The 57,114-nt window shown below is 71.2% G+C and carries 50 protein-coding genes (2 of these 50 running past the window's edge); 28 read left to right on the plus strand and 22 right to left on the minus strand.

The features are described 5' to 3' along the window. A protein-coding gene (locus ASF39_RS09835; RefSeq protein ID WP_056283238.1) for a TadG family pilus assembly protein crosses the window boundary here: on the plus strand, positions 1-1,229 show its 3' portion. 418 nt of this gene lie to the left of the window's left edge; only the last 1,229 of its 1,647 coding nucleotides appear in the window; its start codon lies beyond the left edge, outside the window; its stop codon occupies positions 1,227-1,229. A 439-nt stretch (positions 1,230-1,668) separates the two neighbouring features. On the opposite strand, the gene ASF39_RS09840 is transcribed toward ASF39_RS09835, so the two are convergent. Continuing rightward, a complete protein-coding gene (locus tag ASF39_RS09840; RefSeq protein WP_056283240.1) occupies positions 1,669-2,667 on the minus strand; it encodes a magnesium transporter CorA family protein in 999 nt (332 codons plus the stop codon). 216 nt (positions 2,668-2,883) lie between these two features. Between ASF39_RS09840 and groES the strand changes: the two genes are divergently transcribed. Both groES and groL read left to right on the plus strand, forming a co-directional pair. After that, complete coding sequence (gene groES / locus ASF39_RS09845; RefSeq protein WP_055886789.1) at positions 2,884-3,171, plus strand: co-chaperone GroES; 288 nt, start codon at positions 2,884-2,886, stop codon at positions 3,169-3,171. Between the two features lie 98 nt (positions 3,172-3,269). Further along, positions 3,270-4,925, plus strand: coding sequence for a chaperonin GroEL (groL, locus tag ASF39_RS09850; protein ID WP_055886792.1), 1,656 nt, complete (start codon positions 3,270-3,272; stop codon positions 4,923-4,925). A gap of 285 nt (positions 4,926-5,210) precedes the next feature. On the opposite strand, the gene ASF39_RS09855 is transcribed toward groL, so the two are convergent. The 5 genes from ASF39_RS09855 to ASF39_RS09875 all read right to left on the minus strand — a co-directional run bounded on the left by ASF39_RS09855 (position 5,211) and on the right by ASF39_RS09875 (position 9,058). Beyond that, a complete protein-coding gene (locus tag ASF39_RS09855; protein ID WP_200938190.1) occupies positions 5,211-5,708 on the minus strand; it encodes a hypothetical protein in 498 nt (165 codons plus the stop codon). Continuing rightward, positions 5,698-6,654, minus strand: coding sequence for an AAA family ATPase (locus ASF39_RS09860; protein WP_082494465.1), 957 nt, complete (start codon positions 6,652-6,654; stop codon positions 5,698-5,700). Before ASF39_RS09860 ends, ASF39_RS09855 begins: the two co-directional genes overlap by 11 nt. After that, positions 6,651-7,463, minus strand: coding sequence for a hypothetical protein (locus ASF39_RS09865; protein WP_055886793.1), 813 nt, complete (start codon positions 7,461-7,463; stop codon positions 6,651-6,653). The genes ASF39_RS09860 and ASF39_RS09865 overlap by 4 nt, the downstream gene beginning before the upstream one ends. Positions 7,464-7,603: 140 nt before the next feature. Next, the gene (locus tag ASF39_RS09870; protein WP_055886796.1) at positions 7,604-8,326 is read right to left on the minus strand and encodes a hypothetical protein; all 723 of its coding nucleotides are present in this window, start codon (positions 8,324-8,326) and stop codon (positions 7,604-7,606) included. 99 nt (positions 8,327-8,425) lie between these two features. After that, entirely contained in the window at positions 8,426-9,058 is a 633-nt protein-coding gene (locus ASF39_RS09875; RefSeq protein WP_056283242.1) for a 2OG-Fe(II) oxygenase, read from the minus strand. A gap of 399 nt (positions 9,059-9,457) precedes the next feature. Between ASF39_RS09875 and ASF39_RS09880 the strand changes: the two genes are divergently transcribed. Together ASF39_RS09880 and ASF39_RS09885 are read left to right on the plus strand one after the other, a co-directional pair. Further along, positions 9,458-9,718, plus strand: a complete 261-nt coding sequence (locus ASF39_RS09880) for a hypothetical protein (RefSeq protein WP_244472359.1) — start codon at positions 9,458-9,460, stop codon at positions 9,716-9,718. A 216-nt stretch (positions 9,719-9,934) separates the two neighbouring features. Further along, positions 9,935-12,061, plus strand: a complete 2,127-nt coding sequence (locus ASF39_RS09885) for an ABC transporter ATP-binding protein/permease (protein ID WP_056283244.1) — start codon at positions 9,935-9,937, stop codon at positions 12,059-12,061. Positions 12,062-12,065: 4 nt separating this feature from the next. Here ASF39_RS09885 and ASF39_RS09890 read toward each other — a convergent pair whose 3' ends face one another. The 4 genes from ASF39_RS09890 to ASF39_RS09905 all read right to left on the minus strand — a co-directional run bounded on the left by ASF39_RS09890 (position 12,066) and on the right by ASF39_RS09905 (position 15,596). Further along, entirely contained in the window at positions 12,066-12,782 is a 717-nt protein-coding gene (locus tag ASF39_RS09890; RefSeq protein ID WP_056283249.1) for an LrgB family protein, read from the minus strand. After that, a complete protein-coding gene (locus ASF39_RS09895; RefSeq protein ID WP_056283251.1) occupies positions 12,779-13,177 on the minus strand; it encodes a CidA/LrgA family protein in 399 nt (132 codons plus the stop codon). Before ASF39_RS09895 ends, ASF39_RS09890 begins: the two co-directional genes overlap by 4 nt. 9 nt (positions 13,178-13,186) lie before the next feature. Beyond that, positions 13,187-13,648 (minus strand): TerB family tellurite resistance protein, encoded by a 462-nt coding sequence (locus tag ASF39_RS09900; RefSeq protein WP_056283254.1) that lies wholly within the window; start codon positions 13,646-13,648, stop codon positions 13,187-13,189. Between the two features lie 307 nt (positions 13,649-13,955). Then, entirely contained in the window at positions 13,956-15,596 is a 1,641-nt protein-coding gene (locus tag ASF39_RS09905) for a porin (protein ID WP_056283256.1), read from the minus strand. A gap of 568 nt (positions 15,597-16,164) precedes the next feature. On the opposite strand from ASF39_RS09905, the gene ASF39_RS09910 reads away from it, so the two are divergent. From ASF39_RS09910 to ASF39_RS09935, 6 genes are all read left to right on the plus strand, one after another. Further along, complete coding sequence (locus ASF39_RS09910; RefSeq protein WP_056283259.1) at positions 16,165-17,370, plus strand: NAD(P)/FAD-dependent oxidoreductase; 1,206 nt, start codon at positions 16,165-16,167, stop codon at positions 17,368-17,370. 138 nt (positions 17,371-17,508) lie between these two features. After that, positions 17,509-17,820 carry a hypothetical protein gene (locus tag ASF39_RS09915; RefSeq protein ID WP_244472338.1) on the plus strand — a complete coding sequence of 104 codons (312 nt, stop codon included), beginning with the start codon at positions 17,509-17,511 and terminating at the stop codon, positions 17,818-17,820. 67 nt (positions 17,821-17,887) lie between these two features. After that, positions 17,888-19,843, plus strand: a complete 1,956-nt coding sequence (gene asnB / locus ASF39_RS09920) for an asparagine synthase (glutamine-hydrolyzing) (protein WP_082494467.1) — start codon at positions 17,888-17,890, stop codon at positions 19,841-19,843. Then, positions 19,840-20,727: an aldose 1-epimerase family protein gene (locus ASF39_RS09925; RefSeq protein ID WP_056283262.1), complete on the plus strand. Its 888-nt coding sequence runs from the start codon at positions 19,840-19,842 to the stop codon at positions 20,725-20,727. The genes asnB and ASF39_RS09925 overlap by 4 nt, the downstream gene beginning before the upstream one ends. Then, complete coding sequence (locus ASF39_RS09930; RefSeq protein ID WP_056283264.1) at positions 20,724-21,389, plus strand: TenA family protein; 666 nt, start codon at positions 20,724-20,726, stop codon at positions 21,387-21,389. Before ASF39_RS09925 ends, ASF39_RS09930 begins: the two co-directional genes overlap by 4 nt. Positions 21,390-21,577: 188 nt before the next feature. After that, positions 21,578-23,044, plus strand: coding sequence for an amino acid permease (locus ASF39_RS09935; protein ID WP_055886824.1), 1,467 nt, complete (start codon positions 21,578-21,580; stop codon positions 23,042-23,044). A gap of 9 nt (positions 23,045-23,053) precedes the next feature. Here the strand turns inward: ASF39_RS09935 and ASF39_RS09940 are convergent, their stop codons facing one another. Further along, positions 23,054-23,929: a LysR substrate-binding domain-containing protein gene (locus ASF39_RS09940; protein ID WP_056283267.1), complete on the minus strand. Its 876-nt coding sequence runs from the start codon at positions 23,927-23,929 to the stop codon at positions 23,054-23,056. Between the two features lie 24 nt (positions 23,930-23,953). Further along, positions 23,954-25,771, minus strand: coding sequence for a YbaL family putative K(+) efflux transporter (gene ybaL, locus ASF39_RS09945; RefSeq protein ID WP_056283270.1), 1,818 nt, complete (start codon positions 25,769-25,771; stop codon positions 23,954-23,956). Positions 25,772-26,079: 308 nt separating this feature from the next. On the opposite strand from ybaL, the gene ASF39_RS09950 reads away from it, so the two are divergent. Together ASF39_RS09950 and ASF39_RS09955 are read left to right on the plus strand one after the other, a co-directional pair. After that, complete coding sequence (locus ASF39_RS09950) at positions 26,080-27,291, plus strand: MFS transporter (RefSeq protein WP_055886831.1); 1,212 nt, start codon at positions 26,080-26,082, stop codon at positions 27,289-27,291. Positions 27,292-27,409: 118 nt separating this feature from the next. After that, positions 27,410-28,681, plus strand: coding sequence for a hemolysin family protein (locus tag ASF39_RS09955; RefSeq protein ID WP_056283274.1), 1,272 nt, complete (start codon positions 27,410-27,412; stop codon positions 28,679-28,681). Between the two features lie 11 nt (positions 28,682-28,692). On the opposite strand, the gene ASF39_RS09960 is transcribed toward ASF39_RS09955, so the two are convergent. Then, a complete protein-coding gene (locus tag ASF39_RS09960) occupies positions 28,693-29,409 on the minus strand; it encodes an MgtC/SapB family protein (protein ID WP_055886835.1) in 717 nt (238 codons plus the stop codon). A 164-nt stretch (positions 29,410-29,573) separates the two neighbouring features. Next, positions 29,574-30,470 (minus strand): alpha/beta hydrolase, encoded by an 897-nt coding sequence (locus tag ASF39_RS09965; RefSeq protein WP_056283277.1) that lies wholly within the window; start codon positions 30,468-30,470, stop codon positions 29,574-29,576. 253 nt (positions 30,471-30,723) lie between these two features. Here ASF39_RS09965 and ASF39_RS09970 point away from each other — a divergent pair, with 253 nt between their 5' ends. The 9 genes from ASF39_RS09970 (at position 30,724) to panC (ending at position 39,018) form a co-directional block, all read left to right on the plus strand. Further along, positions 30,724-31,728, plus strand: a complete 1,005-nt coding sequence (locus tag ASF39_RS09970; protein WP_055886842.1) for an AAA family ATPase — start codon at positions 30,724-30,726, stop codon at positions 31,726-31,728. Positions 31,729-31,733: 5 nt separating this feature from the next. Continuing rightward, complete coding sequence (locus tag ASF39_RS09975) at positions 31,734-32,666, plus strand: DUF58 domain-containing protein (RefSeq protein ID WP_056283281.1); 933 nt, start codon at positions 31,734-31,736, stop codon at positions 32,664-32,666. A gap of 12 nt (positions 32,667-32,678) precedes the next feature. Beyond that, positions 32,679-33,137: a DUF4381 domain-containing protein gene (locus ASF39_RS09980; RefSeq protein ID WP_055886847.1), complete on the plus strand. Its 459-nt coding sequence runs from the start codon at positions 32,679-32,681 to the stop codon at positions 33,135-33,137. Positions 33,138-33,144: 7 nt separating this feature from the next. Then, the gene (locus tag ASF39_RS09985) at positions 33,145-34,155 is read left to right on the plus strand and encodes a VWA domain-containing protein (protein ID WP_055886848.1); all 1,011 of its coding nucleotides are present in this window, start codon (positions 33,145-33,147) and stop codon (positions 34,153-34,155) included. A 1-nt stretch (position 34,156) separates the two neighbouring features. Beyond that, complete coding sequence (locus tag ASF39_RS09990; RefSeq protein WP_056283285.1) at positions 34,157-35,086, plus strand: VWA domain-containing protein; 930 nt, start codon at positions 34,157-34,159, stop codon at positions 35,084-35,086. Continuing rightward, positions 35,086-36,003, plus strand: a complete 918-nt coding sequence (locus tag ASF39_RS09995; protein WP_082494468.1) for a tetratricopeptide repeat protein — start codon at positions 35,086-35,088, stop codon at positions 36,001-36,003. Before ASF39_RS09990 ends, ASF39_RS09995 begins: the two co-directional genes overlap by 1 nt. Positions 36,004-36,161: 158 nt before the next feature. Next, on the plus strand, positions 36,162-37,421 hold the full coding sequence (locus ASF39_RS10000; RefSeq protein ID WP_244472339.1) for a hypothetical protein: 1,260 nt from the start codon (positions 36,162-36,164) through the stop codon (positions 37,419-37,421). 65 nt (positions 37,422-37,486) lie between these two features. Beyond that, complete coding sequence (locus ASF39_RS10005) at positions 37,487-37,879, plus strand: hypothetical protein (RefSeq protein ID WP_056283567.1); 393 nt, start codon at positions 37,487-37,489, stop codon at positions 37,877-37,879. Between the two features lie 293 nt (positions 37,880-38,172). After that, the gene (panC, locus tag ASF39_RS10010) at positions 38,173-39,018 is read left to right on the plus strand and encodes a pantoate--beta-alanine ligase (protein ID WP_056283572.1); all 846 of its coding nucleotides are present in this window, start codon (positions 38,173-38,175) and stop codon (positions 39,016-39,018) included. 71 nt (positions 39,019-39,089) lie between these two features. Here panC and ASF39_RS10015 read toward each other — a convergent pair whose 3' ends face one another. Continuing rightward, positions 39,090-39,524: a MucR family transcriptional regulator gene (locus ASF39_RS10015; protein ID WP_055886856.1), complete on the minus strand. Its 435-nt coding sequence runs from the start codon at positions 39,522-39,524 to the stop codon at positions 39,090-39,092. A gap of 515 nt (positions 39,525-40,039) precedes the next feature. Here ASF39_RS10015 and ASF39_RS10020 point away from each other — a divergent pair. Beyond that, on the plus strand, positions 40,040-42,205 hold the full coding sequence (locus tag ASF39_RS10020; protein ID WP_056283288.1) for a S9 family peptidase: 2,166 nt from the start codon (positions 40,040-40,042) through the stop codon (positions 42,203-42,205). Between the two features lie 19 nt (positions 42,206-42,224). On the opposite strand, the gene ASF39_RS10025 is transcribed toward ASF39_RS10020, so the two are convergent. Both ASF39_RS10025 and ASF39_RS10030 read right to left on the minus strand, forming a co-directional pair. After that, positions 42,225-45,824 (minus strand): AsmA family protein, encoded by a 3,600-nt coding sequence (locus tag ASF39_RS10025; RefSeq protein ID WP_056283292.1) that lies wholly within the window; start codon positions 45,822-45,824, stop codon positions 42,225-42,227. 153 nt (positions 45,825-45,977) lie between these two features. Next, positions 45,978-46,217 carry a hypothetical protein gene (locus tag ASF39_RS10030; protein WP_055886864.1) on the minus strand — a complete coding sequence of 80 codons (240 nt, stop codon included), beginning with the start codon at positions 46,215-46,217 and terminating at the stop codon, positions 45,978-45,980. Positions 46,218-46,400: 183 nt separating this feature from the next. Between ASF39_RS10030 and ASF39_RS10035 the strand changes: the two genes are divergently transcribed. The 4 genes from ASF39_RS10035 (at position 46,401) to ASF39_RS10050 (ending at position 51,378) form a co-directional block, all read left to right on the plus strand. Then, positions 46,401-48,773, plus strand: coding sequence for a UvrD-helicase domain-containing protein (locus tag ASF39_RS10035; RefSeq protein WP_056283295.1), 2,373 nt, complete (start codon positions 46,401-46,403; stop codon positions 48,771-48,773). A 374-nt stretch (positions 48,774-49,147) separates the two neighbouring features. Continuing rightward, on the plus strand, positions 49,148-49,864 hold the full coding sequence (locus tag ASF39_RS10040) for a PhoH family protein (RefSeq protein ID WP_055886870.1): 717 nt from the start codon (positions 49,148-49,150) through the stop codon (positions 49,862-49,864). A 134-nt stretch (positions 49,865-49,998) separates the two neighbouring features. After that, positions 49,999-50,238, plus strand: a complete 240-nt coding sequence (locus ASF39_RS10045; RefSeq protein WP_055886873.1) for a hypothetical protein — start codon at positions 49,999-50,001, stop codon at positions 50,236-50,238. A 285-nt stretch (positions 50,239-50,523) separates the two neighbouring features. Beyond that, on the plus strand, positions 50,524-51,378 hold the full coding sequence (locus ASF39_RS10050; RefSeq protein ID WP_244472340.1) for a DUF6456 domain-containing protein: 855 nt from the start codon (positions 50,524-50,526) through the stop codon (positions 51,376-51,378). 108 nt (positions 51,379-51,486) lie between these two features. Here the strand turns inward: ASF39_RS10050 and ASF39_RS10055 are convergent, their stop codons facing one another. From ASF39_RS10055 to ASF39_RS10075, 5 genes are all read right to left on the minus strand, one after another. Continuing rightward, a complete protein-coding gene (locus tag ASF39_RS10055) occupies positions 51,487-52,407 on the minus strand; it encodes a DMT family transporter (protein WP_055886876.1) in 921 nt (306 codons plus the stop codon). Between the two features lie 36 nt (positions 52,408-52,443). Next, positions 52,444-53,550: a DUF2125 domain-containing protein gene (locus ASF39_RS10060; RefSeq protein WP_056283298.1), complete on the minus strand. Its 1,107-nt coding sequence runs from the start codon at positions 53,548-53,550 to the stop codon at positions 52,444-52,446. Positions 53,551-53,665: 115 nt separating this feature from the next. Next, entirely contained in the window at positions 53,666-54,034 is a 369-nt protein-coding gene (locus tag ASF39_RS10065; protein ID WP_338011780.1) for a hypothetical protein, read from the minus strand. 305 nt (positions 54,035-54,339) lie between these two features. Further along, entirely contained in the window at positions 54,340-55,095 is a 756-nt protein-coding gene (locus tag ASF39_RS10070) for a TerC family protein (RefSeq protein WP_056283300.1), read from the minus strand. 4 nt (positions 55,096-55,099) lie between these two features. Then, positions 55,100-56,044, minus strand: coding sequence for a lipid kinase (locus tag ASF39_RS10075; RefSeq protein WP_056283576.1), 945 nt, complete (start codon positions 56,042-56,044; stop codon positions 55,100-55,102). Between the two features lie 454 nt (positions 56,045-56,498). Here ASF39_RS10075 and ASF39_RS10080 point away from each other — a divergent pair, with 454 nt between their 5' ends. Then, positions 56,499-57,114, plus strand: partial view of a hypothetical protein gene (locus tag ASF39_RS10080; protein WP_056283303.1) — the 5' portion only. The gene runs 167 nt beyond the window's last position; 616 of the gene's 783 nt are visible here — the first part of the coding sequence; the start codon lies at positions 56,499-56,501; its stop codon lies off the right edge, out of view.

Consider the following 57,114-nt stretch of genomic DNA (forward strand, 5'->3'; position numbering starts at 1 on the left):
CAGCTTCGGCGCAGTTTGCCGCGTTTACCGTTGGCTCAGGCTTGGCCTCGTTAAATCCGGGTGTCGCCAACGCCATTCTGACCGCCATGCTCGGCAAGCCGGTCAGCCTGTCGGTAATGGACTACAACGCCATCCTTTCCACGCGGGTGGACGCCTTCCGTTTTCTCGATGCCCTGGCGCCGAGCCTCGCTCTTCAGGCCGGCAGTTATCAGGACATCGTCCGGTCCACGGCGACGATCGAGCAAGTCGTCTTGGCTCTGAAAGCGACAGCCGACGGAACCGCAAACGGCGCGGTCGCCGCCTCTGCCCTCCGTCAGATCGCCTCGGGCCTGCGAAGCGGGATGCCGATCCGGGTCGATCAGATCGTCGACCTGGGGGATGCGGGCACGCTCAATCCGGGCGCCGGCTCGCGGGGCCCAACGATCGACCTGATGAATACGCTGTCCGATGCCGTCGTCATTGCGAACGGGCAACGCCAGGTCTCCGTGAACATCGGCGCATCGATCCCCGGAGTGACGGGGACGAAGCTGACGCTCGCGATCGGCGAACGCCGGCAGAGTTCGGGGTACGTCCGGCCGGGTAGCGCCGCCGCGACGGTGACGACCGCACAGGTGCGCCTATTGATCGAGGCGGACATCACGCTTCCCCTCAATCTCGGCTCGCTGACCCTGCCGATCTACGTTCAAGCGGCCCAGGCCAAGGCGACCTTGCGCTCCACCACTTGCCCATGGTCCGATCAAGGTCAGCGCCAGGTCGTCCTCGACGCGCAGCCGGGACTGGCCGACCTGGCCGTCGCCACCATCCCCAAGGCCTCGATCGATCCGACGGCCGCAACGCCCAGTTTTTCGCAGCCGGCGACCCTCCTGCGCGTGGCGCCCAGCCTCGTTGTCAGCGGCCGCTCCTCGCTTTCCGTCGGAAGCACGTATGCCCAATCGGTGACCTTCGGCGAAGACGACATCGCACGGCATACGGTGAAGACCGTGAGCTCGAACGGCCTCACGCAATCGGCCGTCACCAGCTTGATTCAGAACCTGGACCTCTCTGTGAGTGGCATCGGCATCCTGACGCCGGGTCTCCTCACAGGCACCGTCGCGACCGTCCTCGGCACGGTCGCCCCAGCCCTCGACGGGGTTCTCAACAGCACCCTGCGGACGCTCGGTCTCCGCCTCGGGAACGCCGACCTCACCGTCGACGGCACCCGCTGCGATCAGGCCGTCCTAGTCCAGTAATCATCACCTATAAATTTTATTTTTGTTGTTTTATTTTTATCAATGAATGAAATATGATATCGATATAATATTTTAAATACTTATATTTATCTGAATAGCAATAAACACAGCAAATTATTGATCAAAATAAAACGCACCTATCTATTGCCACGCCTTATCGAAGGTATCGACAAATGTTCTCGTGGGATAATCATTTCAAGCAAGGCGCCACTCTCGTCGAACTATTTCAACGCGAGTTACTCCAGAGAACGCTGGCTGGCGAAGTCAGCCTTAATGCGGCCCGAATCTGTGGCGCAAATCTGGCGGTTCTGCAACTTGCAGTTCAACACCGGGCCCTGACACCGCGGGAGGCAGCCCTCCAAGCGTGGGAGGCCCTGGAGTTCGCCCTTAAAAGTTGCGAGATCGTCGGTGGATAGCCCGAGCACTCCGCAACTGGATCTCAAAACCAGCCGCGCCGCCAGAAGTACAGGAGCGGGAGCAGGGCGCTGATCACGATCAGCGACAGGCCGTAGGGATAACCGTAGATCCAGTCGAGTTCCGGCATGTGCTTGAAGTTCATGCCGTACATCGAGGCGACCAGGGTCGGGGGCACGCCCACCACCGAGACCACGGTGAGCACCCGGAAGGTGTTGTTCTGCTCGATGCTGATGAGCCCCAGGGTCGCGTCGAGCAGGAACTGTACGTTCTCGGACTGCCGGATCTCGAACTCGGCGAGGGAGGCGATGTCGCGTCGGATCGACTCGAAGCGCGGCACCTGCTCGACGCCCAGGACGCCCTCGCACTCGCCGGCCACGAACGGCAGGATGCGTTCGAGGCCGAGCAGGGTCGCGCGGATCTTGCCAAGCGCCTTGCCGCGCCGGCCGATGCTGCGCAGGATCCGCCGCAGGGCGAGATCGCGACGGCGCGGCACGACCGCCCCTGAGGCGGTGCCGCCGCCCCTCACGTCGAAATCGAAGATGCGGGTGGAGAGGGTGTCGAGGTCGGCCCCCATCTCCTCCAGCGCGTCGGCGAGGCTGTCGACGAGTTCCTCCATCAGGAGAAGGAAGATCTCGGTGCTCGTGGCCGCCGGGCCGTCCTGCTCGGCGATGCGCGTCTTGACCTCGGAAAAGGCGCGCAGGTCGTGGAACCGCACCGTGACGAGGCGGTCGCGCGTCAGCACGAAGCCGAGGGGCTTCAAGAGCGAATCGACCTTGTCGAAGGTGATCATCGGAGTGCTGAGCGACAGCCCGGCCTTGGTCCGGCGCAGGCGGCTCGAGTTCTCGACTTCGCTGAGTGCCGTGCGGGACGGCACGCGGATGCCGGTGGCCTCCTCGACGGCCCTGGCCTCCTCCGCGCTCGGGTCGTTCAGGTCGATCCAGATCGCGTGATCGGGCACCCTCGGCGCTCCGGGCGGCCCGGCATGGTCGACCGCGCCGTGCGGCCCCTGGAGACTGATCATGGGAGAGTGAAACGTCCTCGCACGGCGGGCCCCGCGGGGACCGAATCCACCGCGACACGGGGGTTGCGCCGAGGGTTTTCCTTGACTCGCGGCCGGCATACGCCTAATCCGCAGCCATCGCTGGCACTCACCGATCGAGAGTGCTAACGGCGCCGGGTTGAGCGTGCCTTCGGCCGCATCAACGCCATCCATGAATTTGAAGCAAGAGGGCAGCTCATGAAGTTCCGTCCGCTGCACGACCGTGTCGTCGTCCGCCGCATCGAAGGCGAAGAGAAGACCAAGGGGGGCATCATCATCCCCGATACCGCCAAGGAGAAGCCGCAAGAGGGCGAGATCGTCGCCGTCGGCCCCGGCGCCCGCGACGAGGCCGGCCGCATCAACGCCCTCGACGTCAAGGCCGGCGACCGCGTGCTGTTCGGCAAGTGGTCCGGCACCGAGGTCAAGATCGACGGTCAGGACCTCCTGATCATGAAGGAATCCGACATCATGGGCGTCGTCGCCTAAAGTCGGGTCCGCCTTCGCTTTTTCTCCGTCTCCACGAGCCCTTCGAGGGCGCCGCCCGCGGCGCCGCGGGGCTCCCCACTTCATAAGGATTCCGACACATGGCAGCGAAAGAAGTCCGCTTCGCCTCCGACGCCCGCGAGAAGATGCTGCGCGGCGTCGACATTCTCGCCGACGCGGTGAAGGTCACGCTGGGCCCCAAGGGCCGCAACGTCGTCATCGAGAAGAGCTTCGGCGCGCCGCGCATCACCAAGGACGGCGTCACCGTCGCCAAGGAGATCGAGCTCTCCGACAAGTTCGAGAACATGGGCGCACAGATGCTGCGCGAAGTGGCCTCGAAGACCAACGACATCGCCGGTGACGGCACCACCACCGCCACCGTCCTGGCCCAGGCGATCGTGCGCGAAGGCGCCAAGTACGTCGCCGCCGGCATGAACCCGATGGACCTCAAGCGCGGCATCGACCTCGCCACGGCCGCCGCGGTGAAGGACATCATCGCCCGCGCCAAGAAGGTCGCCTCGTCCGAGGAAGTCGCCCAGGTCGGCACGATCTCGTCGAACGGCGACAAGGAAATCGGCGAGATGATCGCCCATGCCATGCAGAAGGTCGGCAACGAGGGTGTCATCACCGTCGAAGAGGCCAAGACCGCCGAGACCGAGCTCGACGTCGTCGAGGGCATGCAGTTCGACCGTGGCTACCTCTCGCCGTACTTCATCACCAACGCCGAGAAGATGGTCGCCGAGCTCGAGGACCCCTACATCCTCATCCACGAGAAGAAGCTCTCGTCGCTCCAGGCGATGCTCCCGGTCCTCGAGGCCGTTGTGCAGACCGGCAAGCCGCTGGTCATCATCGCCGAGGACATCGAGGGCGAGGCGCTCGCCACCCTCGTCGTGAACAAGCTGCGTGGCGGCCTCAAGGTCGCGGCCGTCAAGGCTCCGGGCTTCGGCGATCGCCGCAAGGCCATGCTCGAGGACATCGCGATCCTGACCCAGGGCCAGATGATCGCCGAGGACCTCGGCATCAAGCTCGAGAACGTCACCCTGCCGATGCTCGGCCGCGCCAAGCGCATCCGCATCGAGAAGGAGACCACCACGATCATCGACGGCGCCGGCGAGAAGACCGAGATCGAAGCCCGCGTCGGCCAGATCAAGGCGCAGATCGAGGAGACCACCTCGGACTACGACCGTGAGAAGCTCCAGGAGCGCCTGGCCAAGCTCGCCGGCGGCGTCGCGGTCATCCGCGTCGGCGGCGCGACCGAGGTCGAGGTCAAGGAGAAGAAGGACCGCGTCGACGACGCGCTCAACGCCACCCGCGCTGCGGTGGAAGAGGGCATCGTCCCCGGCGGCGGCACCGCCCTGCTCCGCGCCCGCGAGGCCGTCCGCGCCCTCAAGAGCGACAACCCGGACGTCCAGGCCGGCATCAAGATCGTGCTGAAGGCCCTGGAAGCCCCGATCCGTCAGATCGCCGCCAACTCCGGCGTCGAGGGCTCGATCGTGGTCGGCCGCATCACCGACAAGACCGACTCGATCACCTACGGCTTCAACGCCCAGACGGAAGAATACGTCGACATGATCCAGGCCGGCATCGTCGACCCGGCCAAGGTCGTGCGCACCGCCCTGCAGGACGCCGCCTCGGTGGCCGGCCTGCTCGTCACCACGGAGGCCATGATCGCCGATGCTCCCAAGAAGGAGAGCGGCGGCGGCGGCATGCCCGGCGGCGGCGGCATGGGCGGCGGCATGGGCGGCATGGACTTCTAAGTCCACGCCTCCAGTCCATCCAAAGAAGAGGGGTCGCCGAAAGGCGGCCCCTTTTTCATGGGTGGGACACGCGGGATCTTCACCGCGTGATCGCCTCGGTCGGAACGTCGCCCCCGCCTGCGACCTCGTCCTGAAGCGCCAAAGCAAGGGCGCCTTGGGACAAGGTTCGCGGGTGGGTACAGGCGAAGCCGGAACGACGTGACGAAGGGACAGACCGTCCTAGCATCGACCCTGGCATCTATGGGTCGAAGGCAGCAGGAGACGCGGTGGCGATCCGCGCTGGGATCAGGCCGACTTGCCCTTCTTGCCCCCCTTGGGTTTGGCATCGTGGTCCTTGCCGTCCCATGTCGCGGCGAAGGCGGCGCTGCCGAGCGCGCGGGTCGACTTCGGCTTCTTGGGCGCGAGCGCCTTCGGTTCGGACGGCTTAGTGGCCGGCTTGGCGGCCACCTTGGCGACCGGGTCGGTGCCGCCGGCCAGCGCGACGAGATGCCGGCGCGGCCAGTCGGGGGTCGCGGCCTTGAGGTCGGGGTGGTTCTTGTCGAGGCGGGCGACGAGGGTCCTGGATTCCGCGTCGGTGAGGCCGTCGACCACGAGGGCGAAGGTCTCCGCCCCGAGGCCCGCGTGGATCGCCCGGACGCCCGCGAGCGGGAGCGTCTTGGCCTTGAGTTGCTTGACCACCAGGGCGCGCCCGGTCTTGGCCACCTCCGCCCGGATGTCGGGGAAGGCCTCCGGCCTGGCCACGATGGCTTTGAGGATCGCGAAACCGTCGACATCAAGCGCCATGGAGAATCTCCTTCAGTTCCGCGACGAGGGGGATGAGCACCTGGGAAACGTGCGGACCGTACTTGCCCGAAAAGGTGGGCGGCACCTCCCGCGGCATCAGGGCTTCGGACAGCGCCGCCGCCTGGGGGATCCGGGTCGTCAGGAGGCGAAAGCCGGCGTCCTCGGCCGCGGCCTCCTCCTCCAGGCGCAGGATCGTCTGCTGATGCTGGCGGACGTTCTGCTGGTAGCGGGTCACGAGCACGTGCGGCAGGCGCTTGGGCGCCAGGCGGCTGTGGCGCTTGCGCCCCGAGCCCCAGATCGTCTGGACGAAGGCGTCGAGCCCATAGGTGGAGAGGTAGTCCGGGATCGAGGTGACGAGGACGAGGTCGGCCCCGCGCACCGCGATCTCTGTCATCGGCGAGATGCCCGGCGCGCAATCGAACAGGATGTAGTCGTAGATCGCGGCGAGCGGGACGAAGTCGTCCTGGAACAGCGTCCAAAGCTGCCCCTCGATGGCGTGCATCGAGTATTTCCGCCCGGTCAGCTCGTAGATCAGCTCGCGCTCGACGAGGCGCAGGTACGGTCCGGCCGGCAGCAGCGAGAGGGCGAGCGGCTCGTTGCCATGCGTGGTCAGGCTGACGTTGGCGCGGATACGGGGCGCGAGGATCGGCTTCTCGTTCTGGATCAGCTTGAGCGCGAGGTAGGCCTCGAGGGTGCGGCCCTTGGCGATCATCTCCCCGAGGATCCCCTCGCCCGCGAGGCAGACCGAAACGCTGGCCTGGGGATCGAGGTCCACCACCAGCACCCTGGCGCCATCGGCGGCCAGGGCCTCGGCGAGCATCACCACGGTGGTCGTCTTGCCGACGCCCCCCTTCATGTTGGCGACGGCCACGAGCTTGCCCGAAGCGCGCTTTCCAGTCCCCGTCTTGCCGGTCTCGTGCTTGCCGGTCTCGTGCTTGCCGCTCATGATACCGTCTCCGCCAGGACGCGCACGAGCCTCGCCCGGTTCTCGCGGGTGAGCCGCGATTCGAGGAACCCGTCGACGATCGCCGGGACCGTGGCCTTGCGCACGGGGTCGAGCAGGATCTCGGCGAGGTCCGGCTCGCGCGGATCGCGCAGGCGGATCAGGCCGATGCCGTGGGTGGCGCATTGCGAGGCGATCTCGGGCAGCCGTCCCTCGCTGCGCGCGCCCGTGGGCAGGTGCCAGACGAGATGCCCGAAGTGCGTGAACCGGGTCTGGGCCAGGGCTTCGTGGACCGCCTGGACCGTGCCGCCGGCCTCGGTCTTGAGCTCGAAGGCATGGACGTCGATCTGCGCGCCGGGCAGCAGCCGGAACCGGAGGGCGGACACCAGCAGGAAGTCGGGCCGTGCCCATTGCCCCCGCCGCGGGCCGATGCCCGAGGTGTCCTGGACGAGGCAGAGCCCGTCGCCCAGGTCGAGGCCCTTGCGGAAGGCGCCTTCGAGATAGAGTTGCAGCGGCGCCATCAGCCGGGCCTCGGCCCAGCCGTCCTCGACGGACTCGGACGAAGGCTCCGCCGTTTCGGTCGCGGAGGCCGCCACCAGGAAGATCTGGCCGCCCTGCCCGCGCAGGCGCCCGATCCGGCCCATGCCCACGAGGTCGTCGCAGGCGGAAAAATAGGTCTCGGCCGGGACGGGGCGCTCGCCGTCGCGGGCGATCAGGGCCCGCATGACACGGTTGAGGACCGGTGTCCCGTCCTGGGGCAGGAGAGCGAGGATGCGGCCCGGGAGGGCGGTGGAATCGGCGTGTCGGCCCATGAGATGCGGCAGGTATCGCTCGTCGTCCGCGCGCGCCCCCTCGGCCGCCGGTTGTGGTCACGGTAGCGGGATTGCACAACCGCGCCAGCGAAAAGAACACGCGCGGCGAGACGTCGTGGGGCCGGTCGGGCGACGGCCGCTCAGCCGTCGCGGCGGCCGCAGCGCACGTAGGCCGAGGCGCCCTTGCCGCTCGACCAGGTCAGCCGGTCGCCGTCCACGGTCAGGCGGACCTGGGACGACCAGCGCCGCCCGCGGTCGCTGCACTCGGCGGCCACGACCCAGGCGCTGCCCGCACGGCGGCCGTCGCGAAACGTGCAGATCGTACGGCCGGCCCTGGCGCCGCCGGCCGTGATCCGGGCCGGAATGTAGCCGTGGCGGCGCGAGGGCGCCTGGCAGGCGGCGGGAGTCGGCCCCCACAGCCCGACGAACTCGGCCCTTTCGATGTCCGCGGCCCGCGGGATACCGGCCGGTACGGCGATCACGGGCTCGGCCTTGGCCGGGACCGGCGACGACGGCTGGGCAGCCGCCGCGTCGGGCGGGATCGCGTCGGTGGCGGCCGGCTCGGCGGGCGAAGCGGGCCGGTCGAGCCCGCGGGAGGGACGCAACGAGGCCGGCTGCCGCGCCGGTTCCGGCATCATGACGAAGGCACTCGCCTCCGTGCGCGCCTCGGCCCGCTCGCTGTCCCGGTGCGGACGCTGAACCGTGTCGTCGGCGAGGTAGATCGCGGTGTAGGCGAAGAAGATGCCCCAGCCGATGGCCAGGACCACCGGCACCACCAGCCAGAGCAGGGAACGGCCGTCGGACTCCGGGCACGCGTCGTCGACAAGCGTCGGGCCGAACGTCCCGTCGAGCCCCTGCGCCATCGCTCCCCCTCCCGGTTCATGATTCATAAACCAGGATGTGGAACCCTGTGAAGCCGCTTTGGAACCACACTGCGGGATGTTCGTTACTTCGACCGCTGGTCAGCGCCCGAAGATGCCCTTGAGGAATTGGGCGGTGCGGTTGCGCTTCTTCTTGCGCTCCAATTCCGCGGCATCCTTCACCCAGGCCACCTGCACCACCCGGCGCTCGCCCTCGAACGGCTCGTGGCCGTGCCAGGAGTTGTCGGCGCGCAGGAAGGCGAACATCGTGCCCATGGTGGGCGGCACCTCGACGGCGAAGGGGGCGTAGTTCTTGCCGTCGTAGAGCACCCGCAAGCGGCCGGCGGCCGGCGCGTCCCAGGCGTCGTTCATGTAGACGAGCAGCGTCAGCACCTTGGACGGGCCGTCGGTGTGAATCGACCCGTACTTGAGCTGCGAGCGCTTCATGATCGTGGTCAGGCGCGGGCAGGAGACGAGGTCGATCCCGAATTTCTCGCCGAGGATCACCGAGAACGCGTCGCTCTCCAGTTCCTCGATCAGGTCGCGAAACCGACCCTTGAGCGCGACCTCGTCCACCGTGAGATAGCCCGGCTTGGCGATCGCCGGGAAATCCTGGCGGATCTCGTCGATCGCCTCGGGCCGGAGCACGTCCGTGCCCAGGCAAAAGCTGTAGGGCTCACGCGAGAGCGGCGCCGCGCGCACGGCATCGAGGTCGATGGTCGAAAGCTGGGCCATGGCTACCGGTCGTCCCGTCTGTGGCGGCGCGGGAACGAGACGGTCTCGATCCCGAACGGAAGAATGGGAGCCCGGTTCGCGCGACGAACCGGGCCGAGCCGCCGGGTAGACTCCGCGATTGCGGCAAGCCGGCGGCAGCCCAGGTAAGACAAGCCAGCGGCAGCCCCGGTCGCCCACTCTACGGCGGCCTGCGTCAAGACACTGGCAACCGTGTTTCGAACGGATGCCGGCGGAGCCTGGGTCCGTGCCGGTCATTCCTCGGGCTTAAGCCCTCTTCCAGACGGCCGAGCCCTTTTCGCAGGGCGCGGAAACTGCCATGCTTGGCGCCATCGGAAACAGGAACGGCGCCAAGTCCCCGTGTCGAACCGGACCGTCCTCGCCCTGATCCTCTGCTTCACGCTGCCGGCTGGCGCGCAGGCGCAGCCCGGTGCCGCCGTTCAGCGCATGGTCTGTTCGGAGGCGATGGGCCTCGTGAAGAAGAGCGGCGCCATCCTCCTGAACGCCGGCGGCTCGGCCCTCGAACGCTTCGTCAAGGATCGCAGCTTCTGCGAGACGAGCGAGATCGCGGAACTGCGGTTCGTGCCCACCCGCGACAACCCCGAATGCCCGGTGGGCTACCGCTGCCGCGAACTCGGGTTCAACGATTGGGACTGGCAGTAGGATTTTTCGCGGGGACGGCTCTCCCGCTCCGACCTCCCGCTCCGATCGGCTTTTCCCCGAGCGCCGCCGCCCCCCCGTGGGGGCCTGACATGCGGCATCGTCGTCGCGGCCGCGCCCTGGGACGTGCCACGATCTCGCCATGTCCGATGGTCACTGCGGCGGGGTCAGGCGCCCGCGAGACGACCGACACCACGAGACGACGACGGGGGGACGCGCATGGCGGTGTTGAGAACGGGCCTCGGCCTCCAGGCCGCCGTGACGGCCGTGTTCGTCCTCGTTCTCCTCCTCACGCCGGTGCTGGTGCCCGGCGCGCCCGCGGCCCCGCTCTACGTGACCCTGAGCGGCCTCGCGATGGCCGGCATCCTCTACGCCTCGGTGCGGCTCTCGGCCTTCCTCAAGATCTTCGTGGCGATGTACGGCATCGGCTACGTCACCCTGGCCGGCGCGCAGCAGCTCGCGGGCCTGGGCATCCTGCCCGGCACCATCGCCGCCCTGCTGCCGCCCGCCTTCGCCGCCACGGGCGCGGTGGTGTTCGCCGCCATCGTGCTCGGCATCTCCTACCTCGAGCCGATCCGCGCGATCACGCTGATCGCCGACCCGTATTTCGCCACGCACGACGCCCCCACCAAGGAGATCGGCCCGTTCCGCTTCTTCGGCGGCACCGAGGGCAAGATCGGGCAGCGGCTGGTGGCGCTCTCGATCTTCATCACCTTCGCCCAGGTGGCCCTGCAGCTGCGGCTGAACTTCTGGTACCGCGACCTGTTCAACGCCCTGCAAGAGTACAACGCCGAGGCGTTCTGGTATCAACTGCTGTTCGTCTTCGCGCCCCTGGCCGCCATCTGGGTGGTCATCGGGATGTTCGACACCTTCGTCGACGCCACGCTGGAGATCCGCTGGCGGACCTGGCTGACGCGCAGCCTGTCCGAGCGCTGGCTCGATGCGGGCGTGCACTACCGCATCCCGTTCACCGACGAGGCGGCCGACAACCCGGACCAGCGCATCCAGGCGGACGTGCGGCTGTTCATCCAGCAGACCATGATCCTGTCGATCCGGCTCCTGTCGCAGGCGGCCACGCTGGTCTCGTTCATGGTCATCCTGTGGGGCCTGTCGCGCGACTTCGCGCTGCCCTTCACCGACACGGTGGTGCCGGGCTTCCTCGTCTGGCTGGTGGTCGGCTACGCGGTGATCGGCACCTGGCTGACCCACCTGATCGGGCGGCCACTCATCGGGCTCGATTTCCGGCAGGAGAAGGTCGAGGCCGACTTCCGCTTCTCGCTGGCGCGCACCCGCATCTATTCGGAGCAGATCGCGCTTCTGCGCGGCGAGCGGGCCGAGACGCTGCGGCTGCGCGACCTGTTCGGGGCGGTGATCGGCAACTTCGTCGACATCATCTACCGGCGGATCAAGCTCGGCAGCTTCACCCTGTCCTACAGCCAGATCAGCGTGGTGTTCCCCTACATCCTGGCCGCGCCGTCCTACTTCACGAAGAAGATCACCCTCGGCCAGTTCCAGCAGACCGCCGGCGCCTTCGCCAACGTGCAATCGTCGCTGTCGTTCTTCATCTCGTCCTACACCACCATCGCCTCCTACCGCGCCAACACCAACCGCCTGACCTCGTTCAAGCGGGCGATGACCAAGGCGGAAGCGCTGAACGGGGCGGGCTACGGCCTCGTCCAGGGCAACGAGACGGCGGGCGACGTCACCGCCGCCGGCCTCGCCCTGGCGCTGCCGGACGGACGCGAGATCGTGGCGGCCGAGCGCCTGGCCCTGGCCAAGGGATCGGCCACCCTGGTGACCGGCCCGTCGGGCTCGGGCAAGTCGACCCTGTTCCGGGCGATCGCCGGCATCTGGCCGTTCGGCCGGGGCCGCATCGACGTGCCGCCGGGCCAGTCGGCCCTGGTGCTGCCGCAGCGGCCCTACATCCCGCTCGGCACCCTGCGCGGCGCCGTGGTCTATCCCAACACCACCGACCAGTTCCCGGACGCGGCGATCCGCGAGGCCCTGGTGGCGGCCCAGCTGCCTCAGCTCGTCGACCGCCTCGACGAGGTCGATGCCTGGGACCAGCGCCTGTCGGGGGGCGAGCAGCAGCGCCTGGCCGTCGCCCGGGCGGTGCTGGCCAAGCCCGCCTGGCTGTTCCTCGACGAATCGACCGCCGCCCTCGACGAGGCCAGCGAGGCCGGGATCTACCGGATGCTGCGCGAGCGCCTGCCCGACACCACCATCGTCTCGATCGGCCACCGCTCGACCCTGCACGCCTTCCACGACCGGCGCCTCGACATGCAGGCCGGCAACGACGGCCGGTTCGTGCCGCGCGACATGCCCAAGCCCGTCGCCGCCGAATAGGCCCTCAGCGCAAGAACCCCACCGCGACCGGCACCAGGATCGCGGTGAGGAAGGCGTTGAGGCCGAGCGCGATGCCGGCGAAGGTGCCGGCTACGGCGCTGACCTGGAAGGCGCGGGCGGTGCCGACGCCGTGGGCGGCCAGGCCCGCAGCAAAGCCGCGGGCGCGCCGGTCCTCGATCCGCAGCCGGTTCATCAGTGGCGTCACCAGGATGCCGCCGGTCATGCCGGTGAGCATGACGAGGACGGCGGCCAGGGTCGGATCGCCTCCCAAGGTCTCGACGATGCCCATGGCGACGCCCGTGGTCACCGACTTCGGGCTCATCGCCACCACCACGTCGCGGGGGATACCGAGCATGAGCCCCAGACTCATCGCCGAGACGATCCCCACGAGCGAGCCGACCACGAGGGCGGCCAGCATCGGCACCAGGGCGCGCATCACCGTGGCCCGGTACTCGTAGAGGGGAATCGCCAGGGCGACGGTCGCCGGCCCGAGCAGGAAGTGGACGAACTGCGCGCCCTCGAAGTAGGTCGCGTAGGGCGTGCCGGTCAGCCACAGCACCGTGGCCGTGAGGACGATGGCGACGAGCACCGGGTTGGCGAGGGGGTGCCGGTCGGTGGCGAGCGCGACCCGCTCGGCGACGCCGTAGGCGAGCAGCGTCACGGTCAGCCACAGCAGCGGCGTGTGCGAGAGATAGACCCAGACGGCGAAATCCCCCTTCATCGCGGGTCGTCGCGCGGCGCCATCCGGCGCGCCACCGCCACGAAGGTCAGGGCCGTGGCCGCCAGGGTGAGGAGGGTGGAGACCAGGACCACCACGGCGATGGCGAGGCCATGGGCGGCGATGACGTCGAGGCGTCCGACGATGCCGGCCCCGGCGGGCACGAACAGCAGCGAGAGGTGGGCGAGCAGGCCCTTGCCGGTCCCCTCCAGGGTTCCGTCGACGAGGGGGCGCGGCAGCACCCGCTCCGACAGGCGGGTGGCCCGATCGCGCAGGCCGAGGAAGGCCAGGAGCACGGCCATCCCGATCAGGGGCCCGGGCACCGGCAGGCCGGCGCCGCGCGCCGCCGCCTCCCCGACGAGCTGCGCCATCAGGATCAGCGTCAGGCTGACGATCATCGGTCCGGTTCAGCCGATGGGGGCCGGGCCGGAGCGGGCGCGCACGATCTCGTCCTCGCCGAGCCCGAGCAGGCCACCAAGGCGCCAGACCAGCGCCTCCTCGAACTCGTGGACGGCGCCGTCGGCGCTGGCCACCGACCAGGCCATGGCCAGGAGGCGCAACCGCTCCGGGCGATCGGCGTCGTGCCCCATTCGCTCGACGAGTTCGGCCATGTCGCGGGTCTCGGCGTCGAAGGCGGTGGCGCGGGCGATCAGGGCATCGGCCTCGGGCCGCGAGCGCGCATAGCGACCCTCGACGAGGCGGGCGAGGCGCTCGGCCTCGGGCGCGGCCAGGGTGCCATCGGCCCGCGCCACATGCACGAGCAGCGCGATGGCCGCCAGGGCCTCGTCTTCTGCCGGATCGGCGACCTCAGGCGCGGCGAGCCCGAAGGCGTCGGCGGCGTAGGACTTCAGGCGTTCGATCAGCGTCATCGGAGCCTCGTGCGGAGACGGGAGTCGGCGGGGCGTCGTTCGATCGTGTCGGCGATGCGAGCCGTCGCTCGCCGGTCGAAACGCGAATGGCCTCCCTCGAAAAGGAGAGGGTTCGGCTTGCGCCTCCCGCGATCACCCGGCCGGACGACGACGACAACCGGCGCTGCGAAACCAAGCCCTCAACGCGAAAAGACCCGGCTTCCACAGCCGGGCCAAGTCGTCGATTCTCGAAACTCTCCATCGCCGAAGGCGATGTCCAGCCATGGGTCCCCGGCGCGGCACCCGCCGCGCCGGAGGATGTCGGGTCCTAGAAGTCGCGCTGGACGCGCATGCGGACCTGGTAGGTGTCGTCGGCGGTGACGGTGCGGACGGCCGCGCCAGCATTGATCGCGGCGGCGGTGAGCGGAGCGTTGCGGGTCTGGTCGATGACCCGGCCGCTCTGCACGCCGACCTTGGTGTAGAGGCCCTCGACACCGATATCGAGGTCCTTGACGGGCGACCAGATCAGGCTCGCGCCGGCGACGATCTGGTAGTTGTCGCGAAGGGTCGGGGCGAGCGCGAAGGAGCGTGTGCCGACGATACCCGTGAAGTTGTTGTTCGTTGCAGTTCCGGCACCGGAGTAAGCCAGAGCGTTGTTCTGGCGAGCGCCGCGAGCGAACTCGATCTCCGAGTAGCTGGCGAACACCGCAGAGCGCCACTCAGGCGACCAGTAGTGCAGGAACGAGCCGACGATGCTGAAGCTCTTCGACGTCTCGATCTTACCCGTGAACGGGTTGAGGGTCGCATCCGACATGTAGGGGTCGAAGGCGGCACCGTTGATGGTGCTGATGCGCGAGGTGTAGCTGCCGTTGTAGGACGGGACGCCGGTGTAGAGGCTGGCACCCTCGCCGTAGGCACCCTGCAGGTAGAAGGTGTCGCCCGGCGCGATGAAGGGCAGGTTGATCTTCACGCCACCCTGAACGGCCCAGCCGTATTCGGCGCCGGGGCGTGCAGTCGGACCGACACCGGGAAGAGCGAAGCCGGGGGTCAGAGCGCCGATGTTGGCAGCGGCACCGGCTGAACCGGCAATGAAGTTCTGGGTATTCAGCTCTTTGACGGCAGCCGAGAGCTGAGCGGAGCCCCAAGCGGCGTCGTAGCGAAGGACACCGACAAAATCGGGCAGACGGCTGGACTGCCGAACGTCGACGGTCTGGAAGGCGGGCAACACACCGACGGTGCCGAAGAGCACACGCTGGGCTGCGACGTTGTTCGCGCCGGAGGCCGGGTTCGCGAATTCCTGCGAGTAGATGGTGTTGCGGCGGAAGGCCGGGTCTTCGAGCGAGAGGGTCGCGCTGAAGCCGCTCGCACCGAGCTTGGTGGTGTAGGCGAGCAGGTTGGTGGACTGCAGGTCCGAACCGGCGGTGGAGGCCTGGATCTCGAAGTCGTGGGCGTAGAAGTCGAAGAACGACGAGGCGCGACCGGCGGTGAACCCGGCGAACTGGATGAACGCCTTGTCGGTGTTCACGAACTGCTGGACGTGGCCGGCCTGGTCCTGGCCGGTGGCGCCGAAGGCGTTGCCGATGCGTTCCTGGGTGCCCGAGCGGATGCCCTGGGTGCCGCCGGTGCGGGAGGCGAACTCGAGGCGGGCGAAGGCGCGCAGGGTGCCGTAGCCGGTCTGGGTGCGGGCATCGAGGTTGATGCGGGCGAGGCCACGGTAACCGACGAGGTCGCCGTTGGTGCCGCTACGCTGCTTCGACTCGCCGTAGCCGACCTCGAACCGGGCGCGGCCCGAGAGGCGCAGGCAGGTGTCGGTGCCGGGGATGTAGAAGAACCCGGCGCCGTAAGCCGAGCAGACACGCACGTACTCGATCGGGGCGGCCTTCTTGACCGGCAGATCGGCAGACTGCGCTCCAGCTACCGCGAAAACCCCCGCGACAGACCCGAGGAGCGAGCTCTTTAAGAGCCTCATTGTTATCTCCAGAGTTTCGAGACCAAAGACTATGCAGATCTCAATTCCGACCCCCAAGGTCGCAACCGGCCCGCCCGTACTTGCTAGTAGGAACCCGTCGCGTCCGTTGCCGGAACCGCGGGCGTTGCCGGGGTTTGCCCCCGTGCTGATATACCTTGGACGACACCCCCCGCTCCAAGCAACACGGATTCGTGTCCTTGCCGGAAGTTCCCTCCCTCTGTTGCGGTGCTGCAACGAACCTGAGGCGGCTAACGGCCGATCGCGCAAGCATTTTTGGAGATGCCGGGTCGGCGTGGGTTCGCGCGAGCCCGTGAAAGGTCTGATCTCGGCCCTCCCGCGCCGCGGCAGCGGGCATCAATTCAATAGATTGACCATTCGTTAGGCATTTTTGGTCCCGCAAACGCGGATTTCTGCGGCTTGCGGCGAAAAACCGATGCGGGAACGACCGGATCACCCCGGATCTCGGCCGTCCCGTTAATCGGACCGTCAGGGCTTTGGGCGACGCTCCGATCGAGGCGGCGCGCAGTGCGCGAGCACGCCGCACAGACCGCCCGGGACGATGTCGACGATGGACCAGACAGAGATGCCGTCGACGACGCAGGTCGAGGTCGTCGTCATCGGCGCGGGCCTCGCCGGGACGGCGGCGGCGACGGTGCTGGCCCGGGCCGGCCGCTCGGTGGCACTCGTCGATTCGCACCGCGTCTTCCCGCCCGAGTTCCGGGCCGAAAAACTCGGCCCGCCCCACGTCGCGATGCTCGAGCCCCTCGGGCTCGCCGACACCGCGCTCGGCGCCGCCACGGCCATCGACAGCATCGACATCTACCGGTTCGGCCGTCTCGTCGCGCGGCATCGCGGGCGCGAGTACGGCTACGGCTATTCCAACGTCGTCAACGCCCTGCGCGGGGCCATGCCGGCGGCGGTGGACTTCACGGTCGGCCGCGTCGCGGGGATCGAGGCCGGGCCTGGCCTCCAGACCGTGACGCTGGCCGATGGCCGGGCGATCGCGGCCCGGCTCGTCGTGGTGGCCACGGGGCTCGGCGACGCCATCCGCCGCATGGTCGGCATCGCGCGGGTCGACACCCGCAAGGCCCATTCGCTGTCGCTGGGGTTCGACCTCGACCGGCCGGCCTACGCCTACCCGTTCGAGTCCCTCGCCTATTACGGCACCGGCTACGACCGGGTCGCCTACCTGACCCTGTTTCCGATCCGCGACACGATGCGCGCCAACCTGTTCGTCTACCGCGAGGCCAACGACCCCTGGACCAGGGCGTTTCGCCAGAACCCGGCCGAGACCCTCGGCGCCCTGATGCCGAACCTCGGCGGGATCTGCGGCGGGCTCGGGGTCGCGGGCCGGGTGCAGGTGCGCCCGATCGACCTCACCCTCTCGCAGGGGCACCGCCGCGACGGCGTCGTGCTGGTGGGCGATGCCTTCTGCACCACCTGCCCGGCCCCCGGCGTCGGGGTGAAGCGGGTGCTCACCGACGTGGACCTGCTGTGCAACGTCCACATCCCGCGCTGGCTGGCGACGCCGGGCATGGACGCCTCCAAGATCGGCGCGTTCTACGACGACCCGCGCAAGGTCGAGAGCGACGCCCAGGCGATCCGGCAGAGCGAGTTCTCCCGCTCCATGGCGATCGATCCGGGGCTGGTCTGGGTCGCGCGGCGGGCGCGCAACACCCTGGTTCGCAAGGGCGCCGCCCTGGTGCGACAGGCCGGAGCGTCGCTGGTGCGGGCCGAGGCCCCGCCCATGACCGGATCCTCCGCACGGATGTGATCCCGCCCGCTGCCGACATCGGGCCGCCCGCGGGCATGCGCACGCCGCATCGCCGGCATGACCGACCCGGCGCGATGCAACCCAAGGCGCCGTTCGAGCGTCTCCCGTGCCAGCGACAGCAACCACGGGACGACCGCGATGGAACCGATGAAGCCGATGGAACCCATGAAGCCCATGGAACCGATGAAGCCCATGAAGCCGATGCAGGGATCGGAGGCCTGGTGGCCGCAGGAACTCGGCAGGCCGTCCACCAGCGGCGGCCAGAACGGCCTGCGCTACGCCTTCTTCCCGGACAAGCAGCGCCTCGTCATCGAGGAGAACGGCAAGCGCACCACCTACGATAGCGGCGACCACCAGATCAACGGCGTCTCCCAGTCGAGCGGCGGCTCGCCGCGCTTCCGCAGCCAGAACGGCGAGGTCGCCCTGGATCAGTTGAAGACGGTGGACTAAAGCCTGCCGGGCAGGCCCCGGCACATCGCGAAGGGGCCCGTTCACGTCGGCGGGCGACCCTTCGCGCATGTGCGGCATCGCCGGCCTCGTCGATCCTCGCCTTTCGCCCGAGCGGCTCGCGCGTTTCGCCGGCGCGATGGCCGACGCCCTCGCCCACCGCGGGCCGGACGGGCGCGGGGTCTGGCATGAAGACGGCGTGGCATTGGGCCATCGCCGCCTCGCCATCCTCGACGTGAGCGCCGCCGGCGCCCAGCCGATGCGCTCCCGCGACGGGCGCTGGGTGGTGACGTACAACGGCGAACTCTACGACGCCGCCGACCGACGCCGGCACCTGTCCGACGGCGGGCACACCTTCGCCGGCACCTCGGACACCGAGGTCCTGGTCGAACTGATCGCCCGCCACGGCGTCGCGGCCGCCCTCGACCGGGTCGAGGGCATCTTCGCCTTCGCGGCCTACGACCGCCACGAGCGCCGCCTGTGGCTCGCCCGCGACCGCATCGGCGTGAAGCCGTTGTTCTATGCGCATCATGGCGACCGCCTGCTGTTCGGCTCGACGCTGAGCGCGCTCACCGCCTGTCCGGAGTTCGCGCCCGGGATCGATCCGGCGGCCGTATCGAGCCTCCTGCGCCACGGCTACGTGCCCGCACCGGGCTCGATCCTCAGCGGTGTACGCAAGCTCGCCCCCGGTTCCCTCCTGTGCTGGCGCCCCGGCGAGCCCCCCCGCACGAGCGCCTACTGGCGCCTCGACGATGTCGTCCGCACCGGCCGGGCCGATCCGTTCCGGGGGTCGGACGAAGCCGCGGCGGAACGGCTCGAGGCGTTGCTGGCGGCGGCGGTGCGGCGGCAGATGGCGAGCGACGTGCCGCTCGGTGCCTTTCTGTCGGGGGGCGTCGATTCCTCCACGGTGGTCGCCCTGATGGCCGCGCACGGACAGGCCCCGAAGACCTTCGCGGCCGGCTTCACCGACGATCCGCGCTTCGACGAGAGCGACGCCGCCGCGCGGGTCGCCCGGCACCTGGGCACCGACCATACCACCATCCCCGTCCGCGAGGCGGATGCGCTGGCCCTCGTGGCGCATCTGCCCGAGATCTACGACGAGCCCCTGGCCGACCCATCCGGCCTGCCGACCCACCTCCTCTGCGCCGCCACGCGGCGGGCCGGGATCACGGTGGCGCTCTCGGGCGATGGCGGCGACGAGCTGTTTGCCGGCTACGACCGCTATGCCCTCGCCCTGCGCTTCGCGGCCCGCGCCGAGCCGGTGCCGCCCCCCTTGCGCCGCCTCGCCGCCGGCGCGGTCCTCGCCCTGCCACACGGGGCCCTGGCGATCCTCGGCCGCGCCCTGCCCCGGCCCTGGGGCGGGCCGGATGCCGCCGACCGCCTGCGCAAGGCGGCGGCACAGCTGTCGGGCGACGGCTTCGGGCTCTATGCCCGCCTCCTCACCCTCAACCCCGCGGCGGAGGCGCTGGCGCGCGGCGTGCCGGGACTGGCGCACCCCCTCGACGAGGAGGCGGACGGCTCGCTCCTCGAGCGGATGCGGCGCCTCGACACCCTGAGCTACCTCCCCGACGACGTGCTCGCCAAGGTCGACCGTGCCAGCATGGCGGTGGGGCTGGAAGCGCGGGTGCCGCTGCTGGACCGCGACGTCGTCGCCTTCGCCTGGAGCCTGCCGGAATCGCTGCTGCGGCGGGACGGCAAGGGCAAGTGGCTCATGCGCCGGGTGCTCGCCCGCCACGTGCCGCCGGCCCTGTTCGAGCGGCCGAAGCAGGGCTTTGCCCCGCCCCTGGCCGCCTGGCTGCGCGGCCCGTTGCGCGCCTATGCGAACGACCTGCTGCGGGCGCCCGACGCCGGCGGCGGCTTCCTCGACACGGGCCTGGTGCGGGCGATGCTCGACGAGCACCTGTCGGGGCGGCGCAACCATGCGGTCGGGCTATGGCCGCTCGTGACGTTCGAAGCCTGGCGTCTGGCGCAAGGCCGCAGGGCGCGGCACAGTGCCGGAGAGACGCCAGGGGGAGCATCGGCTTGAGCGACACGATCACCATCGCAGCCGCGGACGGCACGGCGGCCACCATCGCGCTCCACGGCGCCGAGCCGGTGTCCTGGATCGTCGCCGGGCGCGAGTACCTGTGGGAGGGCGACCCGGCGCATTGGAACCGCCATGCGCCGTGGCTCTTCCCGGTGGTCGGCGCCAGCGCCGGCGGGCGCGTCCGGGTCGGCGACGACACCTTCCCCATGGCCCAGCACGGCTTTGCCCGCGACCTGCCCTTCGCGGTGGCGGCGCAGGCGCCGGACTCCGTCACCCTGCGGCTCGGCGACGACGCCGCGACGCGCGCGCACTACCCCTTCGCCTTCGCCCTCGACATCACCGCCACGGTGAGCCCCGGCCGCCTCGCTTTCACGATCGTGGTGCACAACACCGGCGAAACCGCCCTGCCCTACGGCCTCGGGTTCCACCCGGCCTTCCCCTGGCCGTTCGCCGGGGGCGAGCGTGCGGCCGGCGCCGGTTACGCGGTGGTGTTCGAGCATCCCGAGCGGCCGTTCGCCCCGCAGGTCGGCGAGGGCGGCCTGCTCCTGCGCGACGAGCAGCCATTGCCCCTCGACGGCGACACCCTCCCCCTCGATCCGGAGATCTTCACCGAAGCCCTGGTCGTCCTCGACGCGAAGAGCCGGTGGATGCGCTTTGCCGGTCCCGACGGCAGCGCCATCCGCCTCGAAGCGGAGGATTTCCCCCACCTCGCCGTCTGGACGAAGCCGACCGCGCCTTTCCTTTCCCTCGAATGTTGGACCGGGCACGCCGACTGGGCCGGGTTCTCCGGCGATCTCTCCGAGCGCGATGCGCAACGCCTGCTGGCGCCGGGAGCCCAGGCGCGGCACGGCGTGACGCTGTCGTTCGAGGCGGCGGGCGCATGACCGCCTTCTCGGCCCAGGCCTGGGCGCGCAACGCGGACGCCTACGAGGCGATCCGCACCATGCCCTTCAACGCGGAGCTCGCCGCCGGCACCCTCAGCCCGGCCCGCTTCGTCCACTACATCGTGCAGGACGCGCATTACCTGATCGGCTTCGGCCGGGCCCTGGCGCTCGCCGCCGCCAAGGCGCCGGACCCCGACCGGATCGTGCAGTTCGCCCGTGCCGCCGAGACCGCCATCGTGGTGGAGCGCTCGCTCCACGGCGGCTTCTTTCGCGATCACGGCATCGATGCGCGGACCTTCGCGCAGACGCCGCTGTCGCCGGCCTGCGACCACTACGTCTCCTCGCTCATGGCCACCGCCTACGGCGAGCCCTATGAGGTAGTGCTCGCGGCCCTGCTGCCCTGCTTCTGGATCTACGCCGAGGTCGGCACCGACATCCTCTCGCGGGCGGCCTCCGCCAACCCCTACCAGGCCTGGATCGACACCTACGCCGGCGAGGAGTTCGCCACCGCCGTCGCGCAGATGATCGCGGCCACGGACGAGGCCGCGGCCGACGCCTCGCCTTCCTTGCGCGAGCGGATGCACCGGTCCTTCACCCGCGCCACCCAGCTCGAATGGATGTTCTGGGACGGCGCCTACCGCGAGGCGCGCTGGCCGGTGTGAGGCTCGCGCCGGGACCGGGATGCGAGGCCGGGTGGCAGACGATTTGCAACCGGACCGCGACTCGTCGCATGTCGACTCTCCGGCACGGATCGCAGGGTCGCGATTGGCCCGTGTCGGCAAGATGGACCAGGACGGGCGGCCCGCCCTCGGGCCCCCGCGAAAACGGACGCTGAGAGGACACGACATTCATGGCATCGGGCCTTGCCGGCGATCTCATCCGCACGAAATCCCTGGAGCGTCTCAACGCCGACGCTGACAGCGGCGAGAACCAACTCGAACGCACGCTCGGTCCCTGGAGCCTGATCGCGCTCGGCATCGGCGCGGTCATCGGCGCCGGGCTGTTCTCGCTCACCGGGATCGCGGCGGCCGAGCACGCCGGCCCGGCCGTGGTGATCTCTTTCGCCATCGCCTCCCTCGCCTGCGCCTTCGCCGGCATGTGCTACAGCGAACTCGCGGGCATGATCCCGGTGGCGGGCTCGGCCTACACCTACGCCTACGCCACCATGGGCGAGTTCGTGGCCTGGATCATCGGCTGGGACCTCGTGCTCGAATACGCGGTCGGCGCCGCCACCGTCTCGGTGAGCTGGTCGAGCTACGTCACCCGCTTCCTGCGCGACAGCCTCGGCATCAACCTGCCGCCCAGCCTCGTGAATTCGCCGTTCGAGACCTACACCCTCGCCGACGGCACCGTGGCGCACGGCCTCGTCAACCTGCCGGCGATCGTCATCATCGTCGCGGCCTCCGCCCTCCTGATGGTCGGCATCCGCGAATCGGCCCGGGTCAACGCCGTGGTCGTCCTCATCAAGCTCGCCGTGGTGGCGGTCGTGGTCGGCGTCGGCCTGTTCTACATCAAGGCGCAGAACTACGTGCCGTTCATCCCCGAGAACACCGGCACCTTCGGCGAGTACGGCTGGAGCGGGATCATGCGCGGCGCCGGCGTGGTCTTCTTCGCCTACGTCGGGTTCGACGCGGTCTCCACGGCGGCGCAGGAGGCCAAGAATCCACAGCGCAACATGATGATCGGCATCCTGGGGTCGCTCGCCATCTGCACGGTGATCTACATCGCCTTCGCTAGCGTGCTCACCGGCCTCGTCCCCTACGCCCAGATGAAGGGAGACGCCGCGCCGGTGAACACCGCCATCGCGATGACGCCGTTCCCGTGGCTCAAGAGCCTCGTGACGCTCGGCGTCATCGCGGGCTTCTCCACGGTGATCCTGGTGCTGCTGCTCGGCCAGAGCCGGGTGTTCTACTCCATGAGCAAGGACCGGCTGCTGCCGGGCTTCTTCTCCAAGATCCACCCGACCTGGAAGACGCCCTACCGCTCGAACCTGTTCTTCATGGTGTTCACGAGCGCGCTCGGCGGCTTCCTGCCGATCTCACAGCTCGGCCACATGACCAGCATCGGCACCCTGCTCGCCTTCATCCTGGTCTGCGTCGGCGTCATCATCCTGCGCCGGACCCAGCCGGACGCGCGGCGCGACTACCGCACGCCGCTGGTGCCGCTGGTGCCGATCCTCGGCATCGTCAGCTGCTTTGCCATGATGGTGTCGCTCGACGGCGAGACCTGGCTGCGCCTAGGCGTCTGGCTCGCCATCGGCCTCGTGATCTACTTCGCCTGGAGCCGCAACCACAGCCGGGTCGGGCGGGAGGCGTAGCGCACTCGTTCAGCCGATCAGCGCGAGCAGCGCGTCGGCGGCCCGGCTGCGGTAGCGTTCCTTGTGCCGCAGCACCCGGAACGGCCGTGCCGGCAGGTGGAAGGCGGCCTGCACCAGGGTGCCCGCCCGCAGGGAGGCCGCCACGACGGTGCGCGACAGCACGGCGGCCCCGCCGCCGGCTTCCACCGCTGCCCGGACCGCCTCGTTCGAGGGCAGTTCGAGGACGACCTTGAGCCCGGCGGCCGGAATGCCGGCCTGCGCCAGCGCCGCCTCGAACACCGAGCGCGTCCCCGAGCCCGCCTCGCGCAGCACCCACTCGGCCTCTGCCAGATCCCCGGGCGCGAGGTCGCGGGCGGCCGCGAACGGGTGGCCGGGTGCCACCACCAGGACCAGCTGGTCCTGCGCCACCGTGGCGGCGGCCAGCGCCGGGTCGTCGAGGTCCCCCTCGACGAAGCCGAGTTCGGCGGTCCCGTCGTGCACGGCCCCGGCCGCCTCGGCGGTGTTGCCGACGGAGAGGCGCACCGCGATCAGCGGATAGGCGCGGCGGAAGGCGACGAGGTGGCGGGGCAGCCAGTCGCTGGCGACGGTCTGGCTCGCGGCCAGCGAGAGCGTGCCGCTGCGCAACCCGCTCAGGTCCGCCAGGACCCGCTCGGCGGCCTCTGCCCGCGCCAGCACCGCCCGCGCCTCGATCAGGAAAACGCGCCCGGCCTCGGTCAGGGCGATGCCGCGCCCGACCCGGTGGAACAGCCGGGTCGCGTGCCGCGCCTCCAGGGTGGCGATGGCCGCACTCACCGCGGATTGGGCGAGGTTGAGGGCCTCGGCCGCCCGCGTGACGTGCTCGCGCTCGGCCACCGCCACGAAGATGCGCAATTGGTCGAGGGTCATGACAGGGCCGGGAAAGGCGCGGCGTCAGGGACCATCGGTCTGGTGGTGGCGCAGTTCGGGCGCGCCTTTGTGCGGCTCGCCGGCTTCGGGGGGTTCGCCGCGGGTCTCGGCCCGGCTGGTGTCCACGAAGATGCGGGCCTCGCCCTCCTTCAGGCCGAGGCTGCGCAGGGCGTAGACGATCATCCCGAAGGCGAGTTCGCGTTCGGCCATCAGGGCGAGACCGACGCCCTGCTCCTCCAGGAGCTTGCGCTCGCCGTCGCTGTGGCTGCGCACCAGCGTGTCGATGCCCGGGTTGAGGGAACGGGCGAGCTCCACGAGGCGGCGGGCCTGATGCGCGTCCGGGGCGGCGATGACGAACAGCCGCGCCTCCCCGATCTCGGCCGCCTCGAGCAGCCCCGGCGCGCTGGCATCGCCGAAGATCGCCTCGATGCCGGCCTTGCGCAGTTCCAGAACCCGGCGCCGGTCGCGCTCGACCACCACGAAGGGCAGGTCCCAGGCGGAGAAGGCCTTGCCGATGGCACTGCCGACGCGGCCGTAACCGACGATGACGGCATGGCCGCGGTGGGCGGTCGCCTCCGCCGCGATGGCGGGCGGGGCGGCGGCGTGGCGCTCGAACCGCGCTGCGACCTCGGGCCGGCTCCCGAGCCAGCGCTCGGCGCGCGCGGCCAGGGCGAAGACGAGGGGGTTGAGGGTGATCGACAGGAGGGCGCCCCCGAGGATCAGGTCGCGCCCCTCCTCCGGCAGCAGCTTCAGGGACAGGCCGAGGCCGACGAGAATGAACGAGAATTCGCCGATCTGGGCGAGGCTGGCCGCGATGGTGAGCGCCGTGCCGAGGGGATGCTTGAACACCAGCACGATCGCCACCGCCGCCACCGACTTGCCGATCATGATGACGCCCAGCACCGCCAGGACCGAGAGCGGCTCGCGCAGGAGGATGCCGGGGTCGAACAGCATGCCCACGGACACGAAGAACAGCACCGCGAAGGCGTCCTGCAGCGGCAGCGAGTTGGCCGCAGCCTGGTGGCTGAGGTCGGATTCGGCCAGCACCATCCCGGCGAAGAAGGCGCCGAGCGCGAACGACACGCCGAACAGCTCGGCCGAGCCGAAGGCGATGCCGAGCGCCAGGGCCAGCACCGCCAGGGTGAACAGCTCCCGAGACCCGGTGCGCGCCGCCTGGTCGAGGAGCCAGGGCACGAAGCGGCGGCCGCCCACCAGCATCAGCAGCGTGAAGAGCGCGACCTTGGCCAGCGTGAGGGCGAGGGTGAGCCAGAGGCTGCCGCCCCCGGCCGCATGCGCCGCGCCGTCGCCCTGCCCGCCCAGCGAGGTGGCCAGCGCCGGCAGCAGCACCAGCGCCAGCACCATCGCCAGATCCTCGACGATGAGCCAGCCCACCGCGATGCGGCCGCGGTCGCTGTCGAGGAGGCCGCGCTCCTCCAGCGCCCGCAGCAGCACCACCGTGCTCGCCACCGACAGCGCGAGCCCGAACACCAGGCCCGCCCCGATGCCCCAGCCCCAGGCGAGCGCGAGGCCGCCGCCCATCACCGTGGCGGTGACGATCTGCACCACGGCCCCGGGCAGGGCGATGGTGCGCACCGCCATCAGATCCTTGATGGAGAAGTGGAGCCCGACCCCGAACATCAGCAGGATGACGCCGATCTCGGCGAGCTGGGCGGCGAGCACGCTGTCGCCGACGAAACCCGGCGTGTAGGGGCCGACCATGACGCCCGCCAGCAGGTAGCCCACCAGCGGCGGCAGCTTGAGGCGCTGGGCGACCATTCCGCAGACGAAGGCCAGCACGAGCCCCAGGGCGATGATGGCGATGAGTCCGGTGGCGTGCGGCAAGGGTTCAAGGACCTCGGGTCTGGGGGGACGGGATCGGGCATCGTCGGGCGTGACGCAGAGAACGCGTCATGCCGCGCATCGACGGCCGGAGCGAGGGGTTCTCTCCCTTTAGGGCAGAAATCCCCCGGCGCGAGAGCGTTTCGGCACGCAGCCACCGCCGGGACGACGATCCGTGCGGTTCGAGGGGCTTCTTCGCGCTCATGACCCGGTGCGGAGCCCTGGCACCGGGCCGGGCGCGATTGACCTGAGGCGGGAACGGTCGTCAACCGACCGAGGGCGAGAGCCGAAACCGAAGGGAGCCCGGGCGCATGGACGACGCGAGCGACACCCTGATCGCCGCCGGCACGCCGGCCTTCCGGCGCACCACCGTGGCCCTGGCCGCGGCCGGCTTCTCCACCTTCGCGGTGCTCTACGGGGTGCAGCCGCTGCTGCCGGTCTTTTCCGAGTCGTTCCAGGTCTCGCCCGCCGAGAGCAGCCTCGCCCTGTCAGCGCCCTGCGCCACCCTGGCGCTGGCGCTCCTCGTGGTCAGCCCGCTCTCGGAAGTGTGGGGCCGCAAGCCGGTGATGGTGGCCTCCCTGTTCGCCTCGGCGATCCTCACCCTCGTCGCCGTCCTCGTCCCGAGCTGGTACGGCTTCCTGGCCCTGCGGGCCCTGACCGGGCTCGCCGCCAGCGGCCTGCCGGCGGTGGCGATGGCCTATCTCGCCGAGGAGATGGACACCCGCGCCATCGGGCTTTCCATGGGGCTCCTCATCGGCGGCAACGCGCTGGGCGGCATGGTCGGCCGGCTGGTGGCCGGCGTCATCGCCGACCACGCCTCGTGGCGGATCGGGCTCGGCACCATCGGCGTCCTCGCCCTCCTGGCGGCGGTGGCCTTCGCGTTCCTGCTGCCGCCCTCGCGGCGGTTTCGCGCCAACCGGATGCGCTGGGCCGAGGTGCCGGCGAGCTTCGGCCGGCATTGTCGCGATCCGGGGCTGCCGTGGCTGTTCGCCGAGGCGTTCCTGCTGATGGGCGGCTTCGTCAGCGTCTACAACTACATCGGCTTTCGCCTGCTCGAGCCGCCGTTCTCCCTGAGCCAGACCGCCATCGGCGCCATCTTCGTGGTGTATCTGGCCGGCACGATCAGTTCGGCCGCCACCGGCGAGATCGCGACCCGGCTCGGGCGCCGCAAGGTGCTGTGGCTGGCGATCACGCTCGGGCTCGCCGGCATCGCCCTGACGCTGTCCGACAGCCTCGTCCTCATCGTCGCCGGCATCGTGGTGGTGACGGTGAGCTTCTTCGGCGCCCATTCGGTAGCGAGTTCCTGGGTCGGGCGCCGGGCCCTGCGCGACCGCGCCCAGGCCTCCTCGCTGTACCTGTGCCTGTACTACCTCGGCTCCTCGGTGCTCGGCACGGCCGGCGGCTGGTTCTTCGCCCACTCCGGCTGGACGGGGGTGGCGGGGTTCTTTTCCGGGCTCTACGTGCTCGCGCTCCTCGTCGCCCTGCGCCTCTCGCGGCTGGCACCGCTGGCCCCCCATGGTTGACTTGGGACCCCACGGTTGACCTGGCACCCGCCGGGCTTCATTGAGACGCCGTCCGTACCCTGGAAGAGGAAGCCCGGCGCGCTGCTCCCAAGGCGGTTCCGGCTCTGCGTCGCAGTCTGTGATCGAACTCGCCGTCGCCGTCGCGCTCATCCTTCTCAACGGGGCCTTCGCGCTGTCAGAACTCGCCGTGGTCTCGTCGCGCAAGTCGCGGCTGCGGACCATGGTCGAGGCGCATCGCCCGGGCGCCAAGGCCGCGATGGCCCTGGCCGACGACCCCGGGCGCTTCCTCTCCACGGTCCAGATCGGCATCACCCTGGTGGGCATCCTCTCGGGTGCGGTCTCCGGTGCGGCCCTGGGCGAACGGCTCACCACGATCCTGTTCGAGGCCGGACTGTCGAAGGCGGTGTCCGATCCGCTCGGCTACGGCCTCGTCATCGCCGCCATCACATACCTGTCCGTGATCATCGGCGAACTGGTGCCCAAGCACGTGGCCCTGCGCGATCCCGAAGGTTTCGCCTGCATGGTCGCCCCGACCATGCGGGTGATCTCGCGGGCCGCGCTGCCCGCGGTCTGGCTGCTCGACGCCTCGACGCGGGCGGTGTTCCGCGTCCTCGGGCAGGAGGCGGCCAGCGCCAGCGCGGTGACGGAAGAGGAGATCCGCAGCATCGTGGCCGAGGCCGAGACCGCCGGCGTGATCGAGACCGACGAGCGCAAGATGATCGCCGGCGTGCTGCGCCTGGGCGACCGCGCCGTGCGCGGCGTGATGACCCCGCGCACCGACGTCCACTGGATCGACCTCGACAAGGACCCCGCCGAGATCCGGGCGATGCTGCTGGCGAGCCCGCACTCGCGGGTGCCGGTGGGCGAGGGCAACCCCGACAACATGCTCGGCGTCGTGCAGGTGCGCGAGATCGTCAAGGCGCTGGTGGAGAACGTCGACTTCGACCTGCGCGCCTACATCCGCACCGCGCCCGTCCTGCCCGACACCCTCGACGCCCTCGACGCGCTCACCGCCCTGCAGGCGGCGGAGGTGCCGATGGCCCTCGTCCACGACGAGTACGGCCATTTCGACGGCCTCGTGACGCCCGCCGACATCCTCGACGCCATCGCCGGGGCCTTCCATTCCGAGGACCCCGAGCCGGAGGCGGTCCAGCGCCAGGACGGGTCGTGGCTCATCGCCGGCTGGATGCCGGTGGACGAGATGGCCGACCAGCTCGGCATCAAGCTCGAATCGAACCGCGACTACGAGACCGCCGCCGGCCTGGTGATCGCCCGGTTCCAGCGCCTGCCCGAGACCGGCGAGGTCTGCGAGATCGCCGGCTGGCGCTTCGAGGTGGTGGACCTCGACGGCCGCCGGATCGACAAGATCCTGGTCTCGCGGATCATGTGACCCTCGCGGGGCTAATCCGCCGTCTGGACCGACCAGGTGGCATGGCCGATGCCCGGCGCTTTGGCGAGGTCGGCCACCACCGCGTCGAGTTCCGCCGCCTCCACGGCGGTGGCCACCAGGGTCGCCACCACCTCGACGGTGTCCTCGCCGCGTTCCACCACCTCGATCCCGCCGACGGGGTAATGGGCCGCCTCCAGGCGCTCCACGAGGAGATCGCGGGCGGGGCCCGCGCCCTCGGCCGCCACCGTCACCTGGACCTCGTAGGTCGCCTCGGTCTGGCTCTCGTCGATGGGCACCCGGTTGATGGCGTTGACCAGCGGCCGCAGCAGGGTGTTGCCGGCCAGGACCGCCGCGGTGACGAGCACCGCCTCGACCGGCAGGTCGGCACCGGCGAAGGCGCCCACCGCCGCCGAGCACCACAGCGTGGCGGCCGTGTTGAGGCCGCGCACGTTCATGCCCTCCTTCATGATCACGCCCGCCCCGAGGAAGCCGACGCCGGAGATCACGTAGGCCACCGTGCTCACCGCTCCCTTCGACCCTTCGAGGCGCATGCCAAGATCGACGAAGGCGGCCGCCCCCAGCGCCACCAGCACGTTGGTGCGCAAGCCCGCCGTGCGCTGGCGGTACTGCCGCTCGGCCCCGATCAGGGTGCCGAGGGCGAAGGCGACGAGGAGGCTGACCGCCGAGTTGAGGGTCTCGGGCAGCGGCGCGAAGGGAAGACCGGACATTCCGGTGTCATCGATCAGCGTCGTGACGGAAGCGTGACCGTCGCACCCGGGAAACGGTCTCATATCATTTCCGGGTGATCACTTCGTGATGCGGAAATGGGCTTCGCTCAGGCGCCGCGCGGGCTCGGTGATCCGGTTCCCGCTTGATTCAAGCGGAAACCGGATCAGACCGCGAAGAACGCCTCCAGCGCCGCCAGGGTCGCGTCCGGGTTCTCCTCGGCCAGGAAATGCCCGGACGGGATCACGGTCCCGGTGGCGCCCGGTGCGAAGGTGCGCCGCCAGGCGTCGAGCGCGGTCTCGACGCTCTGGTCGAGGTAGCGGTCGCCGGTGAGGATCAGGGCGGGGCAGGCGATGGTGCGCCCGGCGGCGAGATCGTCGGCGTCGGCCTGCCGGTCATGGGTGGCGCCGGCCCGGTAGTCCTCGCAGGCCGCGTGGATGCGCGAGGGCTCGTTCCAGCTCTGGCGATAGAGGTGGAGGGCGCGGGGCTCGAACGGGTCGAGGGTCCCGGCCCCGCTCCAGGTCCGCAGCAGTTCCTCGTAAAAGGCGATCGGATCGCCGCCGATCTCGGCCTCCGCCTCGGGGCTCGCCAGGAAGCGCCAGTGCGAGAACCGGTCCGGCGCCGTCTCGAGCCGCTGCCACTGGACCAGGGTCGGCAGGATGTCGAGGAGGGCGAGGCGCTCGACGCGGCCCGGCTCGTCCAGCGCCAGGCGGTAGCCGACCCGCGCGCCGCGGTCGTGCCCGGCGACCGCGAAGCGGACATGGCCGAGCCCCTCCATGATCGCCACGACCTCGCGCGCCAGGGTGCGCTTGGCGTAGGCCGCGTGCCCGGCATCCCCGGCCGGCGCCTGCGACCAGCCGTAGCCCTTGAGGTCGAGGCAGACCACGCGCCGGTTCCGCGCGAGGGCCGGCGCGATGCGGTGCCAGCAGGCGTGGGTCTGGGGAAACCCGTGCAGCAGCAGCAGGGGCGGCGCCCCCTCGGGGCCACCGATGCGGGCGAAGGCACGGCCGTCCGGCCCGTCGATCCAGCGGGCCTCGAAACCCTCGAACAGATCCGCCGCCATCGCTCGCTCCATCGCCCCGCCGGGAGGCTTCTCCATTGCCCCGCCGGGAGGCTTGTCAAAGCGTTCGCGCCGGCATCGATCCCGCCGTTCGGGCAAAATGCCCGACACCCTTCGATCGTGCGCAAGCGGGATTGACGCCGCCCCTGCGCGACGGGCACACCCTCATGGAACTTGAGGGTCGACTAAGAACCCCGGTCGAGGAGACGCCTGTCATGCGGAACACGGTTCCTGCGAACGACACCGAGCGGCGCTCGTGAGCGGTGCGACCCTGGCCGAGCGGCCGGCCGCGCCCGCTCCCGACGACGCCCTGCGCGCCCGCATCCTCGCCCTGCGCGACGGGCTCGAGCACGGGCTGATCGGCTGCACCGGCCTCGTGGAGCGCCTGCTGATCGGGCTCCTCACCGGCGGCCACCTGCTCATCGAGGGCGCCCCGGGGCTGGCCAAGACCCGCGCGGTCAAGCGCCTGTCGGACGGCCTCGACGGCAGCTTCGCGCGCGTCCAATGCACCCCCGACCTGATGCCCGCCGACCTCACCGGCACCACGGTGTGGCGCCAGGACGCAGGCACCTTCGAGTTCCTGGCCGGGCCCCTGTTCCACTCGCTGATCCTCGTCGACGAGGTCAACCGCGCGCCGCCCAAGGTGCAGTCGGCGCTGCTGGAGGCGATGGCCGAGGGCCAGATCACGGTGGCGGGCATCACCCATCCGCTGCCCGACCCGTTCATGGTGGTGGCGACCCAGAACCCGATCGAGCACGCCGGCACCTTCCCGCTGCCCGAAGCCCAGCTCGACCGCTTCCTGCTGCATGTCGTCGTGGAGATGCCCGACGAGGCCTCCGAGCGGCGCATCCTCGACCTCGTCGAGGGCGAGTTGAACCACCACGCCGAGGCGATGGCGGTGAAGCTCAGCGTGGAGGAGATCCGGGCCGCCCGCGCCGCGGCGCTGGACGTCTACGTTTCGCCCGCCCTCAAGGACTACCTCGTGCGGCTCGTGGCCGGCACCCGCACCGATGCCGCCGCCCCGGAGCTGCGCGCGGCGATCGAGCACCCGGCCTCGCCCCGCGGCACCCTCGCGCTGATGCTGGCGGGCAAGGCCCGCGCCTATCTGCACGGGCGCGACCACGTCATTCCCGAGGACGTCGCGGATCTGGCCGCCGACGCGCTGGCCCACCGCATCGGCCTGACCTGGCGCGCGGCGGCCGAGGGCCGGACCTCGCGCAAGATCATCCAGGAACTCGTCCAGCGGGTGCGGGCACTCTGAGCTTCATGGCGTCCACCCCCGCCCCGGCCGATCCCATCGACACCCATCCCGGAATCCATCTGTCCGGCGAGGTGCTGATGGGGCTGCGCCATCTCGCCCGACGCGGCGTCTCGCCGACCACGCGGACGCTGGCCGGCCTGCCGGGCGGCATCGTCACGCGGCGGCGCGGGCGCGGCTCGGAGCCGGACGACGTGCGGCTGTGGTCGGAGGGCGACGACCGCCGCCACATCGACCGCAACGCCACCGCCCGCACCGGCATCCTGCACGTGCGCACCCACCACGACGAGCGCGACCGCGCGGTGGTGCTGCTCGCCGACATCCGGCCCTCGATGCTGTTCGGCACCCGCCGGGCGCTGCGCTCGGTGGCCGCGGCCGAGGCCCTGGTGCTGCTCGGCTGGCGCATCGTCGGCGACGGCGGCCGCGTCGGGCTGGTGGTGGCCTCCGGCGCCGAGCCGGTGGTGGTGCGCCCCGCCGGGGGCGAGCGTGCGATGACCGCCGTCACCGGCGCGCTGGCCCAGGCCCACGCCGCGGCCCTGTCGCTGCCGCAGTCCGACGACCGGCCGCTGACCCCGCTCCTCACCCTGGCCCAGAGCCTGCTGCCGTCGGGCGGCCACCTCGTCATCGCCAGCGCCCTCGACGATCCGGGCGAGGATTTCGACCGGCTCCTGACGGTGCTGGCCGAGCGCCTGTCGATCAGCCTGATCCTGGTGAGCGACGCCTTCGAGCGCAGCCGCCCGCCGGGCTTCTACCCCTTCGCCACGCAGGACGGCCGCCGCGGCACGGTTCAGGCGGCGCGCAGGGCCACGGCCGGCCGATCCACCGCCGAGGAGCGCCTCGCCGAGTTCGCCCGGCGCGGCATCGAGGGCCTGCGCCTCGACGTGGAGGCGGGCCCGGAGGCCTACGCCCCGCTGATGGAGCGCCTCGATGCGGTGCTCTGAGGTGGGACAGTCATGAATCCGGTTCCGGCGGGTCTCGAGAACCTGCGCGGCCTCCACCTCCCGGCGGGCTCCGCCGGCGCGGTCCAGGGCGAGATCGCGCTGGCGGTGGCGCTGGGCTTCCTCGCGGCCCTGGCGGTGGGGCTGGTGCGGTGGTGGCGTCGCCGCGCCAAGGCGAGCCTGAGGCGCCGGGCCCTGGCCGAACTCGCCGCCGTGCGCCACCTGGCGCCCGAGGCGCGCCTCGTCGCCCAGGCGCGGCTCCTGCGCCGGATCGTGCGCACCGTCGAGGGGGATGCCGCCGCCGATGCCAGGGGTGCGGAGTGGTCGGCGCGCCTCGACCGGGTTTTCGCCACCACCTTCTTCACCCGCGGCGCCGGCCGGGTGCTGGGCGAGGGCCTCTACCGCCGTGAGAGCGCCGACCCCGCCGCCATCGACGCCGAACTCGGCCGTCTTTTCGCGCAGATCAAGGCCTGAACCCCCGATGCCGGCCTGGATCACCGCCTTCCTCTCGGCCTTCGACCTCGCCAGCCCCTATGCGCTGCTGCTGCTGGCGCTGCCGCTTCTTGCCGCCCGCGCGATGCCGCCCGAGCGGGCGGGCGCCAGCGGGGCGCTGCGGGTGCCGGCCTCGGTGGTGGCGGACGCCGCCCGCGGCGACACCATCGCGGCGCGCGGGCGGGCGCGCACCATCCTGATCTGGTCGCTCTGGGCCGGCCTCGTCGTGGCGCTGTCCGGTCCCCGGCTGGTGCTGCCGGCGACCGCCCTGCCGGCATCGGGGCGCGAGATCATGCTGGTGATGGACCTCTCGGGCAGCATGGAGCGGCGCGACTTCTCCCTGGACGGCGAGACCGTGACGCGGCTGGCCGCGGTCAAGCGGGTCGGCACCGACTTCATCCGCCGCCGGGCCGGCGACCGGATCGGCCTCGTGATCTTCGCCAACGAATCCTACGTCGCCGCCAGCCCGAGCTTCGACACCGCCACCGTCGCCCGGGCCCTCGACGACGCCACCATCGGCCTCGTGGGCCGTTCCACCGGCATCGGCGACGGCCTCGGGCTGGCCCTGAAGCGCCTCGTCCCGACCGCGGGACAGGCGGAGGGCGGACCGCCGGTGACCTCGAAGGTGGTGGTGCTGATGACCGACGGCGCCAACAACGCCGGCCAGACCACGCCCCGCGACGTCGCCCAGCTGGCGCGCGAACTCGGGGTCAAGGTCCACACCCTGGCGCTGGGGCCCCGCGACCTCGCCAACGCCGACGGCGAGCAGGACGTGGTCGACACCGAGACCCTGAAGGAGGTCGCCGAGATCAGCGGCGGCAAGGCCTTCCGGGTGAAGACCACCGACGACCTCATGGCGGTGGCCGATGCCATCGACACCCTGGAGGGCGGGCGGGCCAAGGCGCCGCCGGTGCCGCTGCGGCGCGACCTGTGGCCGTGGCCGGCGGCCTTCGCGCTCCTGTGCGCGGCGGGCCTCCTGGCCGCGCGGCGGGGAGCGTGAGATGAGCGACCTGGCGGCCTTCGCGATCCTGCGGCCGTGGTGGCTCGCGGCCCTGCCGGTGATCGCCCTGCTGGCGCTGCGCGCCGCCTGGCGCTCGGCCCCCCTCGGGGATTGGGTGCGTGCGGTCGATCCCGCGCTGATGGCGCTGATGGCCCGCCGCGGCGGGGTCTTGGGCGGGCGGCGCCAGGCCAACCTCGTGGCCGCGATCACCGCCGGCCTCATCGCCCTGGCGCTCACCGGCCCGGCCTTCGAGCGGCCCGACACCACGGCCTTCCGCAACCTCGACGCCACCGTCATCGTCCTCGACGTCTCGCGTTCGGTGGCCGACGGCGGCGCCTTCAAGGACGCGCGCCAGATCGCCCAGGCCGCCGCCGAAGCCGCCGGCACCCGCAGCGTCGCGGTGGTGGTCTATGCCGGCGACGCCTACCTCGCGATTCCCCCCACCACCGACCGCGATGCCCTTGGCGCGACGCTGTTCGCCATCGATGCCGACACCGTGCCCGATCGCGGCAGCCACCCGGAGCGCGGCCTCGCCCTGGCCCGGCGCACCCTCGAGGAGGCCGGCGTCATCGCCGGCGACGTGGTGCTGATCACCGACGGCGACGGCATCGGCGAGGCGGCGACCCGCGAGGCCGCCGCCATCCGCGCCAAGGGCTGGGCACTCAGCGGCCTGTTCGTGCCCGCGACGCAGCGCCTGCCCGAGGGGGTGCCCCGGCCCGACCGCGCCTCCCTCGACCGGCTGGTCGGCACGGGCGGCGGCGTGGCGGCCGACATCGGCGCGCCCGACGCGGTGCTCGGCCGGGTCGGCGCCAGCACCGCCCAGCACCTGGTGGCCGGCGGCTACGGCGTGCTCGCCTTCGCGGAGGTGGGGCGCTGGCTGATCCTGCTGGCGCTCCTGCCCGCCCTCCTCCTGTTCCGCCGGAGCGCCTGATGCGACCAGCGATCGCTCTGCCCCGCCTGCCCGCCCTGGCGCCCGGATGGAGCGCAAGCTGGACCTTGTGGCTGCGTCTCGCCGGCCTCGGTCTCGCCGGTGCGGGACTGTTCGCCCTCGTCCTGGTCTCGCAGCCGCGCAACGCCGCCGGCCGCCTGCTGATGGGGCTGGGGCTGCCGGATGCCGCCGCCGCGGTCCTGTCCGATCCGGGCTGGCGCGGCCCCGCCCTCTACCAGGCGGGCCGCTACGGCGAGGCCGCGGAGATCTTCCGCAAGGCCGGAAAGCGCGGCGCCTACAACCTCGGCAATGCGCTCGCGCGGGCCGGGGACCTGGAGGGCGCCATCGCGGCCTACGACGACGCCCTCTCCTACAACCCGCGCAACGCCGACGCCCAGGCCAACCGCTCCCTGATCGCCCGGCTGATCGAGGACGAGAAGGACCCCGGCAAGGGCGGCGGCATCGCCAACGCCACCGCCACCACCGGCTCGCGCTACAACAAGACCGCCAACCAGGACCCCAACGACAACACCCAGGCGACCTCCAGCGGCGAGGGGCTGGCCGGCAACAAGGAGGGCGGCACCACGTCCTCGACGCCCGGCAACAGCAAGGTCGCGCGCCGCGGCAAGGCCGAGCAGGCCTCGATCGAGTCCGGCAAGGGCGAGGCCCGCGGTTCGGCCAGCGACGCGGCCGGGCGCGGGCGCACCGGTGCGGGCTCGGCCATGGTGGCCGCCGCCCCGGAGAAGGAGGTGCGGCGGGTGACGAAAAGCTTCGAGGCCCACGAGATCCGGCCCGACCGCCTCTGGCTGCAGACCCTGCCGGACGATCCCGGCCGCTATCTCAAGCTGCGCCTCAAGGCCGAACAGGCCGCCCGCGTCGAGGCCGGCACTGCGGTGCCGGCGGGGAGCAACCCATGGTGAGCGGCGTGTGGCGGAACGCGGCCCTCCTCCGCCTCGTGGGGAGGCGTTGGAGGTGGGGGTGGCTGGCCGACCCGCTGCGCAGGCCGGTGGCACCACCCCCGCCCACGATCCCTGCCCGCAAGGGGGAGGGACGTACCCTCGCCACTGTCGCCGCCGCCTTGTCGGCTCTGTTCCTCCTCGCCGCCCCCGCGCGCGCCGAGGTCGCCCCCGGTGATCTCACCTTCACGGTCACGCCCGAGCGCAACGGCAACGCCGCGCCGTTCTCGCGCGAGATGGTGCTCCTGCGCATCCGCGGGGTCTACCGGCAGCCGATCCTGCTCGAGGAGGTGGTCCAGCCGTCGCTGGCCAACTTCAGCTGGACGCAGCTCGGCCGCGACACCTGGACCAAGACCCGTCTGCCCGACGGCCCCACCGCCATCGCCTTCGAGCGCATGGTGGCGGTGTTCCCGCACCATGCGGGCGACTTCACCATCGAGCCGTTCATCCACCGCCTGACGATCAACGACGAGGGCGTGCGCAAGGTGGTGGACGTCCGCTCGGCCCCGATCGCCCTGCCGGTGGCGCAATGGACGAAGCCCACCGGCGGCCCCGACGTGAAGGAGCCGTGGTGGCTGCCGGCCAAGGACGTCACCATCACCGACTCCTGGAGCCCGGACCCGGAGACGATCAAGCTCGGGGAGTCGGCGAGGCGCATCGTCACCATCGAGGCGCAGGGCATGATCGCGGAAGGGCTGCCGCCCCGCCCGGTGATGCGCACCCGCGGCATCCTCACCTTCGCCGGGCCGGTCACCCGCGAGACCGTCATCACCCCGAGCGGCCCCATCGCCCGCGCGACCTACCAGTGGGACGTGCGCCCCGGCGTGCCGGAGATCATCCCCCTCGACGCCATCGTGATCCCGTGGTTCGACACCGTGGCGCGGATCATGCGCGAGGCCGAGATCCCGGCCCGGCAGATCGGCGGCGGACTGCCCGACCGCGAGGAGGACGCCAAGGCGGCGGCCCCGATCTCGCCGGTGCTGATCGGCGCGGCGGGCCTCCTCGCCTTCGGTGCCGGACTCGCCCTCGTCGGCTTCGGCGGACGCAGCAGCAGCCGGACCCTGCGCCTCGACCGCACCGCCCGGCGCGCCCTCCGGAAGGCGGCCGCCGCCGGTGATGCCGCCGCCTTCCGCGCCGCGATCGAGACGGGGCGTCAGGCCGACCCCGCCCTCGCGCAGAAGTGGCGGGCGGACCCCGCCATCGCACCGGGCCTGACCGCCCTCGACGACGCGCTCTACGGCCGGGGCGATGGCGCGGCCCTCGACCTGCGCGGGCTCGCCGATCGGCTGGCCCGCCCGATGCGGGTCGATGCCGGACGTGCCCCCGCCGAGGCGCGCCTGGCCGACCTCGACGGCCGCTTGACCCGAGACCGGGCGGGTTAACCGGGCGTTCACTACGACGGCGCAGCCTGCACGCCTGCTGGCGGGTGCGGATCGAGGGGACGGACGTGGGCAGACGCGCAAGGCTGACGGCGACCGCAAGCGCCCTGTTCGGGATCGCTTGGCTGCCGGCCCCCGCCGGGGCCGCCGACCCGGTCGACCGCCGGTTCGGGTACGGCGTTCCGCCGGCCTACGCGGACCCGGGCGAGAGCGACCTCCCGCCACTGCCGCGCTATTTCCCGCGCGAGGGCAGCGACAGCAGCGTCGCGGTGGTTCCGGAACGGCGCCGGATCGCCAGGGGCTGCCGTCCGCGCCGCGTGCCCATCCCCACCGACGCGCCCGACGATCCGAGCTACGTCGGCTCCACCTACGGCCTGGGCAAGCCGAGCTACTATGGCTTCGTGCCCGCCCTCGGGACCGACGACCCCTTCGGCCGCTCGATCCTGCCCTACTGCCGCTGATCGGGTTTCCGCTCGAACCGAGCGGGAACCGTATCGGCGAGCCCGCGCGGCGCCTGAGCGAAGCCCATTTCCCGCATCACGAAGTGATCACCCGGAAATGGCATGAGGCCTCGAGTCGGGCTCTTATGGTGGCATCGGCTGTCTCCGAAAGCCGGCAACGACCGATCGGTCGGATACCCGAGAACCGGAAAGACCCCGGGCCTTCGCCATCTGGCGCCGGTCCGGCCCTGGCCTTAGGTGTGGCGTTTGCGCCGTCACCGGAGCGTCCCGCCGTGTCCCAACCGCCCGTTCCCCTGCGCCTCGACGCCGTCGCGCCGTTGCGGACCGCCACCGCCGGATGGCGCGCGCGCGGCGAGCGGATCGTGCTGGTGCCGACGATGGGGGCGCTCCACGCCGGCCACCTGGCGCTGATGGCGCACGCCAGGACCATCGGCGACCGGGTGGTCGCCAGCATTTTTGTGAACCCCACCCAGTTCGGCCCGACGGAGGACTTTTCGCGGTATCCGCGCAATGTCGAGGCTGACCTCGCCCTGCTCGCGGGGGCCGGCGTCGACGCGGCCTATCTGCCCGGCGTCGAGACCATGTATCCGCCGGGCTTCTCCACGCGGATCGAGGTGGCCGATCTCACGGAGGGGCTGTGCGGGGCGTTCCGGCCCGGCCACTTCACGGGTGTCGCGACGGTGGTGGCCAAGCTCGTCAACCAGGTCGGGCCCGACGTCGCCCTGTTCGGCGAGAAGGACTACCAGCAGTTGCGCGTCATCACCCGCGCCATGCGCGACCTCGACGTACCGGTGGAGATCCGCGGCGTGCCGACCCTGCGCGAGGCCGACGGCCTCGCCTTGTCCTCGCGCAACCGCTACCTGACCCCGCAGGAGCGGGCGGTGGCGCCCCGCCTCAACGCCGTCCTGTCGCGGATCGCGGGCGCCCTGTCGGCGGGCGAGCCGGCCACCGGGCCGGTCGCCGAGGGAATAGCCGACCTCGAGGCGGCCGGGTTCGCCCCGGTGCAGTACCTGGCGGTCTGCGACGCCGACACCCTGGCGCCGGTGGAGCGGGTCGTCCGCCCGGCGCGGGTGCTGGCGGCGGCCTACCTCGGCCGCACCCGGCTCATCGACAACGTCCCGGTCGCGCCCGGCACCTGAACGACCCGGTCACGAAACCAGGCTCGGCACCGGACCGGATCGCTCCCCGGTCCGGCGCGCATATGGGCCGGTCAGGCCGCTTCGTCGTAGTTGCCGTTCCGGGTCTGGCCGAGGCCGATCGCCTTGGCGAGGTCCGAGCGGGCCTTGGCGTAATTGGGGGCCACCATCGGGTAGTCGGCCGGCAGACCCCACTTGGCGCGGTACTGCTCGGGGCTCATGTCGTACTTGGCCCGCAGGTGCCGCTTGAGCGACTTGAAGATGCGGCCGTCCTCGAGGCAGACGATATGGTCGGCGGTGATCGACTTCTTCACCGGAACCGCGGGGGCCTGGGGAGCAGCGGCGGCCTGCGTCTCGACGACGCCGTTGGCGATCTGCAGCAGGGCGGCGTGGGTGCGACCGATGAGATGGGCGAGGTCGCCCGGGGGAACCGGGTTGTTGCTCACGTAGGCGGAGACGATGTCGACCGTGAGTTCCACGTAATCGGTCGAGGTGTCGGTATCATTCATGGGGACAACAGTTCCTTTGACGCGATGCAGAAACAGGGGCGGCGCGCAGGTGTTCGGGCAGGAAGTCGACTGCCGAATCACCGGTCGCTCCGACCCGTTCCGGGTGTCGCGGGCCGAAAACACATCGACGACCTGTTCGACCGCAAGTCGTCGACCACACATGGCGATCCTGTCTGCCACCCACATCCTCTAGGATATTCAGCCATGCCTCGCAAGACAGGGTGGCATGCCTCAGATACAGGCCGATGACTTCCTAAGACGAAGATCCCAATTCGCATGGATTTCCTAGTGCCCCGCCACCGCCAGGGGTGGCAAAAACGCCCTTTGTAGTTGTGGATGTCTTGCGCGGGCACAGGCGAGCATCGCGGCGGCGGTCGATTAGTGTATCTGGAATGTTGCTGGCCCTGCGTCCGACGCACGGCCTTGCCCCCGCCGCCTCCGCGCGGCACATCCCTCCCATGGGAGCGCGGCACACGCGTCCCGCCCCTTTTTTCCGAACGCTAAGGACACGTCCGATGGCTTCCGACCGTCACACCATCCCGGTTCCGCAAGCGGCGCCGGTCGCGGAACGGCGTCCGCATCGCTACGAGGTCCACGGGGTCGAGGTCGTCGACGACTACGCCTGGCTGAAGGCCGACAACTGGCGCGCGGTGCTCAAGGATCCCGCGACCCTGCCCGCCGACATCCACGCCCATCTCACCGCCGAGAATGCCTTCACCGAGGCGACGCTCGCGGGCATCGAGCCCCTGCGCAAGGCACTGGTGGCCGAGATGCGCGCCCGCATCCGCGAGGACGACAGCGGCGTGCCCGCGCCCGACGGGCCGCACGCCTATTACACCCGCCACCGCGAGGGCGGGCAGCACCCCCTGGTCTGCCGCCGGCCGCGCACGGTGATCGTGCTGCCCGGCTCGGGCGCCGAGACGGCGGCCGACGGCGGCCCCGAGCCGGGCGAGACGATCCTGATCGACGGCGACGCCGAGGGCGCGGGCCTGAGCTTCTTCGAGCTCTCGGCGGCGGTCCATTCCGACGACCACGCGCTGATGGCCTGGAGCGCCGACACCAAGGGCTCGGAGCTCTACGTGATCAAGGTGCGCGATCTGGCCACCGGGCAGGACCTGCCCGACCGGGTCGAGGCCACCTCCGGCGAGGTGATCTGGGCCGCCGACGGGAAGGCCTTCTACTACACGGCGGTGGACGACAACCATCGCCCGGCCCGGGTCATGCGCCACCGCCTCGGCACCGACCAGAACGACGACGCGACGATCTACGAGGAGCGCGATTCCGGCTTCTTCGTCCACATCGACAAGACCCAGTCCGGCACCTACCTCACGGTGACCGCCAGCGACCACGAGACGGCGGAGGTCCACATCCTCGACCGCCATGCCGCCGACCCGGCGCTCAGCGTGGTGCAGGCGCGGGTGCCGCTCCTTATCTACTCGGTGGAGCACTGGGGCTCCTACCTCTTCCTCCTCACCAACGCCGACGGGGCCGAGGACTTCAAGATCGCCAGCTGCCCGATCGCGACGCCGGGCCGCGAGAACTGGGTCGACGTGATCCCGCACCGGCCGGGCATCATGATCCGCCACCAGCACCTCATCGCCGGGCACCTCGTGCGGCTCGAGATCGAGAACGCGCGCCCGCGCATCGTCGTGCGCGATTTCTCGGGCACCGAGCACACCGTCGCCTTCGCGGAGGAGGCCTATTCCCTCGGCCTGCAGCCGGGCCACGAGTTCGAGACGGCGGTGATCCGCTTCACCTACTCGTCGATGACGACCCCGGCCGAGACCTACGACTACGACTGCGTCACCCGCGCCCGGCAGCTGCGTAAGCGCCAGACGGTGCCGAGCGGGCACAAGCCGGAGGACTACGTCACCCGCCGCCTGTTCGCCACGGCGCCGGACGGCGAGACCGTGCCGATCTCGCTCCTGCACCGGCGCGACCTCGTCCTCGACGGATCGGCGCCGCTGCTCCTCTACGGCTATGGCTCCTACGGCACGCTGATGCCGGCCTCGTTCCGCACCAACCTGCTCAGCCTCGTCGACCGCGGCTTCGTCTACGCCATCGCGCACGTCCGCGGCGGCACCGAGAAGGGCTGGCGCTGGTACATGGACGGCAAGCGGGACAAGAAACCCAACACCTTCTCGGATTTCGTCGCCTGCGGCCGCGCCCTGATCGACGCCGGCTACACGACGGAAGGGCGCATCGTCGCCCACGGCGGCAGCGCGGGGGGCATGCTGATGGGGGCGGTGGCCAACCTCGCGCCCGAGCTCTTCGCGGGGATCGTCGCCGACGTGCCCTTCGTGGACGTGCTCAACACCATGCTCGACGGCGAGCTGCCCCTGACCCCGCCGGAATGGCCCGAATGGGGCAACCCGGCCGAGAGCGAGGCCGCCTTCCGCACCATCCTCGGCTACTCGCCCTACGAGAACGTGGCGGCCAAGACCTATCCGGCGATCCTGGCGCTGGGCGGGCTCACCGACCCGCGCGTGACCTATTGGGAGCCGGCGAAATGGGTCGCGCGGCTGCGCGCCAGCATGACCGGGGGCGGCCCGGTGATGCTGCGCATCAACATGGAGGCCGGGCACGGCGGTGCGGCCGGCCGCTTCGACCGGCTGGAGGAGGTCGGGCTCAACTACGCCTTCGCGCTGCTCGCGGTGGGCAAGGCCGCGGGCGAGGCGTAGGTCCGGCCCCGCGCCGGGCTCACGGCTCGGCGGGGACCGGAGGGGTCGGCGGCTCCCGGCTGCGCGCCTCGGCGGCGGCCCGGTCGGCCGCGGCCTTCGCCGCCCGTTCCGCCGCGAGCCTTTCGGCCGCGGCCTTCTCCGCGGCGGCACGCTCGGTGGCCGCCTTGTCCGCAGCCATCTTGTCCGCCGCCACCTTGTCCGCCGCCATGCGCTCGGCCGCCGCCTTGATCGCCTCCGCCCTGGCGCGGTCCATCTCGATGCGGGCGCGGCGGCGCTGGCGCTCGCTCTGGTCGGCCTCGAACAGTTCGATGCTCTCCAGTTCCCTCTGCAGCACCACCGCGGCGAGCCCGGTGGTGAGGGGACCGGGATCGACGATGCGCTCCGGCTTGGCGAGGCTGCCGGCATAACCGAACTGGATCGCCGGCGGGCCGGCGGTCCAGCCGCGGGGCGCGTCGGTGCCGGTGAGGGTGCCGCGGGCCTCGAAGCGGCCGCTGCGCAGGTCGAGATCGATCTTGCCGTCCCAGCGCCCGCCGTCGAGATCGAGGGACAGGGGCGTCGCCCGCAAGGCGCCGCCGACCAGGGTGGCGGGCACCCGTGCCGGCCCCCTGGCCGCGAACGGGCCGGCGGCCAGGGCCTCGGCCATCCACCCCTTGAGGCGGCCCTCGCGCAGGGGGTCGTCGTCCTCCAGGGCGCGGGCGAGGGCGCGGCCGATCCCGCGCGGATCGCCCTCGGGCAGGCTCACCCCGGAGAGAGTCAGGCTGCCGCTGCCGCCGAGGTTGTTGGCGAGGCCGACGAAGCTCTCCCCCGAGGCGCCGAAGCGCAGCGACGCCGAGATCGTGGCCGCCACCGCCCCGGGTCCGGCGAGCCCCTTGAGATCGGCCCCGTCGATGCGACCCTCGCCGGAAACGGACGCCGCCCCACCCTGGCGGGCGACGGTGGCCGAGCCGGTGAACACGCCGCCGGCCAGGGTGCCGGTGATGTCGTCGAGGCTGAGCGCCCCGTCGGCGAGCCGCAGGTTGAGGGCCGCCCCCGTCATGGTGAAGCCGCGTCCGAGGTCGAGGGTGTCGGCCCGCAGGGCCAGGGTGAGGGGCGGCCGCTCGGGTGCGGGCATGAACCGCGCCCCCGACAGGGTCGCGTCGGCGCTCGGGACCGCGCGCGGATCGGGGGGAAGGGCCAGGACGCCGACGAGCCAGGGCAGGGACAGCCGCCGCAGCCCGAGGCTACCGCCGAGGTCGCCCTCGGGCGCCCGCAGCAGGCTGGCGGTGACGGGATGGCCGGCGATGCGCCCGCTCACCGCGAACCGCGCCTCGTCGCCGGCCCGCGACAGGCCCAGCACGAGGTCCGCCGGCAGCGGGCCGGGCACGGTCGCACCCTTGCCGAAGGCGAGGTCGAGGACCGGGCCGAGGTCGGCGGTCGCGATGGCGATCTCGCCCGCGTCCGGGGGCAGCAGGCCGGGCTCCACCAGGATCGGTGTCTTGGTCGCCAGGGTGAGGCCGGCGACGGCCCCGTCGAGGGTGACGCTCAACGGGCTCGGCTCGCCGGGCAGGGAACCGCGACGGCCGGTCAGGGTGAGGCGCGCCGGCTGGCGGGTGGGAGCCTCGCCCCGCCCGAGCCAGCGGGCCGCCTCGGCGGTGGCCAGCGTCGCGTCGAGGCTGACGATGCGGCCCGACCGGCTGATCACGGTGAGGTCGAGGTCGCTGCCGGCGGCCTTGCCCTTGGCGGCGGCCCTGAGGGTGTCGGCGGCCCCCGCCTCCCGTTCCAGGCTGAGGTCGAGGTCGAGGGCGCCCCGGCGCAGGAAGGCCGGCAGCAGCCGCGCCTCCGCCACCCAGGCCCGGTCGAGGAGGGCGAGGAGGGGGGCGGCCACCGGCGCGTCGACATGGCCGGCGATCCGCCCCGAGCCGTCGGGGGCGATGCGGCCCGAGAGCCTGGCGTTGGCGCCGGCGAGATCCGTCACCTCCAGGGTGTCGATGGACAGCGCCGGACCGTCAGACCGGATGCTGGCCGCGATGCTGCCGCCGGCGCCCTGGCGCGGGCCGTAGCGGACGTCGCCGGCCTGCAGCGTCAGGCCGATGTCGTGGCCGCGCAGGCCCGACACCGCCTGCGCGAAGGAGGGCAGCGTCGCGATGTCGACCCCTTTGGCCGCGAGCTGGGCGTCGAAGCGGCCCCGGGTGCCGGCCTCCCCTCGCGTGTAGCGGGCGTTGCCGGTGATCCGCGCCTCGCCGAGGCCGAGGCGCAGGTTGCGCAGCGACAGGGTCGGGGCTTCGGCCGAGAAGTCGGCGGAGAGGTCGGAGGAGGCTTGGATCGGCCGGCCGTCCATCACCGCCACCGCCGGCCCCTCGAGGCCGAGCTTGCGCAGGTAGCGCCCGAATCCGTCGGAGGCCGCCACGTCGAGCCCGGCGGTGCCGGTGAAGCGCAGGCGGGGCTGGGTGTCGAGGCTGCCGGTGACGGTGAGCCGGGCGCCGCCCGGCGCCGTGGTCCGGAAGCGCCGCAGGACGAGGCCGCCGTCGCGGTCGAGGGTGAGGCCGAGGTCGAGGTCCGACCAGTCGTCGAGGCCGAGCGCCAGGCTCTCGACGGAGACGTCGAGGTCGGCCAGCACCGGCAGGTTGCCGGCGGCGGCAGGCATGCCGCGCCCGATCAGGGCCTGTCCCTCGGTGGAGATCAGGAAGGAATCGAGGTCGAGGCGGCGCGCCTCCAGCCTCAGCGCGGCGCGGCCCTCGCGCAGGTCGAGCCGACCGTCGCCGGTGAGGCGCAGGGTCTTGCCGCCCGGGTCGATCTCGGCGGTCACCCCTTCCAGCGTGGCGACGGGGCCGCGCGAGGCGAAGCGCCCCGACAGGGAGAACGGCAGGTAGGGACCGGCCGCCTGGGTCGGCGGCCCGACGACGACGCGCCAGGTCCCCTCCGCCTCCGGCACCATCGCCCGCATCGGGCCGGCGGGCGCGTCCGGCACCGGGACGAGACCCAAGCGCGCGTCGAGTTCGACGCGCGGGTGGGTGTCGCCGCCACCCGAGAGCTTGACCGCGATGCGGCCCTCGGCATCCGGTTGGCCGGTGGACAGGCGGAACGGCACGCCGCCGCGCGAGCCCGCGACCCGCCACGGGCCGGTGAGCCGCGGCGCGTCGAGGCGGACGTCCTCGGCGCGGATCTGGTCGGTCCGGCCGGTCCTGGTGGCGATGGTGGTGACCACCAGTTGGCGGATGGCGAGGTCGTCGACGGCGAGCCCGTCCTCGCCGGTGAGGGGGGCTGCCGGCAGCATCACGCTGTCGCCGTCGGTCACCGGCAGGCGCAATTCTGCCCGGCCGATGCGGGTCTCGGTGAAGCGGATCTCGCCGGAGAGGAGCGGCGTCAGCCCGATCTCGGCCTTCACGAAGCCGAGGTCGACGGACGGCCTGTCGGTGTCCCGGGCGTCGCCCAGCGAGAGCCGGTCGAGGCGCAGCCGCGGCGATGGCAGGAACCGCACCCCGATCCGCCCCTCGCTGCGGGCGGGAAGACCGACGGACCGCGAGATCGCCCGGTCGACCAGGGTGCGGTACTCCTCCCAGGGGAAGAACGGCGGGATCGCCAGGGCCGCCACCAGGATGACGATGACGGCGCCCGCGACCGCGGTCAGGATGTCACGCACCAGTCTCTGTTCCCGTGTCGCCCGCGTCGACGGGCCGGTTCACGGGGCTCGACGATGGATCGCACCCGGCCGCATCCACGGCGCGGCGCCACATCTCGCGTCCCCGGGCCTGCGCATAGCACACGGGCCGGGGGCGCGCTTCAGCGCCGGGCCTCAGCGCCGGGGCGGAACGACGATCGTCGGCGCGGGTGCCGCGCGGAAGGCGTCGTTGCGCTGGATCTGCATGCGCATCTGGTTGTTCTCGAACTGCTGCTGCTGCTGGATGCCGCGGATCTGGCTCTGGTTGGAGAGCCGCTCGTTCGTGGCGTTCAGGCTGTCGGGGTTGCCCGACAACTGGGCGAGCGCCGGGCTGGCGGCGGCGAGGAACAGGGCGGTGGCGAGGGATAGGCGCATGGGTCGGTCCTGACTGACTCGAGGCTCGGATGAGGCGGCGACTGGGCTCGATGTGTCGACGCGGGGGCGGGAATCCAAGTTCCACGCAGGCGCGAAGAGTGCCCCCGCGTGGTCGCAGCCTGGACGCCGGGCGCGGGCGCCGCGCCCTCGACGCCGTTCGCGTTTTGGTCCAGGGAAGCGGGCATGACACAGCATCCCGGCGCGGCGCCCGCGCCCGCTCCGACCTCGCAAACCGGTTCTTCCATCGCCGCGCGTGCCATGGCGTCCCTGCGGCCGCAGGGAGAGCCCTATCTCGAGGGGCTCAACCCCGAGCAGCGCCGGGCCGTGGAGACCACCGAAGGGCCGGTGCTGGTGCTGGCCGGCGCCGGCACGGGCAAGACGCGGGTGCTCACCACCCGCATCGCCCACCTCGTCGCCACCGGCCGGGCGCGGCCCTACGACATCCTGTCGGTGACCTTCACCAACAAGGCCGCCCGCGAGATGAAGCTGCGCATCGGCGCGCTGATCGGCCCGGCGGGCGAGGGCATGCCTTGGCTCGGCACCTTCCACGCCATCGGCACCAAGATCCTGCGCCGCCACGCCGAGCTCGTCGGCCTGAAGTCCGACTTCACCATCCTGGGGATGGACGACCAGCTGCGCCTGATGAAGCAGGTCATCGCCGACCAGGGCATCGACGAGAAGCGCTGGCCGGCCCGCGCCCTGTCCTCCACCATCGACGGCTGGAAGAACCGGGGCCTCTCGCCCGAGCAGGTGCCGCCGGGAGAGGCGCAGGCCTTCGCCTTCGGCAAGGGTGGCGCCCTCTACACCGCCTACCAGGCCCGGCTCGCCACCCTCAACGCGGCGGATTTCGGCGACCTGCTGCTGTTGTGCCTCAAGCTCTGGCGCGAGAACCCGGACGTGCTCGAGACCTACCAGCAGCGCTTCCGCTACATCCTCGTGGACGAGTACCAGGACACCAACGTCGCCCAGTACCTGTGGCTGCGGCTGCTGGCGCTGGGTCACCGCAACGTCGCCTGCGTCGGCGACGACGACCAGTCGATCTACGGCTGGCGCGGGGCCGAGGTCGACAACATCCTGCGGTTCGAGCACGACTTCCCCGGCGCCACCGTGGTGCGGCTGGAACGCAACTACCGCTCCACCGGCCACATCCTCTCGGCCGCCTCGGGGCTCATCGCCAAGAACGAGGGCCGTCTCGGCAAGACCCTGCGCACGGAGGACGTGGCCGGCGAGAAGGTCACGGTCTCGGGCGCCTGGGATTCGGAGGAGGAGGCCCGCCAGCTCGGCGAGGCGATCGAGGGCCTGCAGGCCAGGAACCATCCGCTGTCCGAGATCGCGGTGCTGGTGCGGATCTCGGCGCAGATGCGCGAGATCGAGGACCGTTTCGTCCAGCTCGGCCTGCCCTACCGGGTCATCGGCGGCCCGCGCTTCTACGAGCGCGCCGAGATCCGCGACGCGCTGGCCTACCTGCGCGTCACCGTGAATCCGGCCGACGACCTCGCCTTCGAGCGCATCTTCAACACCCCCAAGCGCGGTTTGGGCGATGCGACGCTGCAGGTGCTGCACGCCACCTCGCGGGCCCGGAAGGTACCGCTGCTGATGGCGGCGCGCGGCCTCGTCGAGACCGACGAGCTCAAGCCAAAGGCCCGCTCGACCCTGCGCGCCCTGGTGGAGAGCTTTTCGCGGTGGGCGCGGATGATCGAGGGCCGGCCGCAATCGGAGGTGGCCCAGACCATCCTCGAGGAATCCGGCTATACCGAGATGTGGCAGAAGGACCGCTCGGCCGACGCCGCCGGGCGCCTCGAGAACCTCAAGGAGTTCGTGCGCTCCATGGAGGAGTTCCCGGATCTCGGCGCCTTCCTCGAACACGTCTCCCTGGTGATGGAGGCCAGCGAGCAGGAGGGGGCCGATCGCGTCTCCCTGATGACGCTGCACGCCGCCAAGGGGCTCGAATTCGACACGGTGTTCCTCCCCGGTTGGGAGGACGGGCTGTTCCCCAACCAGCGCGCCCTCGACGAGAGCGGTCGGGCCGGGCTGGAGGAGGAGCGCCGCCTCGCCCATGTCGGTCTCACCCGCGCCCGCAGGCGCGCGAAACTGTCGTTCGCCGTCAACCGGCGCATCCACGGCCTGTGGTCCTCGACGGTGCCGAGCCGCTTCATCGACGAACTGCCGCCGGACGCCGTCGACGTGGTCGATGCGCCCGCCCATTTCGCGGCCGGCGCCTCCCGGTTCGACCGCAACCCGACGCCGTTCGGCTCGTCGTACTCTACGCCGGGCTGGCAACGGGCGCAGGAGAACACCGCCAGGACCGCGGATGCCACCGCGCGCCGCCAGGAGTTCGGCCGCGGGTCGAGCCAGCGCGGCGCCCCGCGCCAGATCGAGGGCGAACTCGTGGCGTCGTCCACCGGCGCGCCCTCGGCCTTCGCCACCGGCATGCGCGTCTTCCACATGAAGTTCGGCCCCGGCGAGGTCGCGGCCGTCGACGGCAACAAGCTCACCGTTGACTTCGACAAGGCCGGCCGGAAAATGGTGCTCGACAGTTTCATCCAGCCCGGATGAGGCGTCTCACCGGCCCCGAGGGGCCGGCCGTCCCGCCCATCTGCGGCGTGGACGATCGAGGGATCGCGATGGATCGTACCCCGAGTGGGTCCAGCACGTCGTCCGATCTTACGGTTCCGTTAACGAAAAGCTGTCGTCATGGCCCTGTCGCGTGCAGCGCGGCATGGTGCGTGCACGGCAACACCCGCGCGACACGTCGCGGGATCGGCCGGGCGGGATCGGCCGGCCGTCCACAGCGGCCTCGTCGGTGCGGGGAACTCCCCGGCATCGGAGAGTTTGATCTGTGGACCGGAGGATATCGGCGGGAGTCACGACAGTAGCGTAGCGAAGCGTTGGCAAGTCCAGATTGGCACGTCCGGTTGGAGTGTTGTTCGATGAAGAGACGGCGCGCACGACTTGAATTGGTTGACGAGCATCCGGCCCGACTGCACCGAACGCGTTTCGACGAGGAGCGGATCCTCAGTCCCATCCAACCCCTCACGGACCGGCAAGCCGAATACCTCGATGCCCTGGCGACCCACCCCCAGGTGATCGTCCTCGGGCCCGCCGGGACCGGCAAGACCTACATCGCCGGCACCCGCGCCGCCGACCAGCTTCGCCAGCGCCGGATCTCCAAGGTCATCATCACCCGGCCCAACGTGCCCTCGGGGCGCTCGCTCGGGTTCTTCCCCGGCACCCTCGAGGAGAAGATCGCCCCCTGGGTCGCGCCGCTGACCGAGACCATCAAGGAGCGGATGGGCACGGCGGCCTTCGAGATCGCCTGCAAGACCGGCGACATCGAGGTGGTGCCCTTCGAGGTAATGCGCGGGCGCACCTTCAAGAACTGCCTCGTGATCCTCGACGAGGCGCAGAACACCACCACCGCCGAGATCAAGATGTTCCTGACCCGCATCGGCGACGATTGCCAGGTCATCATCAACGGCGACGTCTCGCAGACCGATCTGCGCGAGACCTCGGGCCTGCGCACCGTCATCCATCTCGTGAAAAGCCGGATGATGCGCATCCCGATCGTGGAGTTCACCCTCGACGACATCGTCCGCTCGGGCATCTGCGCTGATTGGGTCAGGGCCTTCGAGGAAACGAAACTCTGACTCGCGTGTTGTCAGCGGCAGGCCCGAACGGGGGCCTGCCGCGCGCCCCGGTGTGCGACGATCTTCTCCGGCGCGCCGCGTCGGGAGAACGAACCGGGTGCCGCGCTCGGGACACAGAAAAAAGGACGCCCTTCATGAGGAAACTGACCTTCGCCTTCGCCGTGCTCGCCTCGCTCGGCGCCGCTGGCCTCGCCACCTCCGCCTCCGCTGCCCCCGGCGCTCCGATGGGCGTCACCGCTCCCGACGCCGTCACCAACGTTCAGATGATGCGCATGGAGCGCCGGATGATGGAGCGGCGCATGATGAAGCGTCGGATGATGGAGCGCCGCATGATGAAGCGTCGGATGATGCGCCGGGACATGCGCCGCATGTGATCGGCCGGCGGGCCGCCTGCCGGCCCGCCGCTTCCCGCCCGTGGGGTGGGGCATCGACCGCCTACGAAGGCCGTTCCGATTTCGTCGGAGCGGCCTTTTTCGTGGAGAAAAACCCGTGTCGATCTCGGACGAGCGTAGCGGACGTTCGCACGGCACTGAAGACCGGCCCTTGGAAGAGGCCGTTGGAAGACTGCCCTTTGGCTGTCAAGACTTGTGTTAGGATATTTTTCCTTTACCGTTGGTTGTGCGGGGGTCGTTTCCGGCCATCTTCGTAGGGAACATATCATGAACAAAGCTCGCAAGGCGAATCATGGCCTCGCCTCCGTCGTCCCCAAAACTCGCCCGGAGACGCGCCTCGACCGCCATGCCGCGCGGCTCCTGGCGGCCCTCGCCACGGAGGGCGCTTATGCGCTGGAGGACCCTGTCGACGAGACCGGCCTGATCGTGCGCAGCGGCGGAACGGGGATCTCCCTCGGGGCGGGGCGGTTCCCGGCCGGGGCGGGCGCGGCCCTGCTCGCGGCGGACCTCGCCGAGCAGGGCGGCGGGCGGCGGGCGCGCCTGACGATCAGCGCGGCGGGCCGGGCACGGCTGCGGCGCGAGGCCGCGGGCGCGGCCCATCCCTATCTCGCCCAGCACCTCGACCTCGTGCGGGAGCCAGGCGCCGGGCCGGAGCGCCCCTGGCGCGACGCCTCCGAAAGCCCGCTCGCCTGGATGGCGCGGCGGCGCGACCGCGACGGCCGCCCCCTCATCGACGCGGCCTGCTTCGAGGCCGGGGAGCGGCTGCGGCGCGACCTCACCACGGCGTCGCTGATGCCGCGGATGGGCTCCGACTGGAGCGGCGTGAAGGTCGACGGTTCGGGGCCGCGCGACCCGTCCGCGGCCTCCGACACGATGCTGGCCGGACGCCAGCGGGTCCGGGCCGCCCTCGACGCGGTGGGCAGCGACCTGTCCGGGCTGCTGATCGACCTGTGCGGGTTCCTCAAGGGCCTGGAGCGGATCGAGGCGGAACGGCGCTGGCCGGCGCGCTCGGCCAAGGTGGTGGCCCGCATCGCCCTGGCGCGGCTGGCCGAGCACTACGGCCTCGAACGCGAAGCGGTGGGCCCCGACCGCGCCCGGCTGCGGCTGTGGCGCGAAGCCTGAGCGCTCACACAATCCGTTCGATGGCTTCGCAATGCGGATTTTGGCTTCGCTCGGGCGCTACGCGGGCTCGGTGATACGGCTCCCGCTTGATCCAAGCGGAAACACGTATCACGCGGCGGGCCGGCGCCCGAAGCGTTCGGCGATGTAGATGCCGCCGAGCACGAGGGCGAGCGCCAGCCCGTCGTGCCAGCGGAACGGCTCGCCCACCAGCACCACCGCGAGCAGGGCCCCGAACACCGGCACCAGGTTCACGAACACACCCGCCCGGTTGGGGCCGATCAGCTCGACCCCGCGCATGAAGGCGAGCTGGGAGCCCAGCGACGGCCCCAGCGCCACGAAGACGACGATCGCCCACCCCTTGGCACTGGGCCAGACCGCATGGCCGGCGGCCCATTCCACCGCCAGCAGCGGCAGCGAGGTCAGGAAGGCGGCCACCGCCATGGCCGTGAAGAAGGCGAGGCCCGAGACCGCCGGGCGATTGGGCAGGGCGACGGTGTAGCCGGCGTAGAGGAGGCAGGCGATCAGCATCAGCATGTCGCCGCGGTTGAGCGCCATGGTGGTGAACACCGTCCAGTCGCCGTGGGTGGCCGCCACCGCCGCGCCCATCAGCGTCACCGCCACGCCGAGCCCCTGGAAGCCGGTGACCGTGGTGCGGTTGACGACGTAGTTGGTGAGCACGACGAGCACCGGCAGTGCCCCCTGGAACAGGGCGATGTTGAGGGTCGTGGTGTAGGCGCCGGCCGCATAGAAAAGGCTGTTGAAGGCGGTGTAGCCGCCCGCCCCCATCAGGAGGATGCTGAGCCAGCGCGGCCTCAGGCGGCGCCAGTCGCGCCGGACGTCCGGACCGGCGATGGCGACCAGCACGGCGCAGACCACGGTCCAGCGCAGGCAGGTGAGGACCTGGGGAGAGACCTCGCCCACCGCCCACTTGCTCATCACCGCGTTGCCCGCCCACAGCATCGCCGTCAGCGTGAGCAGCGGATAGGCCTTGGCGGTCGCGGACGGCGCCGGAAGGAGGGGATCGGGCATCGTGGCCTGTCTCGACGCCGATCGGATCGGCCGACCTCAATACAATGCAGGAACCGTGACGTTCGGGATCGGGAAGGGGCCGAGCATGAGGCGGCCGTCGGCCAGGCGCAGGGGCGGCAGCGGCTTCAGGGCCGCATCGCCGGGAGGTGCGGCCGCATCGGGCGCGCGGCGCCCCCCGCTCAGGAGCTGCCCGAGCAGGCGCCCGACCATGGCGCCGCGCTCGGCGCCGATCCGCTGCCCCATCGCCTGGGCCACCAGGGCCTCGAGCCCGGCGGCGCGCACGTCGAAGTCGCCGGCCGGGCGGTGGTCCGCGTCGAGGCCGATCTTGCCGCTCGCCTGGAGCCGGCGCTCGCCCTTGGCCAGGGACAGGAGGGCGATGTCGAGGCGCCCGCCGGCCTGGCGCCAGGTCTCGAGTTCGCGCGCGACCTGGCCGGTGCGCAGGACCGCCGCCCGGTCGATGGTGGCGTCGAGGGCGAGGTCGAGGGGATCGGTGCTGGCCAGGAGCGCGTCGAGCGGGGGCACCACCGCCCGCGTCAGGCGCAGGCTGACGTCGACCGCACCCTCGCTGGCAAAGCGCACTGGGGTCGGCCGGGCATGGGCCTCGAGGTGGTCGCCAGCGAAATACGTCGGCGGCTGACCTTCGGCGGCGATGGTGCCCTTGACGTCGTCCACCACGAGGGAGGCGCGGGTGAAGCCGTCGGAAGCGCCATGGAAGCTCGCCTCCAGATCCTTCCAGGTGGCGTCGGCCACGAGGTCGCCCTGTTCCACGTGGAATGGGCCCGACACCTGCAGGAGGCCGTGGCGCGGCTGGTAGACCTGCACCACCGCGGTCAGCGGTCCCAGGGTGAAGCGTCCGTCGGCCCGTGCGAAGGCCAGGGAGCCGCAGCGCAATTCGAGGCGGAAGGGGTAGCCGGTGATCGAGCGGTCGGCACAGGTCCAGGTCCGGCCAGCGGCCGCCTCCCGCGCCAGCCAGGCGTCCATCTCGTCGGCGGCGCGTCCCCGGATCCAGAACCAGGCCACCGACCACAGCACCACCACGAGCCCGAGCAGGACGAACGGCAGGAACAGGCCGATGCGGCTGCGCCTGGGCTCCGCCGGCCCTGCCGCCGCGTCCGGTCGTGCTTGGTCGACGTTCGACGCCATCGTGTCCGTTCCCAGGCTTCCAGCTCCCGGGCCGGTCGCGGGCCCGGAAGCGACGGCCCGTCTTGGACGAGCCCGGACCCCGGATGCAAGCGCGACGATGGGCCGGCGCCGGGACTCAGGCCTGCGTGCCGGTGGTGGCGGGGCCGTCGAGGTCGGCGACGATGGCGCGGCGCTCGCTCTCGTCCTCGGCCAGGCGATGGACGTGCATCTCCGTGGCGCCGCTGTTGCGGGCGCGGGCCACCCAGTTCTGGAGGCGCTCGCGCGGCGTCTCGCCGGCGGTGGAGAGGGCCACCAGTTCGGCGACCCCGGCCGCGTCCCGGCGCACCGCCATCACCACCGCCTCGCCCATCTCCGCCAGATCGGGCTCGACGAGGTCGTGGACGCCGACCACGTAGCGGCGGCCCGAATGCCCGCGCCAGGCGCTGAGCGTCAGCGCCGGCGTCCCGCGCAACCCGGCGGTCGATCTCAGGCGTTCTTCGCGCACGTCCATGCTCCGCGACCTATCGTCCCGCAGGTCGCGCAGGGCGGCCGACCAGGACAGAGCTCTCTTGTTCGCCATTTGTTCTAAAATAATCTTAACCGTTTCCGAGCGTCAAGGCCGACGCCCGCCTGCACCGGAAGTGGGGATGCGGCGGGTTATCCACAAGCGTCTGACCGAGTCGGAAGCGGCGGCGGCGCGCCCTGCGAGAGTCCACGGCGGAGATGGGTGACGAACGGGTTATCCACAGGCACACCCCGATCGCGGCGGCGGTGGGAGAACCCGCCGCCGCGACCGAGTGGGCGCCGCCCTCAGGCGTGGTCGTTCTGGCCGGCGATGCCCTTGGCCCGGCGACGGCGCCGGACGATGATGTTGAGGGTCTCCACGCCCGCCGAGAACGCCATGGCGGTGTAGATGTAGCCCTTGGGCACATGCGCCCCGAACCCTTCCGCGATCAGCGTCATGCCGATCATGATGAGGAAGCCCAGCGCCAGCATCACCACGGTGGGGTTGGCCGCGATGAAGCGCGACAGCGGATCGGCGGCGAGCAGCATCACGGTGACCGCGGCGAGCACGGCGATGACCATGATCGGCACGTGCTCGGTCATGCCCACCGCCGTGATGATGCTGTCGATGGAGAACACGAGGTCGAGGACCAGGATCTGCCCGATGGCGGCGGCGAACCCGATCTGCATCTTGCCCCCGGTCTTGTCCTCGGGCTCGGGGTCGACCGAATGGTGGATCTCCTGGGTCGCCTTCCACAGCAGGAACAGGCCGCCGGCGATGAGGATGAGGTCGCGCCAGGAGAAGCCCTTGCCGAACACCTCGAACACCGGCGCGGTGAGCTGGACGATGTAGGCGACCGAGCCGAGCAGGCCGAGCCGCAGCACCAGCGCGAGGCCGATGCCGATGCGGCGTGCCTTGGTCTGATGCTCCTCCGGCAGCTTGTTGGTGAGGATCGAGATGAAGATCAGGTTGTCGATCCCGAGCACGATCTCCATCACCACCAGGGTGGCGAGGGCGGCCCAGGCGGTGGGGTCTGAGGCGAGTTGAATCAGGCTGTCCACGGCGTCAGGCTTTCGTACCGAAGGGGAAGGGAATGGGCACGCCGGCGATCATCGGCGGCAGGGTCGCGGGATCGGGGGCGAAGATGCGCAGAATGCCGGGCACGACCTTGAAATGGGCCGGCGTCACGGTGGTGAGCTCGCCGTCGGTGTTGACTTGGCGCGGGCGCCGGGTGCGCACCACGATCTCCGTGGTGGAGAAGGCCCGCACGTCGGCGGCCCGCCCCTGGGTGCCCTTGCGCAGGGCCGGCAGCAACGCCAGGAGCCGCCACCAGTGCGCGACCTCCAGGCTGTAGAAATCGAGCTTGCCGTCGTCGACCCGCGCGGTCTCCTCCACGGTCATCCCGCCGCCGTAGTGGCGACCGTTGCCCACCGAGACCTGGATGGTGGTGACCTTTTCCCGGATCCCGTCGTGCTCGAGGATCACCGTGAAGGGCCGGACCCGGCGCAATACCCGGATGGCGGCGATGGCGTAGCCGAGGGTGCCCCAGGTCTTCTTCGATTCCGCGGTGAGGTCCCCGGCGAGTTCCGCCGAGAAGCCGATGCTGGCGACGTTGAAGAAGTAGTGGCCGTTGACCCAGCCGAGATCGGCCGGGCGCGCCTCCTCGGTGGTGATGAGCTGCGCGGCGGCGACCGGGTCGGTGGGCAGGTTCAGGGAGCGCGCCAGATCGTTGGCGGTGCCGAGCGGCAGGATGCCCAGCGGCAGCCGGGTCTCGACGAGGGCGGGGGCCGCCGCATTCATCGTGCCGTCGCCGCCGCCCAGGATCACGAGATCGCACTCCCTGGCGTGGCGCTTGATCAGGGCGGTGCAATCGCCCTCGCCGGGCGGCTCGAACGGCGTGATGCCGCCCTCCACCAGCGCCGCGCGAATCGCGTCGAGGGGAGCGGAGCCGTTGCGGGCGTTGGGATTGACGAGGAGAAGGGCGCGGCGCCCCTGCGAGGGGGCGTTCACCACGACGGCGTCTCCGATCGGAAAGGCGTGCGTCGGGCCGCCGGCACAGGTCGGCCGGACGGGGCGAGCGGTCGGGCCCGGTCATATCGAATCACGCGCAACACCATCCCCCCGGTGCGGTCGCACCACCCTGACGGCGGCACCACGGCAGAGAAGGGGTCCGACATCACGGTCGACACGTCCACCGCCAGAGGGGCCCGGACCCAACGCCACCACAGGTGGGTGTTAGCTCGGCCATGACAAGGCCGTCGAGCCTCGAAGGCGAGCGCGGGACCGGATCGACGTTCATCGGCCGTTCGATACCGGGCAAAGCGGGGAGAACCGCCTTTCGCGACACGGTCATGGAACCATTTCGCGCCGATGTCCCGTTTAGTGGTGAGGAGCGGGCCGCCGCATCGATGTCCGGCGGACGGCCGACCCGACCCTGGCCCCCGACGTATCCGGTGTTGATCCCATGCGCGACCGTCTGATGTTCGCCTCCGCCGTCCTGGTCGCCGGGGGCCTTGCCGTGGCGCCGGCCATCGCGCAGACCGGATGGGTCGACCCGCCGGCCAAGGTACAAGGCCAACCCGCCGCCGAGGCACCGACACCCGTCGCTCCGCCCGCCCCACAGCCGAGTGCCGAGCCGCGGGCCGCGGCGCGAACGACCGAGCCGAGCCCGGCGGCCGTCACGGAATCGCCGGCGAGGCCCCGCCGCGAGGCGCGGCGCCCGGTGCGCCCCGGCCAGGACCGTCTCGTGTTCACGCCGCCCGCGGCGGCAGCCGCCCCGGGCCCGGGCGTCGACGACCCGCGCTTTCCCGCGTGGGCGGGCAAGGCCCAGCGCCTGACCCTGGATTACCTCGACAGCGTCTCGGCCTCCAACGAGGCGAGCCTGGCCGAGGCGCCGCGCTTCTACGCCCCGCAGGTGCGTCGGTTCGGGCGGACCGTCTCCCTCGCCGCCGTGATCGCCGACAAGCGCCGGTTCGCCAGCCGCTGGCCCGAGCGGCGCTATGCCGCCCAGCCCGGTGCGATCCGCACCTCCTGCAACGCGGCCATGAAGGTGTGCATCGTCCAGGCCACCTATGATTACA

It is taken from the genome of Methylobacterium sp. Leaf108 (genome assembly GCF_001423265.1).
Lineage (GTDB): Bacteria > Pseudomonadota > Alphaproteobacteria > Rhizobiales > Beijerinckiaceae > Methylobacterium.

Excerpts from the sequence above, each read along its gene's own strand:
- ASF39_RS09985 (WP_055886848.1), top strand. The coding sequence starts at position 33,145 with ATGCCGGCCTGGATCACCGCCTTCCTCTCGGCCTTCGACCTCGCCAGC.
- ASF39_RS09885 (WP_056283244.1), top strand. The coding sequence starts at position 9,935 with ATGGCGGTGTTGAGAACGGGCCTCGGCCTCCAGGCCGCCGTGACGGCC.
- ASF39_RS09855 (WP_200938190.1), bottom strand. The coding sequence starts at position 5,708 with ATGGCGCTTGATGTCGACGGTTTCGCGATCCTCAAAGCCATCGTGGCC.
- ASF39_RS10015 (WP_055886856.1), bottom strand. The coding sequence starts at position 39,524 with ATGAATGATACCGACACCTCGACCGATTACGTGGAACTCACGGTCGAC.
- ASF39_RS09960 (WP_055886835.1), bottom strand. The coding sequence starts at position 29,409 with ATGTCCGGTCTTCCCTTCGCGCCGCTGCCCGAGACCCTCAACTCGGCG.
- ASF39_RS09930 (WP_056283264.1), top strand. The coding sequence starts at position 20,724 with ATGACCGCCTTCTCGGCCCAGGCCTGGGCGCGCAACGCGGACGCCTAC.
- ASF39_RS09895 (WP_056283251.1), bottom strand. The coding sequence starts at position 13,177 with ATGATCGTCAGCCTGACGCTGATCCTGATGGCGCAGCTCGTCGGGGAG.
- ASF39_RS10020 (WP_056283288.1), top strand. The coding sequence starts at position 40,040 with ATGGCTTCCGACCGTCACACCATCCCGGTTCCGCAAGCGGCGCCGGTC.
- ASF39_RS10040 (WP_055886870.1), top strand. The coding sequence starts at position 49,148 with ATGAAGAGACGGCGCGCACGACTTGAATTGGTTGACGAGCATCCGGCC.
- ASF39_RS09875 (WP_056283242.1), bottom strand. The coding sequence starts at position 9,058 with ATGGCCCAGCTTTCGACCATCGACCTCGATGCCGTGCGCGCGGCGCCG.
- ASF39_RS09950 (WP_055886831.1), top strand. The coding sequence starts at position 26,080 with ATGGACGACGCGAGCGACACCCTGATCGCCGCCGGCACGCCGGCCTTC.
- ASF39_RS09870 (WP_055886796.1), bottom strand. The coding sequence starts at position 8,326 with ATGGCGCAGGGGCTCGACGGGACGTTCGGCCCGACGCTTGTCGACGAC.
- ASF39_RS09995 (WP_082494468.1), top strand. The coding sequence starts at position 35,086 with ATGCGACCAGCGATCGCTCTGCCCCGCCTGCCCGCCCTGGCGCCCGGA.
- ASF39_RS10050 (WP_244472340.1), top strand. The coding sequence starts at position 50,524 with ATGAACAAAGCTCGCAAGGCGAATCATGGCCTCGCCTCCGTCGTCCCC.
- ASF39_RS09980 (WP_055886847.1), top strand. The coding sequence starts at position 32,679 with ATGAATCCGGTTCCGGCGGGTCTCGAGAACCTGCGCGGCCTCCACCTC.
- ASF39_RS09965 (WP_056283277.1), bottom strand. The coding sequence starts at position 30,470 with ATGGCGGCGGATCTGTTCGAGGGTTTCGAGGCCCGCTGGATCGACGGG.
- ASF39_RS10045 (WP_055886873.1), top strand. The coding sequence starts at position 49,999 with ATGAGGAAACTGACCTTCGCCTTCGCCGTGCTCGCCTCGCTCGGCGCC.
- ASF39_RS10060 (WP_056283298.1), bottom strand. The coding sequence starts at position 53,550 with ATGGCGTCGAACGTCGACCAAGCACGACCGGACGCGGCGGCAGGGCCG.
- ASF39_RS09990 (WP_056283285.1), top strand. The coding sequence starts at position 34,157 with ATGAGCGACCTGGCGGCCTTCGCGATCCTGCGGCCGTGGTGGCTCGCG.
- ASF39_RS09915 (WP_244472338.1), top strand. The coding sequence starts at position 17,509 with ATGGAACCGATGAAGCCGATGGAACCCATGAAGCCCATGGAACCGATG.
- ASF39_RS09940 (WP_056283267.1), bottom strand. The coding sequence starts at position 23,929 with ATGACCCTCGACCAATTGCGCATCTTCGTGGCGGTGGCCGAGCGCGAG.
- ASF39_RS09910 (WP_056283259.1), top strand. The coding sequence starts at position 16,165 with ATGGACCAGACAGAGATGCCGTCGACGACGCAGGTCGAGGTCGTCGTC.
- ASF39_RS10030 (WP_055886864.1), bottom strand. The coding sequence starts at position 46,217 with ATGCGCCTATCCCTCGCCACCGCCCTGTTCCTCGCCGCCGCCAGCCCG.
- ASF39_RS09840 (WP_056283240.1), bottom strand. The coding sequence starts at position 2,667 with ATGATCAGTCTCCAGGGGCCGCACGGCGCGGTCGACCATGCCGGGCCG.
- ASF39_RS09905 (WP_056283256.1), bottom strand. The coding sequence starts at position 15,596 with ATGAGGCTCTTAAAGAGCTCGCTCCTCGGGTCTGTCGCGGGGGTTTTC.
- groES (WP_055886789.1), top strand. The coding sequence starts at position 2,884 with ATGAAGTTCCGTCCGCTGCACGACCGTGTCGTCGTCCGCCGCATCGAA.
- ASF39_RS09865 (WP_055886793.1), bottom strand. The coding sequence starts at position 7,463 with ATGGGCCGACACGCCGATTCCACCGCCCTCCCGGGCCGCATCCTCGCT.
- ASF39_RS09975 (WP_056283281.1), top strand. The coding sequence starts at position 31,734 with ATGGCGTCCACCCCCGCCCCGGCCGATCCCATCGACACCCATCCCGGA.
- ASF39_RS10035 (WP_056283295.1), top strand. The coding sequence starts at position 46,401 with ATGACACAGCATCCCGGCGCGGCGCCCGCGCCCGCTCCGACCTCGCAA.
- ASF39_RS10055 (WP_055886876.1), bottom strand. The coding sequence starts at position 52,407 with ATGCCCGATCCCCTCCTTCCGGCGCCGTCCGCGACCGCCAAGGCCTAT.
- groL (WP_055886792.1), top strand. The coding sequence starts at position 3,270 with ATGGCAGCGAAAGAAGTCCGCTTCGCCTCCGACGCCCGCGAGAAGATG.
- asnB (WP_082494467.1), top strand. The coding sequence starts at position 17,888 with ATGTGCGGCATCGCCGGCCTCGTCGATCCTCGCCTTTCGCCCGAGCGG.
- ASF39_RS09890 (WP_056283249.1), bottom strand. The coding sequence starts at position 12,782 with ATGAAGGGGGATTTCGCCGTCTGGGTCTATCTCTCGCACACGCCGCTG.
- ASF39_RS09935 (WP_055886824.1), top strand. The coding sequence starts at position 21,578 with ATGGCATCGGGCCTTGCCGGCGATCTCATCCGCACGAAATCCCTGGAG.
- ASF39_RS09860 (WP_082494465.1), bottom strand. The coding sequence starts at position 6,654 with ATGAGCGGCAAGCACGAGACCGGCAAGCACGAGACCGGCAAGACGGGG.
- ASF39_RS09900 (WP_056283254.1), bottom strand. The coding sequence starts at position 13,648 with ATGACGCTGATCGAACGCCTGAAGTCCTACGCCGCCGACGCCTTCGGG.